This window comes from Acidimangrovimonas pyrenivorans (genome assembly GCF_042643245.1).
Taxonomy (GTDB): domain Bacteria; phylum Pseudomonadota; class Alphaproteobacteria; order Rhodobacterales; family Rhodobacteraceae; genus Acidimangrovimonas; species Acidimangrovimonas pyrenivorans.
Genome location: NZ_JBHRSK010000004.1, coordinates 1,227,882 through 1,284,825 on the forward strand (window position 1 = coordinate 1,227,882; position 56,944 = coordinate 1,284,825).

Below are 56,944 nucleotides of genomic sequence, written 5' to 3' on the forward strand. Positions count from 1 at the left end.
TAGCCGGGCGCGTAGGCAAGGCGGACGGCCGTCACCGGCGCCTCTCCGGCCCAGGTCGTGCGCTCGGTGATGAACAGCGCGGCGCCGGGTTCGACGCCCAGATGGGCGGCATCGTCGGCTCTGGCGTTGGCGGCGGAAAAGGCAATGTCGCCATAGGTATAGGCCACGGTCTTCACCAACCATTCATTGATGCTGACTTCCGCCATGTCCTCCGGCAACCCGTCGGGCAGCACCGCCGGGTTGAGCCAGCGATCCTCGTAGAGGAAGGGCTGTCCGTCGGCGAAATGCAGGGTGCGCAGGTGCCAAAGAGTCGCATCCGGCGCAAGGCCGAGGCGGCTGCTGACCGGCACCGGCGGCACCGTCTCGCTGGCCTCAAGCAGGCGGAAATCGTAGTGCTGTCCCCGGCCCTCGACTTCCAGCCGCGTCACCGGGATGTCCAGCGTCGCCTTGCGCACCGGCAGGGTTGCGACCCGGGTGCCGGCCTTGCGGCGCCGCTCCAGCACCCCCTGCGCCGCCAGTTCGCGCAAGGCGCGGTTGACGGTGGCGCGGGCGCAGCCGAATTCGGCCGCCAGTTCGGCCTCGGTCGGAATGATCGCGCCCGGCGCCCAGTCGCGGCGGTCGATCCGGCGCAGCACCTCGGCGCGGATTTCCTCCCAGCCCTGCGGCGCGCTCACAGCCGGTCCCCCAGCGCAGCCATGGCGGCGCGGTAGCGGGCGGTGATCGCGTCGTGGTCTGGGTGGCGGCCGTCCGTTACGCAGTGGCGGCCGGCCGCCCAGACATCCGTCACCATCCGGTCGTCGCCGGCGAAGATCCAGCCATCCAGCACCGCATCCCCCTGCCGCCCGACCAGGTCGGTGTGGCCTCCGTCGAGCGCGAGCAGATCGGCCCACATCCCCTCGGCAATCGCGCCCGAGGCCCGGCCCGCCGCCTGCGCCCCGCCCTGCGCCGCGCCCTCGTAGAGCACTCGGCCGCTCGAGCGTTCCGGCGTCGCCAGCACCGCCCGGCCACGGTCGCGCAGGCGCTGGGAATATTCCAGCCCGCGCAGCTCTTCGGCCAGGGCGATGCGGATATTGCTGTCCGAGCCGACGCCGAAGCGGCCGCCGGCCCGCAGGTAACGGACACCGTCGAAGATGCCGTCGCCCAGGTTGGCCTCGGTGATCGGGCACAGCCCGGCGACGGCGCCGGTCGCCGCCAGCCCCTCGGTTTCCGCCTCTTCCATCTGGGTACAGTGGATCAGGCACCAGCGTTCGTCCACCGCGTGGTTGGCCAGCAGCCACGCGACCGGCCGCGCGCCCCAGGCCGCCTGCACCTCCGCCACCTCGGCCACCTGCTCGGCGAGGTGCATGTGCAACGGCGCCTCGGGCGCCAGAGCGACGGCCGCCGCCAGCCCGTCGCGGCTGACCGCCCGCAGCGAATGCGGCGCGACGCCGAGCGTTGCGTCTGCCGGCAGCCCGGCCAGCGCCCGGCCGGCGCCGTCGTGCAGGCGGGCGAACCGTTCCGGATCGTTGCCGAAGCGGATTTGGCCCGGCCCCAGCGCCCGGCCGTCGCAGCCGCCCTGCTGGTAGAGCACCGGCAACAGGGTCAGGCCGATGCCCGTCGCCTCGGCCGCCGCCGCGATCCGGGCCGACAGCTCGGCGAGGTCGTCGTAAGGCAGGCCACCGGGCCGGTGATGCAGGTAATGGAACTCGGCAACCGCCGCATAGCCGGCCTCGAGCATCTCCATCTGCACGAAAGCGGCGATCGCCTCGACATCCTCCGGCGTCAGCTGGTCGAGGAAGCGGAACATCAGCTGGCGCCAGGTCCAGAACGTGTCGCGCGGGTCCGGGCCGCGGCGCTCGGTCATCCCGGCCATGGCGCGCTGGAAGGCGTGGCTGTGCAGGTTGGCCGGCGCCGGCAGCAGCACCGCCTGCCGCTCGCCCTCGGGCGCAGCACCGGGGGTCACCGAGGCGATCCGCCCCTGCGCCACCTCGATCCTGACGCCCTGCGCCCAGCCCTCGGGCAGCAGCGCCTGTTCGGCCCAGAGGGTGAAACTCGCCTCGCTCATCGGATGATCCCTTGACAGCCATTATTATGTGCAGACATATTAGCAAAAAGCGCGGATAAAAGGCAAGCGAAATGGCGATGATTCTCGGCAATGCGCGGCTGGCGACGATGCGGCCCGGCGATGCGCCCTACGGGCTGGTCGATCGCGGCGCGGTGGTGGTGGAGGGCGAACGGATCGCCTGGGCCGGCCCCGAAGCCGATCTGCCGGACGGCACCGCCAGCCTGCCCCGGCAGGACCTCGGCGGACGCCTCGTCACCCCGGCGCTGATCGACTGCCACACCCATGTCGTCTTCGGCGGCCAGCGGGCGCGCGAGTTCGAGATGCGGCTGGGCGGCGCCTCCTACGAGGAGGTGGCGCGGGCCGGCGGCGGCATCGTCTCGACCGTCGCAGCGACGCGGGCGGCAAGCGAGGATGCGCTGGTCGCCGCCGCCCTGCCCCGGATCGACCAGATGCTGGCCGAGGGCGTCGGCACGCTCGAGATCAAGTCGGGCTACGGTCTCGACATCGACACCGAGCTGCGGATGCTGCGCGCCGCCCGGCGGATCGGCCGCGAACGCAACGTCCACGTCGTCACCAGCTTCCTCGGCGCCCATGCGACGCCGCCGGAATACAAGGGCCGCGACGACGCCTATCTCGCCACGCAGGTGCTGCCGGCCCTGCGCGCCGCCCATGCCGAGGGGCTGGTCGATGCCGTCGACGGCTTCTGCGAGGGCATCGCCTTCTCGCCGGCCCAGATCGAAACGGTGTTCAAGGAGGCCAAGGCGCTCGGCCTGCCGGTCAAGCTCCATGCCGAGCAGCTGTCGAACCTCGGCGGCGCGAAGCTGGCGGCGCGCTACGGCGCGCTTTCGGCCGATCATCTCGAGTATCTCGACGATGCCGGGGCGCAGGCGATGGCCGCGGCCGGCACCGTCGCCGTGATCCTGCCCGGCGCCTTCTACACCCTGCGCGAGACCCAGGCGCCGCCGATCGCCGCCCTGCGCGACGCCGGGGTCGAGATGGCGGTGGCGACCGACTGCAACCCCGGCTCGGCGCCGATGACCTCGCTGACGCTGGCGATGAACATGGCCTGCACCCTGTTCCGGCTGACGCCCGAGGAGGCGCTGGCCGGCAGCACCCGCATCGCCGCCAGGGCGCTGGGGCTGAGCGACCGCGGCATGATCGCCACCGGCCTGCGCGCCGACCTCGCCGTCTGGCAGGCCGAGGAGCCGGCCGAACTGAGCTACCGCATCGGCGCCACGCCGCTCCATGCCCGCATTATCGGAGGCCGCGCCGATGGCTGAGATCGAAACCCTGATCCCCGGCGCGACGACGCTGGAGCAACTCGAACGGCTGTGGCGCAGCGGCGCCGCCGCCCGGCTCGACCGCAGCTGCAAGAGCGACGTCGAAGCCGCCGCCGGCGCCATCGCGGCCGCGGCCGCCGGCGACGAGGCCGTCTATGGCGTCAATACCGGCTTCGGCAAGCTCGCCAGCCTGAAGATCGCTCCCCAAGACACGGCCACGCTGCAAAGAAACCTGATCCTGTCGCATTGCTGCGGCGTCGGCGAGCCCTGCCCGGCGCAGATCACCCGGCTGATGATGGCGCTGAAACTGCTCAGCCTCGGCCGCGGCGCCTCGGGCGTGCGCTGGCAGATCGTCGAGCTGATCGAGGGCATGCTGGCCCGCGGCGTCACCCCGGTGGTCCCGGCCCAGGGCTCGGTCGGCGCCTCGGGCGACCTCGCCCCGCTCGCCCATATGGCGGCGGTGATGATCGGCGCCGGCGAGGCGGAATTCGAAGGCCGAACCCTGCCCGGCGCCGACGCCCTCGAACGGGCCGGCCTGACCCCGGTCGCGCTCGGCCCCAAGGAAGGGCTGGCGCTGATCAACGGCACCCAGTTCTCCACCGCCTGGGCGCTGGCCGGGCTGTTCGGCGCCTGGAACGCGGCGCAATCGGCGCTGGTGACCTCGGCGCTCTCGACCGACGCCATCATGGGCTCGACCGCGCCGCTGCAACCCGAGATCCACAGCCTGCGCGGCCATGCCGGCCAGATCGAGGCGGCGGAATACATGCGCGCCCTGCTCGACGGCTCCGAGATCCGCGAGAGCCACCGCAACGGCGACAGCCGGGTCCAGGACCCCTATTGCATCCGCTGCCAGCCGCAGGTGACCGGCGCCGCGATCGACGTGCTGCGCCAGGCCGCGCGGACGCTGGAGATCGAGGCCAACGCCGCCACCGACAACCCGCTGGTGCTGACCGGCGCCGGCCGCATCGTCTCGGGCGGCAACTTCCATGCCGAGCCGGTGGGCTTCGCCGCCGACATGATCGCGCTGGCGATCTCCGAGATCGGCGCCATCGCCCAGCGCCGCATCGCGCTGATGGTCGACCCGACGCTGAGCTTCGACCTGCCACCCTTCCTGACCCCCGAGCCCGGCCTCAATTCCGGCCTGATGATCGCCGAGGTCACGACGGCGGCACTGATGAGCGAGAACAAGCACCTCGCCGGCCCGACCGTTACCGACAGCACGCCGACCTCGGCCAACCAGGAGGACCATGTCAGCATGGCCGCCCATGGCGCCCGGCGGCTGTCGCGGATGGTCGAGAACCTGACCCGCATCCTCGGCGTCGAGGCGATCTGCGCCGCGCAGGGGGTCGATTTCCGCGCCCCGCTGGCGACCTCGCAGCCGCTGCAGGCGGTGGTCGCCCGGCTCCGCGACGACATCGCCCCGGTGGCCGAGGACCGCTACCTCGCCCCCGACCTCGCCGCCGCCGCCACCCTGATCGCCACCGGCGCCCTGACCGCGGCCGCCGGCCTGCCCCCTCTTCTTCTTTGAACAAATACTCCGCGGGGGTCCGGGGGCGCGCAGCCCCCGGCCTCCGCCACCAGCGAAAGGCCCTGCCATGACCGACCCGCGCCACAACCTGCGAGACGTCTTCCCGCCCACCGGCCCCGAGATCAGCGCCAAGAGCTGGCTGACCGAGGCGCCGATGCGGATGCTGATGAACAACCTGCACCCGGATGTCGCCGAGAACCCGCATGAACTGGTGGTCTATGGCGGCATCGGCCGCGCCGCCCGCACCTGGGAGGATTTCGACCGCATCGTCGCCACTCTGAAGACACTGGAGGACGACGAAACCCTGCTGGTCCAGTCCGGCAAGCCGGTGGGGGTGTTCAAGACCCACAAGGACGCCCCTCGCGTCCTGATTGCCAATTCCAACCTCGTGCCGCATTGGGCGACCTGGGAGCATTTCAACGAGCTCGACCGCAAGGGCCTCGCGATGTACGGCCAGATGACGGCCGGGTCGTGGATCTATATCGGCACCCAGGGCATCGTGCAGGGCACCTACGAGACCTTCGCCGAGGCCGGGCGCCAGCATTACGACGGCAATCTCAAGGGCAAATGGATCCTGACCGCCGGTCTCGGCGGCATGGGCGGCGCCCAGCCGCTGGCGGCGGTGATGGCCGGCGCCTGCTGCCTCGCCGTCGAATGCGACGAGGCCCGGGCCGATTTCCGCATCCGCACCCGCTATTGCGACGCCAAGACCCATTCGCTCGACGACGCCCTGGCGATGATCGCGCAATGGACCGCGGCCGGCGAGGCGAAATCGGTCGCCCTGATCGGCAACGCGGCGGACGTCTTCCCAGAGCTGGTCAAGCGAATGAAAGACGGCAGCGCGCGCCCTGACATCGTCACCGACCAGACCTCGGCCCACGATCCGCTGCACGGCTACCTGCCCGTCGGCTGGACCGTCGCCGAATGGCGCGCCAAGCAGGAGAGCGCCCCGGCCGAGGTCGAGGCCGCCGCCCGCGCCAGCATGAAGACCCATGTCGCGGCGATGGTCGATTTCTGGAACGCCGGCGTCCCGACGCTCGATTACGGCAACAACATCCGCCAGGTCGCCAAGGAGGAGGGCCTCGACAACGCCTTCGCCTTCCCCGGCTTCGTCCCCGCCTATATCCGGCCGCTGTTCTGCCGCGGCGTCGGCCCGTTCCGCTGGGCCGCGCTGTCGGGCGACCCGGAGGACATCTACAAGACCGATGCCAGGATGAAGGAGCTGTTTCCCGACAACGCCCACCTGCACCGCTGGCTCGACATGGCGCGCGAGCGCATCGCCTTCCAGGGCCTGCCGGCGCGGATCATGTGGATCGGGCTGGGCGAGCGCCACAAGGCCGGCCTCGCCATCAACGAGATGGTGCGCAACGGCGAGCTGAAAGCCCCCGTCGTCATCGGCCGCGACCACCTCGATTCTGGCTCGGTCGCCAGCCCCAACCGCGAGACCGAGGCGATGAAGGACGGCTCCGACGCGGTCTCCGACTGGCCGCTGCTCAACGCGCTGCTCAACACCGCCTCGGGCGCGACCTGGGTCTCGCTGCATCACGGCGGCGGCGTCGGCATGGGGTTCTCCCAGCATTCCGGCATGGTGATCTGCTGCGACGGCTCGGAAGAGGCCGACCGCCGGCTCGAACGGGTGCTGTGGAACGACCCGGCGACGGGCGTCATGCGCCACGCCGATGCCGGCTACGACATCGCCCGCGACTGCGCCACCGAACACGGGTTGCGCCTGCCCGGCATCCTGGGGAACTGATCCAGCTTCTTGCTGCTGAGCAATATCCTCGGGGGTGAGCAGGCTTCCCGGAAACGCTCCGGTGGAGCGTTTCGCCTGCGAACGGGCGGAGCCCCGGGGCGCAAAGCGCAAGGAGGGGGCAGACAGCCCCCTTCTTCCCCTTACGCCGCTTCCCAGCGCATCATCACGTCGCCGCCCGCCGGCGCGCTTTCCACCAGCCGGAAGCGCGGCGCCTCGGCCAGCGCGCCGATGCCCAGCGCGCCCAGCGCCGGCCGGCCCTCGGCCCCCAGCGCCAGCCCGGCGGCGATGACCACCAGTTCGTCGACCAGTCCGGCGGCGAGAAGCGAGGCGCCGAGCGCGCCGCCGCCTTCGCAGAACACGCGCGTCAACCCGGCCGCGCCCAGAGCCGCCAGCATCGCCGCCGGGTCGAGCTGCCGCCCCTCGGCCGCGACCGGTATCAGCCGCGCGCCGAGCCCCTGCCAATAGTCGCTTGCCACCTGTTTGGTCTGGCCTGGATCGTGCAGCAGCCAGAGCGGCCCGGCGGCGACGCTTTCCGCCAGACGCCCGCCTTGCGGCAGGTCGAGCCGCCGCGCCGCGATCAGCCGCACCGGCTGGGCCACGTCGCCCAGCCCCCTGACGGTCAGCTGCGGATCGTCGGCCCGCGCCGTGCCGCCGCCGACCAGCACCGCGTCATGGGCCAGCCGCAGGGCATGGACCCGGCGCCGCGCCTCGGGGCCGGTGATCCACTGGCTCTCGCCGCTGGCCGTGGCGATCCGGCCGTCAAGGCTCGCCGCCAGCTTCAGCGTCATCATCGGCCGGCCCTGCCGCACCCGGGTCAGAAAGCCGCGATGGCCACGTTCGGCCGCCGCCGCCTCGATCCCCTCGGTCACCGCGATCCCGGCCGCCCGCAGCAGCGCGTGGCCGCGGCCGGCGACGCGCGGATCCGGATCCTCCAGCGCCGTCACCACCCGGGCGACGCCCGCCGCCACCAGCGCCTCGGCGCAGGGCGGGGTCTTGCCGTGATGGGCGCAGGGTTCGAGCGACACATAAGCGGTGGCGCCGCGCGCCGCGGCGCCGGCCTGGGCCAGGGCGCGGACCTCGGCATGAGGCCGCCCGCCCGGCTGGGTCCAGCCGCGGCCGACGATCCGGCCATCCTTGACGAGAACGCAGCCGACCGCCGGGTTGGGCCAGCAGCCCCCCAGTCCGCGCGCGCCAAGCGCCAGCGCCAGCCGCATGTAGCGGCCGTCGGCCTCGGCGCTCATGCCCGGATCACTCTTCGCCCGCTTGCGGCGGGCGCAGCTCCGAGACGAACTTGTCGAAATCGTCGGCGGCCTGGAAGTTCTTGTAGACGCTGGCAAAACGGACATAGGCCACGGTGTCGATCCGGGCCAGCGTCTCCATCACGATCTCGCCGATGGTGCGGCTGGGAATGTCGGTCTCGCCCATGCTCTCCAGCCGCCGGACGATGCCCGAGATCATCTGGTCGATGCGCTCGGGCTCGATCGGCCGCTTCTGCATCGCGATCCGGATCGAGCGTTCGAGCTTGTCGCGGTCGAAATCCTCGCGCTTGCCCGAGGACTTGATGACGACGAGGTCGCGCAACTGCACCCGTTCATAGGTGGTGAAGCGGCCGCCGCAGGCCGGACAGAAGCGCCGGCGCCGGATTGCCACATGATCCTCCGCAGGGCGGGAATCCTTCACCTGCGTATCGATGTTTCCGCAAAACGGGCAGCGCATCGGCCCTCCTCGGTGTCACGTCAAGCTTATCCACAGGCACTATAGGCCAGCCTCCACAGTTTGGGTAGAGGGAGATTTCCCCCACAAGATCACGCAGACGCTTGTCGCCCGCGGGCCGGAACCCGTCGAATGCGGACGCGCGCCAGACCGCCCGCCATGATGGGCTGGACCCTGGCCAGGCTGCGGGCCGAAGGCCACCGAGCGACTGTCATCGCCACCGGCTTCGCCTGCCAGCGCATCCCGACCATCTTTCCGCTGCCGCATGACATCGCGATGGATGAGGCCGTGATCGCGCCATAGCGAAGGTCAGCCCGCTGCCTTCACTTTCTGCTCGAAAATATCCTCGGGGAGCGCGAAGGGCAGACAGCCCTTCGCCCTTTCCTTGCGCCATTGTCCAAGTGCAATGGCGGCGGGGCAGACAGCCCCTCGCCCTTTCCTTGCGCCATTGTCCAAGTGCAATGGCGGCGGGGCAGACAGCCCCTCGCCCTTTCCTTGCGCCATTGTCCAAGGCCAATGGCGGCGGGGCAGACAGCCCCTCGCCCTTCCTTCGCGCCGTCGCCCTAGCCCAGGCGGGCCGCCACCTCGCGCCGATGCGGCGCGCGACGATGTTCGAAAAGGTAAATTCCCTGCCAGGTTCCCAGTTCTGGCCGCCCTGAAATGACAGGAATGGACAGGCTAACCGGAAGCAGCGCCGCCTTGATATGGGCCGGCATGTCGTCCGGTCCCTCGTAGGTATGGCGCAGGTAGCTCATCGCCGGGTGGTCCGAGGGCGGCACCAGCCGCTCGAAGAAGGCGGCCAGGTCGGTCCGCACCTCCGGGTCGGCATTCTCCTGGATCAGCAGGCTGCACGAGGTATGGCGGACGAACAGCGTCAGCAGCCCGTCCCCCTGCCCGGCGGTCCAGTCGGTGACCTGGCGGGTGAACTCATAGAGGCCGGGGCCGGAAGTGGCGATGGTGAAGCGGGTCAGCATGGCCGGAGCCTGCGCCAGCGCCGCCGCCGGCGCAAGGCTTCACCAGCGCCGGATGATCTCGGGCGGCTCGCAGAACTCTTCCGCTATGCCGGCGGCATAGCCGCGGGTCTCGCCCTTGAGCGAGATCAGCCCGGTCTTCTGCGCATCGGCCGCGTTCAGGGTGAAGCTGATGCCCTCGCCGGCCCGGCGCGGCGGCGGCGAGGCGCGGTAGACCATCGTCTGGATCGGCCGGCCCAGCCGGCGCGTCACGTATTCGCCCGCCGCGCACCAGAAATCACTCGTGCCGATCAGGCCGCCAAAGGCGACATGGAAGGTCTCGGGACCGGTCGGCGTCACGCTCAGCCCGTTGCGGGCGACGAAGCGGCCGGACGCCCCCGGCTGGACGGTGGCGCAGGCGGCAAGCAGAAGCGGGGCGAAGAGGGCAAGGCGCATGGTGAAGGCTCCAGACGGTAGAGCACACATATAGCGCGATCGGGACCGGGAACCAGTTCGGCAGGCCGGACGATCGACGAAAAAGGCGCCCCGCAGGGCGCCTTCGATCACTGGTCGAGGAAGCTGCGCAGCTTGCGCGAGCGGCTGGGATGTTTCAGTTTCCGCAGCGCCTTGGCCTCGATCTGGCGGATGCGTTCGCGGGTGACGCTGAACTGCTGGCCGACTTCCTCCAGCGTGTGGTCGGTGTTCATGCCGATGCCGAAGCGCATCCGCAGCACCCGTTCCTCGCGCGGGGTCAGCGACGCCAGCACCCGCGTCGTCGTCTCCTTCAGGTTCTCCTGAATGGCGCTGTCGAGCGGCAGGACGGCGTTCTTGTCCTCGATGAAATCGCCAAGCTGGCTGTCCTCCTCGTCCCCGATCGGGGTTTCGAGCGAGATCGGCTCCTTGGCGATCTTCATCACCTTGCGGACCTTCTCGAGCGGCATCTGCAGCTTCTCGGCCAGCTCCTCCGGCGTCGGCTCGCGGCCGATCTCGTGCAGCATCTGGCGCCCGGTGCGGACCAGCTTGTTGATGGTCTCGATCATGTGGACCGGGATCCGGATCGTCCGGGCCTGGTCGGCGATGCTCCGGGTGATCGCCTGGCGGATCCACCAGGTCGCGTAGGTCGAGAACTTGTAGCCGCGGCGATACTCGAACTTGTCGACGGCCTTCATCAGGCCGATATTGCCTTCCTGAATGAGATCAAGGAACTGCAGCCCGCGGTTGGTGTATTTCTTGGCGATCGAGATGACCAGCCGCAGGTTGGCCTCGACCATTTCCTTCTTGGCCTGGCGGGCTTCCTTCTCGCCCTTCTGGACCTGGTTCACGATGCGGCGGAATTCGCTGATATCGACGCCGACATATTGCCCGACCTGGGCCATCTCGGCGCGCAACACCTCGACCTTGCCGCGGCTCCGGTCGATGAAGGTGGTCCAGCCACGGCCGTCCTTCTCGGCCATCCGGTCGAGCCAGCCCGGATCGAGCTCGTAACCGCGATACTCGTCGATGAACTCGCGCCGGTTGATGCGGGCCTGGTCGGCCAGCTTCACCATCGCCGAGTCGATCGACATGATCTTGCGGTTGATGCCGTAGAGCTGGTCGATCAGCGCCTCGATCCGGTTGTTGTGCAGATGCAGCGAGTTGACCAGCTGCACGATCTCGCTGCGCAGCTTCTGGTAGGCGGCCTCGGCATCGGCGGTGAAATTGCCGCCCTCGCTCAGCGTCGCCGACATCCGCAGGTCCTGCATCTCGGCCAGCTTGGCGTAATCGAGCGCGATGTGCTCGAGCGTTTCCAGGACGCGCGGCTTCAGCGCCGCCTCCATCGCCGCCAGCGACATGTTCGACTGGTCGTCGTCCTCCTCGTCATCGTCGCTGCGGGCGATCGGGTTGCCATCGGCATCCAGTTCGGGCTCGGCGCTGGCCTGCCGCTTCGGCTCCTTCTGGGTGTTGGCGGCCGCGGCTTCCTCGACCCCCTCCATCTCGTCGTCCTCGTCCATCGAGTTGCCGAAGGTGGTCTCGAGGTCGATGACGTCGCGCAGCAGGATGTCCTCGTTGAGAAGCTCGTCGCGCCAGATCGTGATCGCCTGGAAGGTCAGCGGGCTTTCGCACAGCCCCGAGATCATCGTGTTGCGGCCGGCCTCGATCCGCTTGGCGATGGCGATCTCGCCCTCGCGACTCAGCAGTTCGACCGAGCCCATCTCGCGCAGGTACATCCGCACCGGGTCGTCGGTACGGTCGAGCGTCTCGGACTGGGTGGTGGCGACCGCGACCTCGCGCGAGGACGAGACCTCGACGACTTCGCCGCTGGCCTTCTCGGCCTCGCCGTCCTCTTCCTCGGCCTCGTCGTTCTCGATGACATTGATGCCCATCTCGGAGAGCATCGACATGACGTCCTCGATCTGCTCGGACGACACCTGTTCGGGCGGCAGAACCGTGTTGAGCTGATCGTAGGTGATGTAGCCGCGCTCTTTCGCCTCGGCGATCATCTTCTTGACCGCGGCCTGGCTCATATCGAGCGAGACGTCCGCTTCCTGCTCTTCGGTTTTGCCGTCGTCAGTGTCTTTGACTGCCATGGTGCTCCTCATCGCGGGCCGAACGGTTCAGGGCGAATCATTCGGAACGGTTTATCGAATCATTAGCGCGAATCACAGGGACGGAAAGCGCCTAGCTCTTTTTCTTTACCCAGATCTCGCCATCTATCAGGCTTTGCAGGTGTTTCGACATCGCTGCACGGTCTTCTCCCAGGTCGGTGGCATCCTCGAGATGCGACTGGCCGGCCCGGTTGCGCGCCTCCGCCGCCTGACTCAAACGCCAGGTCAGACCCTCGTCGGCCAGGCCGCTCAGGTCCTCCATCGCGTCTTCGATCTCTCTCTGAACGCCCCGCCGCGCTTCCAGCTTCGCCAGCTCCTCTGCCACGCACATCATTGCAAGCTCGGTATCGGTGGTCTTGCGCACGGGCGGTGCGGTGGTGACATGGCCGAGAGAGTAGAGCATTTCAAGAGCCTCCCCCGCCTCGGCGGCGATTTTTTCGCGCAACTCTCCGGGATCGCTCACCTCGGCATGGCGCAGCAGCGCGTTGCGCAGCGCGTTGTGGCCGTCGCCGTGCAGCTCGACCCCCTCGAGTTCGGCCTCGAAGCGCAGGATCAGCGACGGGTGGGCGATCAGCGTCGCCAGGATCAGCGCCTCGCGCAGCCGATCCTCGATGGCGATGTCGCTGGCCGCCGCCAGAAGCGAGTTCTTGGTGGTCGGCGCCGGGCCGAGCTTGACCTCGGACCATTTGCCGGGCTTCCAGCTGCCGTTGCGCCGCGGCGCCCCGCCCTGCCCCTCGGGCCGGCGCCGGGACTGGCCGAACAGCTCCCAGCGCAGCTGCTTGATCTCCTCGCCGTAATGGCTGCGGATCGAAGGGTCGGCGATCTTGGAGATCGCCGCGCGCAGGCTCTTGTCCAGCGCCGCCTTGCGCTCGGGGCTGTCGAAAACCTTGCCCTCGGTCTCGCGCTGCCACAGCAGCCTGACCATCGGCTGGGCGGCGTCGAGCGCGGCCTGCATCCCCGCCGCGCCCTGGGCCTTGATCAGCTCGTCCGGGTCCTGGCCCTCGGGCATCAGGCAGAAGCGCAGCGCGTTGCCGGCCTCCAAGAGCGGCAGCGCGAGGTCGATCACCCGCTGCGCCGCCCGCATCCCGGCGGCGTCGCCGTCGAGCGCGATCACCGGCTCGGGCGAGATCCGCCACATCAGCCGCAGCTGGTCCTCGGTGATCGCGGTGCCCAGCGGCGCGACGGCGGCGCCGAAGCCGGCCTCGCTGAGCGCGATCACGTCCATGTAGCCCTCGGCGACGATCAGCGGCTGGCCCTTGCCCGCCGCCTCGCGCGCCGGGCCGTGGTTGTAGAGGCTGCGGCCCTTGTCGAAGAGCGGCGTTTCCGGCGAGTTCAGGTACTTGGCACTGTCGGTCGGGTCCATCGCCCGGCCGCCGAAGGCGATCGCGCGGCCGCGGGCGTCGCGGATCGGGAACATGATCCGGTTGCGGAAGGTGTCATAGGGCTTGCCGCCCTTCGACGACGCCTTGGCAAGGCCGGCCTCGAGGATCAGGTCCTCGGCCACGCCCTTGCCGGTCAGGTGATCCCACAGCCCCTGCCAGCCGGCCGGCGCGAAGCCGATGCCGAAGCGGTCGCGCGCGCCCTGGCTCAGCTTGCGGCGGTCGAGATAGTCGCGCGCCGCCGCGCCCTGGGCGGTGCTCAGCTGCATGCGGTAGAAGTTCACCGCCTGCTCCATCACCTCGGCCAGCTGGGTCCGGCGGTCGGCCTTCTGCTGGGCGCGCGGGTCGCGGGCCGGCATCGGCATCCCGGCCTCGCGGGCGAGGATCTCCACCGCCTCCATGAAGCCGACATTCTCGGTCTCGCGCACGAAGCTGACGGCGTCGCCCTTGGCGTGGCAGCCGAAGCAGTAATAGAAGCCCTTGCGGTCGTCGACGTGGAAGCTGGCCGACTTCTCCTGGTGGAACGGGCACGGCGCCCACATGTCGCCCTTGCCCTGGTTCGACTTGCGCATGTCCCACATGACCTTGCGCCCCACGACCTGGGACAGCGAGATCCGGGTGCGCAATTCGTCGAGGAAACCGGGCGGCAGGCTCATTGAAGGACTATCGGCTGAGGAACGGAACGAGTCCAGAGGCCGGCACGCCGCAGGGACGAGCCGGAGGGCGAAGGTACAGGCATCGGGGCTACTCGGCGGCGCGCCTGGGCAGGCGCCAGCCGGGCCGGGCGAAGTGGCAGGTATAGCCGTGCGGGATGCGTTCGAGGTAATCCTGGTGCTCGGGCTCGGCCTGCCAGAAATCGCCCGCCGGGCTGACCTCGGTGACGACCGGCCCGGGCCACAGGCCCGAGGCGTCGACGTCGGCGATGGTCTCCTCGGCCACCCGCTTCTGATCCTCGGAGGTATAGAAGATCGCCGAGCGGTATTGCGGCCCGCGGTCGTTGCCCTGGCGGTCGGGTGTCGTCGGATCGTGGATCTGGAAGAACAGCTCGAGCAGCTCGCGGAAGCTCACCCGGGCCGGGTCGAAGATCACCTCCAGCGTCTCGGCATGGCCGGTCTGGCCGGTCTTGACCACGGCATAGGTCGCGTTCGGCGTGCTGCCGCCGGCATAGCCGACGCGGGTCGAGACCACGCCGGGCAGGCGCCGGACCAGGTCCTGCATGCCCCAGAAGCAGCCGCCGGCCAGAAGGGCGCGTTCGGTCGTGCTCATTGCTCCTCCTCCTCGAACAGCCTGGCGAACTCGCCATAGCCCTCGGCCTCGAGCTCCGCCACCGGGATGAAGCGCAGCGCGGCCGAGTTGATGCAGTAGCGCAGGCCGCCGCGGTCGCGCGGGCCGTCGGGGAAAACATGGCCGAGATGGCTGTCGCCATGGGCCGAGCGGACCTCGACCCGGTGCATGCCGAGGCTGCGGTCGTCGCGCTCGACGACGTAATCGTCGATCACCGGGCGGGTGAAGCTGGGCCAGCCGCAGCCCGAGTCGAACTTGTCGCGGCTGGTGAACAGCGGCTCGCCCGAGACCACGTCGACATAGAGCCCCTCGCCCTTGAAATCGTGGAACTCGTTGGCGAAGGGGCGTTCGGTGCCGTTCTCCTGCGTCACCCGGTATTGCTCGGGCGTCAGCCGGGTGACGGCGTCGGCAGTCTTGGCATAGCTGCGGGGGGCGGTCTTGAGCTCATCCATGCTGCGCTCCTGTGGTTGTCCTGTCCGGGATCTGGGGCGCCGCGCCGCGACGTCCAGTGACGGCGCGGTGGCAGCCCGCATCATACAGCCATCGGCGGGATGGCGGAAGGTTCAGTCCTCGCCGTCTTCCATGTCGCCGTCCCCACCGTCTTCCATGCCCCCGCGTTCGTCCTTCGGCCGGCCGCGAAAGCCGGTGGCGACGACGAATTTCTCGGAACTGTCCGAGCGGCTGGCCGGCGGCTTGACGTTGGCGACTTTCCTGAAGGCGCGCTTGAGCCGGGCCTGGAGTTCGTTCTCGGCCCCGCCGGCCAGCACCTTGGCGACGAAGGTGCCACCCTCTTCCAGCACGTCGAAGGCCAGCTCGGCCGCCGCCTCGCACAGCGCGATGATGCGCAAATGGTCGGTCTGCTTGTGGCCCGAGGAGGCGGCCGCCATGTCGGACATCACCACGTCGGCCTTGCCGCCGAGCCATGCCTTGACCTTGTCGTCGGCGCCGTCCTCGAGGAAATCGAGCTGATGGATCTCGGCCCCCGGCACCGGCTCGACCTCCTGCAGGTCGACGCCCAGAACGGTGCCCTGCGGCTTGCCCTTCTTCTCGCCCAGGGCGTTGACCCGCGGCACCGCGACCTGGCACCAGCCGCCGGGCGCGCAGCCCAGGTCGACGACCCGGGCGCCGGGGACCAGGAAGTGGTACTTGTCGTCCAGCTCGAGGATCTTGAAGGCGGCACGGCCGCGATAGCCCTCGCGCTTGGCGCGCTGGACGTAAGGGTCGTTGAGCTGGCGCTCGAGCCAGCGGGTCGAGCTGAGCTTGCGGCCCCGCGCGGTCTTCACCCGGACCCGCAGATCGCGGCTCCCGCGGCCGCTTGTCTTTTTCGTCGTCACGGCGGTCCTCGTCTCTTTGATCCTGCGATAGCCGCTGGCGCGGAAGGCGGCAAGAGTGGGGACGCCTCTCCTCGCCCCCCTTTCGCCCGGCGGCACGCCGGGCGGCGCCCGACCCTCCCCCCGGGAGGGCGCATTCTTCAACGCACCAAGGGGCTCGGGCATTCGAACAACCGCGCTGTCGGCGCCAAAGGCAGGCGTCGCAAGCGCCCACCCGGGGTCGGGCGCCGCCCTTCTCACCCTCGGCAGCCGCTCAATACGGCCCGTCCTTCAGCACCCCGTCCGAGCACATCTGGGCATAGAGCAGCCCCTCGCGCAGGCCGCGATCGGCGACCGACAGCCGGTCGGTCGGCCAGACCCGCATCAGCGCCTGCAGGATCGCCGCCCCCGACATGATCAGCGAATGGCGGTCGCGGCCGATGCGCGGATCGGTCCGCCGCCCCTCCGGCCCCAGCACCAGGTAATCGCGGATCACCTGGTCGATCTGGTCCGAGGTCATGCGCAGCCCGTCGACCTTGTTGCGGTCGTAGCGGCGCAGGCCGAGGAACGAGGCGGCGACCGTCGTCACCGTGCCCGAGGTGCCGATGATCTGGAAGCCCTCGCGCGGGGTGTCGGCGTTGTAGGGCGAGAAATCGGCCAGGTTCTCCTCGAAGAACCAGCTCATCAGCGCGAAGCGGGCGGCGTCGTCCTCGACATCCGTGAACTGGTCCTTCAGCGTCGCCACCCCCAGCGGCACCGAGATCCAGTCGACCACCCGCGCCGCCGGGCCGAACCGCCTGTCGGGCTTGAAGCCGGCATGCAGCCGCATGATCGCCCGCGCCCGCTCCGGCCCCGGCACCTCGGACAGGTCGAGCCAGACCAGCTCGGTCGAGCCGCCGCCGATATCGACCACCAGCAGCTGCTCGGTCCGCGACGAGACCAGCGGCGCGCAGGAGACGACGGCCAGCCGCGCCTCCTCTTCCGGCGCGATGATCTCGAGCTGCAACCCGGTCTCGCGCCGGACGTTGCGGATGAAGTCGCGCGCGTTGCGGGCCCGGCGGCAGGCCTCCGTCGCCACCAGCCGCATCCGGCCGACGCCGTGCTTGTCGAGCTTCTTGCGGCAGATCCGCAGCGCCTGAACGGTGCGGCCCATCGAGGCGCGCGACAGCCGGCCCGAGGCTTCCAGCCCGACGCCGAGCTGGACCGTCTTGGAAAAGCTGTCAATGACCCTGAACTGACTGCCCTGCGGCCGGGCAATCAGCATGCGGCAACTGTTCGTGCCGAGATCCAGAGCGGCATAGAGCCCCTCCGGATTCTGTGACGGGGTGAGCGCCGGCTCGACCGTGTCGGGATTCGCATTCAGCTCCTGCGACTCCACCGATCTCGGGAACGCGTCCTCACCCGCGGGACGCTCGGGCGTCATCGCGTCGCCCTCCAACTCAAGTTACTGCCAAGGTAGTCTCTGACCAGGGCCGGCGCAAGCGCCCGTCTTCGGCCGGCTCGCCCGTGGGTTGAGCGCCCCGGCCGGCACCGCGGGACCGCCCGAACAGCGCCGGATGAGCCGGCCTCATGATGACCATGAGAAGTTTTCACGCCGCCGGCGCTTGGCCCGCTGCCCCGGGTTCCCTAGACAGGGAAGGTCCCGCATCGGGGCGCATGGTCGCTCTCCGTCCAGCGAATGTCGAAATCCGACGCTGACGCGGGGGGCGTGCCCCTTAGACAGGACGCAAGGAATCAGGGGACGCGACATGCCCGAGGTCACCATCGTCTACTGGCGCGACATCCCGGCCCAGGTCATCGTCGGCAAGGGCCGGCGGGCCACCAAGCGGCCGCTGGACGAGCGCTTCGAAAAAGCGATCGACCGCTGCGCGATGAAGGTAGGCGCGGCGGAGACCGATGCTTATCTGGCGGAGTGGCGCAAGGCGTCTCCCTACGAGGTCGAGGGCGCGGCCGAAACGGTCGCCGAAGAAGAGGCGGCGAAACTCGAAGCCGCGCATGACACCGAGCGCCTGAAGGCGCTGATCGCCAACGACGGCTGGGCGTGACACCCCGGTCCCCCGTTCGAACCCTGTTGGAGGCTGCCATGGCCCTGTTGAACTTCCGCCGCCCCGAGACGACGCCCGCCGACACGGTCAATCCCGAGCTCGAGGCCTTCCTGCAAGGCTTCTCGATGGAGGTGATGCCGCGCACCGCCGCCAAGGTCGAGGATTTCCGCGACCTGCTGCCCAAGGGCACCCGGGTCTACATCGCCCATATCGAGGGCACCCCGATCGAGGAGATGGTGGCGACGGCGAAACGGCTCAACGCCGAGGGCTACCCGGTGATGCCGCATTTCCCGGCCCGGATCATCAAGGACAAGGCCACGCTGGCCGACTGGATCGCCCGCTACCAGGGCGAGGCCGACGTCAAGCAGGCGCTGCTGCTGGCCGGTGGCGTCGCCCAGCCGGCGGGCGATTTCCACAGCTCGATGCAGCTGATGGAGACCGGCCTCTTCGACGGTTTCGAGCGGCTGCACGTCGCCGGCCACCCCGAGGGCAACCGCGACATCGACCCCGATGGCGGCGACAAGACGGTGATGGAGGCGCTGCGCTGGAAGCAGGCCTTCAGCGAGCGCACCGACGCCAAGATGGCGCTGGCCACCCAATTCGCCTTCGAGGCCGGCCCGGTGATCGCCTGGGCCGACCGGCTGGCGGCCGAAGGCATCGACCTGCCGATCCATATCGGCACCGCCGGCCCGGCCAAGCTGCAGACCCTGATCAAGTTCGCCATTGCCTGCGGCGTCGGCCCCTCGCTCAAGGTGTTGCAGAAGCGCGCCAAGGACGTCAGCAAGCTGCTCCTGCCCTTCGAGCCGGACGCGTTCGTCGCCCAGCTCGCCGCCCACAAGGCGCGCCATCCCGATTTCGGCATCGAGGCCGTGCATTTCTTCCCGCTCGGCGGGATCAAGACCAACGCCACCTGGACCCGGACCCATGGCGGCACCTCCGGCATTCCCGCCGCGCAAGCTTAAGGACCCACAATGACCCGCACCGTCATCGAATCCAAAACCAAGACCGTCGTGATCGGCTTTGACGAGCCCTTCTGCGTGATCGGCGAACGCATCAACCCGACCGGGCGCAAGAAGCTGGCGGCCGAGCTGGAAGCGGGCAATTTCGAGACCGTCGAGAAGGATGCGCGCGAGCAGGTCGCCTGCGGCGCCATGGTGCTCGACGTCAACTCGGGCGCCGTCTTCACCAACAAGATGGCCGAGGACCCGCGCTACGCCGACAACAACTTCGTCGAGCCGCCGCTGATGAAGGAGCTGGTGACCCGGGTGCAATCCGTCGTCGACGTGCCGCTCTGCATCGACAGCTCGGTGCCCGGCGCGCTCGAGAACGGGCTGGCGGCCGCCGAGGGCCGGCCGCTGCTGAACTCGGTGACCGGCGAGGAGGAGCGGCTCGAACTGGTGCTGCCGCTGGTGAAGAAATACAACGTGCCGGTGGTCGCGATCTCGAACGACGACACCGGCATCTCGCCCGACCCCGAGGTCCGTTTCGCCGTCGCCAAGAAGATCGTCGAGCGTGCCGCCGATTTCGGCATCCCGGCGCATGACATCGTCGTCGACCCGCTGGTGATGCCGATCGGTGCGATGGGGACGGCGGGCCAGCAGGTCTTCACCCTGGTCCGGCGGCTGCGCGACGAGCTTGGCGTCAACACCACCTGCGGCGCCTCGAACATCTCGTTCGGGCTGCCCAATCGCCACGGCGTCAACGCCGCCTTCCTGCCGATGGCGATCGCCGCCGGCATGACCAGCGCCATCATGAACCCGGTGCGCAAGGTCGAGATGGAGGCGATCCGCGCCGCCAACTTCCTGATGAACCACGATGCCAACGGCGCCGAGTGGATCCGCTTTGCCCGCGTCGCCGAGGCGGTCGAAGGCGGCAAGAGCTTCGCCGAGGCCTCGGCCGAAGCCGCCGCCGGCGGCCGCGCCGGTGGCCGCTCGGGCGGCCGCGCCGGCCGTCGCGCCCGGGCCTGACGGACAGGCAGCGACAAAACAACAGAAAGGGCGCAGCTGTCCGGCTGCGCCCTTTCTTCGTTCAGCGAAACCGGCCGGCGTTACGGCAGCGCGGCGATCACCAGCACCTCGACCCGGTATTCCGGCGCCGCCAGCTTGGATTCGCCGGCCGCCCGCGCCGGGGCCTGGCCCGCGGGCACCCAGGCGTCCCAGACCTCGTTGACGGCGGCAAAATCCGCCATGTCGGCAAGCCAGACCTGGGCGGTCAGGATCCGGGTCTTGTCGGTGCCGGCCTCGGCCAGCAGCCGGTCGACATTGGCCAGGCAGCCGCGCGCCTGCTCGGCGACGTCGGCGGCCGGATCGCCGACCTGGCCGGCCAGGTAGACGGTGCCGTTGTGGATCACGGCCTGGCTCATGCGCGTGCCGGTTTCGAGACGGGTGATTTCGGACATCGGGGCTCCCTCCGCTTGGCGTCGGGGCCATCCGCCCCGCCCGGGCGTGCTACCGCGCCGCCCGCGTCTTGACCAGAGCGATCTGGGTCGGCCGCACCCGCCCCCCGACAGATGGCGCCGCGGCAGCCCCTCCTGCGCGGGCCCGGATGCCGAAACAGACCTGCGGCCGGCAGGATCTGCCGCATCTCTCCGCCCTGCTCGACCGCGTGGCGGTGGCCGCGCAGGCGCCCGTGCCGGACCGGGTCTGGTTCGATGGCGACGACAATGCCTTCGCGGCGACCCTCTATCCGTTCTTCGGCCGCCGGCGGCGGCTGCACGGGATCGGCCTGGCGCTGTGGAAACCCTGGACCCTCGGAGCCGGGTCGCCGTTCTCGCCCAGGAATCGGCCACCTCGCCAGCCGCGGCGGCGACCGCAGACCCCTGCCCAGCGCGCGCCGGTGAAAACGGGACTGTCTGGATGGGGATTGGAGCGGGTGAAGGGAATCGAACCCTCGTCGTAAGCTTGGGAAGCTTCTGCTCTACCATTGAGCTACACCCGCGCCGGTTCCAGAGCCATATGTCACGGCAGTTGCGACGTCAAGCGCCCCTGGCTATCGCCTTCGGCCATAAATGCTTGGTGCTTGATCCACGGTTTGATGGCGCGATCCATTCGCGGGAATGGCCGCAAGCACAACGGGACAAGTTCGCCGCGGCGGCGCCGCAACCACGCAGGCCAGGCCCAGCCCCCGCCAATCAGGTGCGGCCGCCGTCGCTGCATGACTCAGGCTCCCCAACCGATGGCGGCAGGTCGAGCACTCTACTGTGGTTGACTGACGCGCAGATGGCGCGGCGTCAGCCGTTCTTCCCGGGAAGCCATGGCAACCGAGGGTCGATGACCGGCGTGTTCTGAGCAGCATGATCTTCATCAATCGCAATGGGTTGCGTCGGCATGACGCCCACCACCCAGGGTCCGCGCACCGGCAACTCGCCGCTGGTCTTGCCGTCCCGGGGAAGCTCCTTGCCACTGTCGTCGACGATCTTCATGTCGACGCCGAAGACGACACGGCCCTGCTTGGCCCGGACCGCGCGCTACGCCCCTTCGGGCTGAGATTTCTGGTGCCCCTTGAGCGCCGCCACGGTGCCCATCGGCGAAGGCCGCCCGCCAGCCCCAGTGGCTGGCGATATAGCCGCCGAGGATCATGCCGAGGATCGAGCCGATCCCCCCGCCGTCTGGAACGTGGCGAGGATGAAGCCGTGCATCCGCGCCGGAAAGCGCGCCGCCAGCAGCGCGCCGCCGGCCGGGCCCTATCCCCAGATGAATGCGTGATAGCCGATGCTGAACGCTTCCTGCGCCTCTAGATCGGGCAAGCCGGGAGAGACCGCTGCCGCGGCCCGTGGTTTGATATTCATCTGATCTCCTCCGCCCACGGCCGGCCGGTAGGCCGGAGCATCGTGCGTGGTCCAGTGTTGTCACAAAGCGTGATTGACGGTTTTGCGCCAACGATCACGGTTTAATATTTTCCGCCAAAATCGCCACAATCGGCTGCAGAGGCGGGCCATGCCCCCTGTTCGAGCCCATTGTTCCGAAGCGTTACCTGAGCCCGCTTCTAAGGGCGCTGGAAGACACCCCCACCCCGTTGCGCAGGCGGGCGCTGGCGGCCGCCAGGCTGGACCGGCGTCAATCGCTGCCATCGGGCGGGGTCATCAGCCTGCGGCAGCTGGAGCCCCTTCTCGAGGCCGTCGACGCCGATCCGGCGCATGCCGATTACGGTTTCGACGCCGGATTGCATCTGGCGGCGTTCAGCCGTGCCTTCAGCGAAATGGCGGGATGCAGCCCCAGCCTTTGCCGCGGCGGCGAATGACGCTGCATTTCCCGCCGCCTTCCGCGCGGCTCTGCGGCGAAGGGCATCCCTGCGCCGCGACGCCATTCGCAAAAGGGGGAGCTGCACGCCCCCCCCTCCCGAAGCCGAAACCCGGTCAGTTGACGGCCATCTTCGCGATCATCGGATGTGTCGCGGGGTCGAGGTGCGACCACTCGGTCATCGAGCCGTCGTACATCTTGGTCTTCTTGTTGCCGAGGATTTCCGCGTTGACGAACCAGCCGAGCGACGCCCAGTGGCCGGTGTTGCAGAAAGTCACCGCGTCGCCCTCGGTGGGCACGCCGGCCGCCGCATAGAGCTTCCTCAGGCTCGCCGCGTCACGCAGCATGCCGCCGCCATTCTCCGTCATCCACAGGGCGGGAATGCTTTTCGCCCCGGGCAGGGTGCCGTAGCGGGTGACCACGCCGCTCTTGTTGACGCCGAGGTTCTGGTCGGTGGGCCGGTTGTCGAGCAGCGGCACGTGGTTTGCCAAGTCGGCGCTCACATCGGCGGCGGTCGCGAGATAGGTGGTATCGAGATGCGCGGTGAAGGTCTTCGCCCGGGGCGTCACCTTGCCGGTTTCGAGCGGATCCGACTTGTCCTTCAGGTAAGCCGACATGCCGCCGTTGACCACCGAGACGTTCTTGTGCCCGAGCACCAGGAAGGTCCAGTAGAGGCGGGTGGACATGCCGAGGTCGGCGGCCGCCTTGCCCGGCGACAGCAGGACCACATGGGTCGCGTTGTCGATCCCGAGGCCGCCGATCAGTTTTTCCAGGGATGCCGGGTCCGGCAGCAGGCCGGCGATCTTGTCTCCGGTCTGCTTGTCCAGCACCTTGTTGACCCGCCATCCGTCCTTGGCGAAATCAGTATGCACCGCGCCCGGCACATGGCTCTTTTCGTATTCGGCCACGGGGCGCAGATCGACGAACACGATGTCGGGCTGGGCGATATGCGCCTTGACCCAGGCGGCATCAACTACCGGGTCAGCGGCAGATGCCGGCGAACCGGCAGACAACAAGACTGCCGCGGCCAGCGCGGCGGATGATCTTAAAAACACGTCAGTTTCCTCCCTGTGGGACTTTGTCCCGTTCCCGTCTTCTCGGGTGGCGCCATCAGAACGGCAGCGCCCATTCGGGCAGCTGTTCCGGCCTCACCGCAAAGCAGGATAACACGAAATTGATGTCGAGGAGAGTGCAGGAAAGCACTGGCATCCAACGCGCAAACGGCTTCGGTCGCGGGCCTGCGTCTGGCCTCGGGCCCGCTCGACCGCAGCCTCGCCCCCCCAGCAACAGCCGTTCCGTCTGCAACGCCCCAAGGTCCGCCAGGGGCCGGAAGCGGTCCGTCACCGCGCCGGGCAGAAACGGCAGCCACGGCCCGGGACTCAGACCCCGCCCTGCCCCTTGTTGCGGTCGAGCAGGGACAGGGCGCTGGCCGCCAGCGTCGTCGCCGGCCCGGCGATCTGGCCGCGCGACAGCTGGACGATCGCCCCGCCCAGCAGCGCCAGCGCCAGCGCCGTGCGCAGGTCGAGCGACTCGCCGGTCCGCGCCTTGATCCCCATATCGGCCTGCAGCAGCCCGAGCTGCACCGCCTGTCGCGCCGGCACCGGCTTCGGCGCCGCGACGATCCGGGCGATGCCGCCCTGCTCGATCGCGTCGAGCACCGCCTCGACCGGGCCGTCGCTTTCGACAATCAGGCTGCCGGTGGCCGGCCGCGCCAGCGCCCGCAGTACGTTCGGCACCGCCGCCACCCGGTTTGCCAGCGCGACCATCGCCGCCCGCCCTGTCGCCGCGGGAAGCTTCAGCCTGGCCCGCCGCCGGGCGACATGCGCGCGTTCGAGACGGACGGGGGGCGCCGTCCGCTGGAAACCGTCATCCGGCATTGCGCTGCGGCATATCGGTGGCGTCGGCGGCCCGACCACCCGCCTCGGCCGCGGGCTCTTCTTCTGCCTCGGCCCGGGCGCGCTCGGCTTCCATGTCCTCGCGGATCTCGGTGACGATGTCCTCCATGTGCTCGTAGGCCTCGGCGCCCGCCTTGCGGAACTCCTCGAAGGCCACGGCGCCGGTGCGCAGCCCGGCCCGGACCAGCGGGCGCCCTGCCCGTCCGAGCGCCACCGCGACGCCCGGTATCAGCATGACGGCGCCGGTGGCGACGGCGGCGCCCAGAAAGAAGCTCTTGTTCATCCCTGCATCTCCTCGTCGATTGGACTCGCTCCCCGATGCGGCAAGGGTATGGGGGGCGCCTGCCGCGAACAATGTTCCTGTTGTCGCGAGGGTCCTGTCCAGACAGCGCAGGGCGAGACATGGGCTGCCCCCGTGTCTCAGAGCCAGCCGCGGCGCTTGAAGTAGAGATAGGGCAGGACCGCCGAGCCGATCATCAGCGCGATCGCGATGGGGTAGCCGAGATGCCATCCGAGTTCGGGCATGAACTTGAAGTTCATGCCGTAGATCGAGGCGACGAGCGTCGGCGGCAGGAACACCACGGCGGCGACCGAGAAGATCTTGATGATGGCGTTCTGTTCGATGTTGATCATGCCCAGGGTGGCATCGAGCAGGAAGGTGATCTTCTGCGACAGGAAACTGGCGTGGTCCTCGAGGGACCGGATGTCGCGCGACAATGTCTTGACCCGCTCCCGCATGTCCTTGCCGGCCTTCCTTTGCAGCGTCGTCTGGCCGAGGAAGCCCACCAGGCGCTCCAGCGTGACCAGACTGTCGCGAATGTTCGAGGTCAGGTCTCCCTTGCGCCCGATGTCTTCCAGCGTTTCCTGGAAGTCGTGGCTCTTCGTCGGCTTGTCGGCCCGATGGCGGAATACCGCGCGCGAAATGTGATCGATGTCGCGCCCCGCGCGCTCCAGGATGTCGGCGAGACGGTCGACAATGGCTTCCAGCAAGGCGACGAGGACGCTTTCCCCTGTCTCGCATCCCATCGGCACCTTCTCGGCGCGCAGGGGGAAGGTCTGGAAGGCGCGCGGCGCGTGATAGCGGACGGTGACGAGGCGCGGCCCGGCGAGGATGAAGCTCACCGGGCGCATCTCGGGGTCGTCGCCATCGGCATGCGAGGGCAGGATCGCGGTCATGAAGGCCGCCCCGTCCTGCTTGTAGAGCCGCGAGGAGATCTCGATCTCTTCCATCTCCTCCTTGGTCGGGATGTCGATCCCGAGCATCTCCGAAAGACGGCGCTCCTCTTCGCCGGAAGGTTCCACGAGATCGATCCAGACCAGCGATTCGGAAAGCGCCAAGACGCTGTCTTGAACATTCAGGCGCCCGGCTTCGTTGAAAAACCCCCGGATCATCGTTTTCCCCTTCCCTCGCTTGCCCGGCCTTCCCGGACCGGCCGCAGTTTCGTTCTAGCGGTTCCGATGCCCGAGGAAACCCGATGATAGGGCGGGCCGCGCCGGCTGTCGCGCGGCTTTCGAAAACCGGCCCCCGATCCCGGCGGCTCTTCTTCGCGCAGAGAGATGACGGTTTGGTGTCATCTCCTCCGGCGTCGATACGCTGCCGTCCCCGCCTTGCGCCCGCATTCGGGGCATTCGCTCCGCCGGGAGGGGACGATCAGGCCGGGGACGCCGGCCGGGAGAGGACGAGATAGCGGCAATAGTCGCGCAAGAGGCTTTCCGAAACGCTCCGGCAACCGATCTCGGCGGCGGCCCGGCCGGCCTCTTGCGGAAGGTCGTCCCTCGGCGTGACGTGGAAGCGCGCGAGCCAGGCGCGGAGGGCTGCGCCGAACCAGGCCGGCAGCCGGCTCTGGCCGCCGAAGTCGACGATGTGGAGTTCCCCGCCCGGAGCGAGGTGGGACAGCGCGTGCGACAAGGCATCCGTCCAGTCCGGGATCATCGACAGGCTGTAGGAAAAGACGATCCGGTCGTATCGGCGCCGACCAAAGAGCGCCGTTGCATCGAAGTCGCGGGCATCGGCCCGGGCGAGCGTGGCGCGCGTGCCGAGCTTTGCCCGGGCCGAGCGCAGCATCTCTTCCGAGATGTCGAGCCCGTACAGGGCACGGCCGGGATAGCGGGCGGCGATGCGGTCGAGATTGCGGCCGGTGCCGCAGGCGATCTCGAGCACATGGCCGCCCGGTGGCGGATCGAGATCCCGGATCAGCCGGTCGCGGCCCAGCAGGTAGTAGCGCCGCGTCACGTCGTAGATCAGCCTCTGGTAGCGATAGGTCGCATCCATCAAGGCGGCGTGGCGATGGGCCCGGTCCTCCATGGTTCAGCCGGTATGGCGGTAGAGGTGGAAGCCGCCGTAGATCGCCGAGCGATCCGCCGCGAAGCCCGCCGCGGAAGCCGCGTCGTCGCGGCTCCAGGCCGCCAGCAGCGCCGGCGAGACCCGGCCGGGCAGGATGTCGGCGGCACCGCCGGTGCGAAAGATCACCCGCGCGCCGGGGGCGGCGGTGCGGCAGTTCTCGCGCCACAGCGCGTTGAGCTGGTCATCCGTCATCCAGTCCTGCGCGTCGAGCAGGACATAGGCCCCGGTCTGGCCGGCGGGCATCTCGGCCAGCTGATCGGTGAGCGACCGGTTCAGCACCCGGACCCGCCCGGCATTGCGCTTCAGCGCCGGGAAGGCGGCCGCCTCCAGATAGGGCGGCAGGGCGCCGGGCCCCGCAGGCCGGTAGGACCGGCTCAGCGCCTGCCAGGCGAAGTAGTTCTCCCCCAGCGGGAAGTCGCAAAGCAGCTTCCGCGCCCGCTCTTGCAGGACGGTCAGGATGTCGCCGCCGCCGTCGGCTTCGAGCTTGTCGTATTGCGCGGGCGGAATGCCCAGACCGAACAGCGCCGCCCGGCTGCGCGCCAGGAAGCGGATCGCGCGTCGCCCGAAGAGCGGGGCGATGCGCTCGTCGAAGAACCGGCGCTGTTCCGCCTGCGTTCCGCAGGCGAGGAACTGGCGGAAGTCCACCCCGGCGATACGGGCGATCCCCCCGAGCGCGCCGAGGAAGCGGCCAAGCAGGCCGTAGCGGTAGAAACCGCGCCGGAACATGTCGATGCGGCGGCGGAGGACGGGGCGTGCGTCCCAGTAGCCGCGTGTCGCCGGATCGAGATGCGGCGCCAGGAGATCGTCATAGACCGCGATATTGCGCGCCAGATCGGCCCGGCCGAAGAAGTCGAAGAACTGCTGTGCGTCGAGCTGTTCGGCAGCCGCCAGCTTGAGCCGGCCGAGCGCGACATGGGCGGGCGAGAGGTCGACGGCGGTGATCGAGGCCGGACCCGCCGCAAGGTAGGACATCACGTTGCAGCCGCCCGAGGCGATGCAGACGAGATTGTCCTCGGGGCCGATCTGCAGCGCCGCCATGTCGACCACCGGGTCCTCCCAGATCTGGGGATAGACGAGGCCGTGGAAAAGCCGCGAGAAGAGGCGTTCCAGCAGGCCGGTCGCGCTCAGCGCGGCGTTCTGCTGGACGGCGGAACGGAGTTGGCCGCTGACGTTGGGAACATAGGTCATGGCTCAGGCGAGCTCCTTCTTCCTCTTGCGCCGCGCGCGCGGGGCCTCCGGCAAGGGTCGGCCTGCGCGGACCTCCTGCAACATGCGGCGCCGGCGCTTGGCGGCGGCCCAATCGACGAGAAGCAGCGTTCCGTCCGGCCGCTCGGCAACCGCGGTGCAGCTTTCGGTCCAGTCGCCGCAATTGACGTATTGAATGCCGTCGATGTCGCGAAGGTTGGCGCGATGGATGTGGCCGCAGACGACGCCGTCGAACCCGCCCCGGCGGGCCTCGGCCGACAGCACCTTCTCGTATTCGCCGATGAAGTTCACCGCCGTCTTGACCTGCGCCTTCGCCCAGTTCGCCAGCGACCAGTAGGAGCCGCCCCAAAGCCTGCGCAGACGGTTCACCCAGATGTTGAGCCACAGCGCGAAGTCGTAGGCCCGGTCGCCGAGATGGGCGAGCCACTTGGCGTGAACGACGATCGCGTCGAACTGGTCGCCATGGGTGACCAGAAGGCGCCGGCCGTCGGCGGTGATGTGCTCGGCGGTCTTCTGCACCTCGATGCCGCCGAAATGCGTGCCGAGATAGGAGCGCATGGCCTCGTCGTGATTGCCCGGGATGTAGATCACCGTCGCGCCGGCCTGGGACTTGGACAGCAGTTCCTGCACCACGTCATTGTGGGCCTGCGGCCAGAACCATCCCCGGCGCAATTGCCAGGCATCGACGATGTCTCCGACGAGGAAGATCGTCTCCGCGTCATGCTGGCGAAGGAAGTCCAACAGCATCTCCGCCTGGCTGCCGCGGCTGCCAAGATGGGTGTCGGATATAAATATGGTGCGATATTGCAATGGAAGCCCAATATGTTGATGCACGAGCACCCTACTTGCCCTGCGCAACGAGAATATGACGGTCGTCGTCGCAGGGTCCGGCGACCGAGGCCGCATTGGCCAGCTCGAGGCGCGCCTGTGACCAGATGGCCCTCGCGCAGGGGAGAACAGGCGCAGGCCCTGGACGCGACGGGCATGGCTCCGGACCGAGCGGAAATGCTTCAGCGTTTGCCCGGGCGGCTGCCGCTCTACCTTTGAGCGACACCCGCACCGCTGAGACGTCAGGCGCCTCCAAGAAGGCTGCGACGCGGTGGATGGCGCCTGGGCCGCCACAGGGGACTTGGCCGGCTCCGCCTCGGCCATGCCGAGCGCCGGGGATCGAAAGCGCGGGCGGATGCGGCACAGGCGACGATTGTTTCCATTTTGGAAATTGAGCCGCATCAATGCCGGAACAGGCGACGAATGGCATACAATTGCCCGTGCGATGTTGTGTCTTCTTACCGAAACGCTGCTTAGGGGGGAGCCATCGATGCCCGAAACGAGACCACATTCGACGCCTGAATCTTCATATGCGACGCCGCCTTCACGGGTCGCCCCTGCGCAATTCCGCCATGTCCTGGCCTGCCTCGACCACTCGCCTCAGGCCCCGGAAATCCTGTCGCAAGCCGCGGCCATTGCCGAAGTCATGGGCGCCGAGTTGACGGCGCTTCGGGTGATGGAGACCGACCTGCACGCCGCGCCACGCCCGGCCGACCCGGTCGACTGGGAACTCACCCGGCGAGAGGAGGAGGCGGAACTCGGCAAGCTTGCCGAAGACGTTGGCGTCGTGCCCGAGATGCAGCCGGAGGTCATGGGCGGAACCCCGGCAGACTGCATCTGCCACAAGGCCCGCGAGTCCGGAGCCGACCTGATCGCTCTGGGCGTCGGCGGCCGGGACCACTGGGGCGAGCTGAGCCTGGGCGGCACGGTGCGGAAAGTGGCCGAACATGTCGCCGGCTCGGTCCTGATCGTCCCGGACGCGTCGACGCATGACAAGCCGCCGCGCGCGCAGGGAGGCCGAATCCTGGTCGCGCTCGACACCTCGTCGCAAGCCGAGGCGGCCTTGCCGATCGCCGTGCGGATCGCACAAAGCCTGGATGCCGAACTGGTGCTCCTGCATGCAGTGCCGGACATCCGTCTCTCCGGTTTCGGCCCGCCCGAAGCCGGCGATGAGACCCTGCGCGACAGCCTGTGTCGCCGCAACGAGCGGGTGGCCAAGAGCTATCTCGAACGCATCCGCGCCCTCCTGCCCGCCGACCGGCTGCGCGCGCGCGTCCGCCTGCTGAGCGGGGAGGATCCACGCCGCGCGATCGCCCGCGCCGTGCGCGAAGAGGGGGCCGGGCTGGTCATCCTCAGCGCCCGCGGCCTGGGCGCGCATTCCGACCGACCGATCGGCAGCACGGCCGAATACCTCCTCGCCGGCGCCACCGTGCCGGTGCTTCTGGTCCGCCGCGACGATGCCGCAGCGAGACGCAACCGCCAGGCCGCGCCGCGACGACCGCACCTGGCAAGAGCGCCGAGGTGACCGAGGCGACGGAGAGGACGGCCCGGAAGGGCGACGCGCCCGGCCCGCAAGATCCGCTCGATTGCGCGGCCGAGAGCCTGAGCCATCATCACGAAACCTGCGCCGAACGGCCGCGCCCGGCCCCGGTCTGGTCCCGTCTCGATAGCATCGTGAAATGGCTGGATCAGGCCCGTCGCGGCTCCGCGCATCCGCCGCCGGAAGCGACCAAGGCGGCCGAATGGCTGCTCGACAACGAATACCATATCCGCCGCGCCGTCCGTCAGGTGCAGACGGACATGCCGGCCGAATTCTACCGCCGGCTCCCCGCCCTTGCCGCGCCCGAATGGCGCGGGCTGCCGCGCATCCTGCTGGCGGCGCACGGTTTTCTCGAGGCCACGCACATGCAGGTGAGCCTGGCGGGCACGGTGCGCTTCCTGAGCGCCTATCAACGCGACACCGCCCTGACCATTTCCGAGCTCTGGGCCTTCCCGGCGATGCTGCGGCTGGCCTGCCTCGAGACCATCGTGGTCGCGTTCTCGGAACTGCTCCGCGACCCCGCGCCGCCTTTCGGGCCGATACCCGGGGCCGCCTACCGCGAGGGTCACGACCCGACCGAGGCGGTCTCGCGCGCGATCATGGCACTGTCGGCGATCTCGCGCGTGTCCTGGAAGGAGGCCTTCGAGGCGACGAGCCGGGTCGAAGCGATCCTGCGCCGCGATCCCGCCGGGGTCTATGCCGGGATGGATTTCGAAACCCGCGACAGCTACCGCAAGGCGGTCGAGGACCTGGCCCAAGGATCGGACTGGTCGGAGCCGGACATCGCCGAGAAGGCGGTCGCGCTGGCGTCGGAACATGCCGGGGCGCCGCGCGCATCGCATGTCGGCTGGTGGCTCGTCGGCGGCGGCCGCGCCCACGCGGATCGGCTGACCGGCTTCCGCGCCCGTCCGGCCGAGGCGTGGCGGCGCGGGCTTCTGGCCCATGCCGGCGCAGCCTATGCCGGCGTCCTGATCGCCATTGGCGCGCTGGCGATGATCGTGCCCCTGGCGCTTCTTTCCACCAATCATGCGCCGCTTGTCAGCTGGGTCGTCACCACCCTGCTCTCGCTCATGCCGGCCTCGATCGTCGCCGTCACCGTGACCAACTGGCTGGTCACCCAGACGCTCCCGCCGCGGGTGCTGCCGAAGCTCGACTTTCGCGACGGCCTGCCCGAGCGGCATGAATCGGCCGTCGCCCTGCCGGTGATCATCGCCGCTCCCGACGAGGTTCAGCCGCTCCTTTCGCAGCTCGAACGGCATTGGCTGACCAATCCCGACCCGCGCCTGCGCTACGTGATCCTGAGCGATCTCGCAGATGCCGAGAGCGAAACCCTGGCCGGCGATACCGACATCGAGGCCGCGCTGGTCGAGGGCATCCGCCGCCTGAACCTGCGCCACGGCCCGCACGGCCCCTTCGCCCTGATGCACCGGTGCCGGCGCTGGAACCCGGCCGAAGGCGTCTGGATGGGCTGGGAGCGAAAGCGCGGCAAGCTCGAGGAATTCAACGCGTTTCTGCACGGCGGCGCGGCGGATGCGTTCCCGTTGACGGCAGGCGACACCGAGGCTCTGCGCGCGGCGCGCTTCGTGGTCACGCTCGACGCCGACACCATCGCCCCGCCCGGCACGGTCCACCGCCTGATCGGCGCCCTCGCCCACCCCCTCAACCGCGTCGGCTTCGATCCCTCGGGCGAGCGGGTGATCTCGGGCTACACCTTCATCCAGCCGCGGATCGAGATCTCGCCCGAGGCGGGCTCGGCCTCGCTGTTTGCCCGGCTCTATACCGGCGATACCGCGATCGACATCTACAGCCGGGCGGTGTCGGACGTCTATCAGGACCTGTTCGGCGAGGCGATCTTCACCGGCAAGGGGGCCTATGACGTGGCGGCCTTCAGCCAGAGCCTGCGCGGCCGGGTGCCTGAGAACGCGCTGCTGAGCCACGACCTGTTCGAAGGGCTGCATGGCCGCGCCGCCCTCGCCTCGGATATCGTGTTCTACGAAAGCTTCCCCGGCAGCTATCCCGAGTTCACCCGGCGCTGGCACCGATGGATCCGCGGCGACTGGCAACTGCTGCCGTGGATCGGGCGCACCGCACCGGGCCGCGGCGGGGTGCGGCTGAAAAACCCGCTGTCGGCGCTCGACCGCTGGAAGATCATCGACAACCTGCGCCGCAGCCTGATCCCGCCGGCCCTGGTGCTGCTGGCCCTGCTCGGCTGGCTGTTGGACCCGGCAGACGCGCTCTGGTGGTCGCTGCTGACCGTGGCCGCCCCCGGCGCCTACCTGTTGACCGACGTCATCGCCGGTTTCACCCGCGGCAGCAGGCGGGGCGCGGTGCGCGAGCGAACGCGCCAGTTCCTCGACCATGCCGGGCGCTGGGCGCTGGCCGTCGTCTTCATGGCCAACGAGGCGATCATCGCGCTCGACGCGGTCAGCCGCGCGCTCTGGCGGATGGTGGTCTCGCGCCGGCGGATGCTCGAATGGATGTCTTCCGCCCATGTCGCCGCGGCCGGGAGCGCCGATCGCCGCCGCGCCTGGGAAGAGATGGCCGGCGCGCCGATGCTGGCCCTGGCCATCGCCGCCACGCTGGCCTTCCTCGCCCCCGGCGCCCTGCCCGGGGCGGCGCCGCTGCTGCTGCTCTGGCTGATCTCGCCCGAGATCGCGCTGGTCATCGGACGCCCGCGCCGCGCGCCGGGCGAAACCCTGACCGAGGCCGACCGCCGCTTCCTGCGCCGCCTCGCCCGCCGCACCTGGCTGTTCTTCGAAACCTATGCTGGCCCCGAGGACAACTGGCTGCCGCCGGACAACTACCAGACCGCCCCCTACGAAGAGATCGCCCACCGCTCCTCGCCGACCAATGTCGGCATGTTGCTGCTGTCGTCGCTCACCGCCTTCGACCTCGGCCATGCCGGGCTGCGCGACCTCGCGGCGCGAACGGCCGACGTGCAGGCCGCGCTCGAACGGCTGGACCGCTACCGCGGCCACATCCTGAACTGGTTCGACACCCGCACCCTGCAGCCGCTGGAACCGCAATACATTTCCACCGTCGACAGCGGCAACCTTGCCGTGTCGCTGCTGACCGTCGCCGAAGGCTGCCGCGAGGCCGCCCGCGGCCCACCGCTCTCGGCCGCCCTGTGGGACGGCTTCGCCGACACGCTCGGCCTGCTGCGCGACGCGATCTCGGCCCTGCCGTCGCGCCCGGCCAAGCCGCTGCTCGACCGGCTCGACGCGCTGATGGAGGACGCCGAACGGTGCCGGGACCGGCCGCAGGACTGGGCCATGACCGCCCGCGCCCTGCGCGACGAGGGGCTGCCGGAGTTCTCGGCCGCCCTGCCCGCTGCGCTCGATGCCGTGCCGGCGACCGATCCGCACGAGATCCACCTCTGGCTCGAGCGCAGCCGCCACCACGTGGCCAGCCTCGCCCGCGATCTCGAGGCGCTGTGTCCCTGGGCGGCGCCGATCGCCGCGCCGCCGCCGGGGCAGGAAGCCCTCGCCGAACGCCTTGCCGCCGCCCTGCCCCCCGATCTGCGGCTCGACCGCGTCGAAGCGGCCGTGCAGGCGGCGGCGCTTCTTGCGGACAGTGCGGCCGACACGGCATGGCGCGACGCGCTTCGGGCGGCGTTCGATGCGGGGCTGGCCGCCCAGACCGCGCTGCGCGACAGCCTCGCCGCCACTGCCGAGGCCGCCCATGCCTTCGCCCTGGGGATGGATTTCGGCCTGCTCTACGACCACGAGACCCGGACGTTCTTCATCGGCTACAACCTGAGCCACGACCGGATGGACCAGCACCGCTACGACCTGCTGGCCTCCGAGGCGCGGCTGGCAAGCTATTTCGCCATCGCCAAGGGCGATGTCCCGCCCGAGCACTGGTTCCACCTCGGCCGGCCACTGGCACGTCCGGACCGGGACTTGATGGCGCTGTCGTGGAACGGCTCGATGTTCGAGTATCTCATGCCGCCGCTGCTGCTGCGCAGCGGCCCGGGCCGCCTTCTGAGCCAGAGCGAGGCGGCGGCGGTGGCCCTGCAAAAGGCCTATGGCGACCGGCTCGGCCTGCCCTGGGGCGTATCCGAAGCCGCCTTCGCCACCCGCGACGCCGCCCACCGCTACCAGTACCGGGCCTTCGGCGTGCCCGGCCTGGGGCTCAAGCGCGGGCTCGAGGACGACTACGTCGTCGCCCCCTACGCCAGCGCGCTGGCGCTTGCCGTGGCTCCGGCGACCGCTGTCGCCAACCTGCGGCGGCTGGACGCGATGGGTCTCCAGGGACGTTACGGCTTCTACGACGCCGTCGATTTCACCGCCGAGCGCAGCCCCGGCGCGGGTCGCTTCACGCCCGTCCAGACCTTCATGGCCCACCACCAGGGAATGCTGCTGTCCGCCATCGACAACGCGCTGTCGGATGACCTCCTCGTGCGGCGCTTCAACCGCGACCCGCGGATTGCCGCGATGGAGATGCTGCTGCAGGAACGGGTGCCCTGGGAATACGTGCCCGAACCGCTGCCCGAGACCGGCCCCGCCCCGCTGCCCGAGCTCGAACGCCGCGCCGTGCCCGAGCTGCACGGCTGGCCCGTTCCCGAGACCGAGACGCCACAGCTCCATGTCATCGGCAATGGCCGCCTGTCGGCCTGGATCAGCGATGCCGGGGACAGCACGCTGTGGTGGCACGGCCAGTCGCTGACGCGCTGGTCGGGCGATCTCGGCCGCCCCGCCCGCGCCGGGCTGTTCCTGCGCGATGCCGGGGACGGCACGGTGTGGGATTTCCGCCGCGGACCGGGCCGGGCAGTGGATGTGACCTTTCATCCCGACCGCGCCAGCTTCCACCTGCATCGGCACGGCATCGCCGCGACACAGGAAATCGGCGTGGCCGAGGCGGATGACGTCGAGATACGCCGCCTCACGCTGATCAACGACGGCGACAGCCCGCGCGAGATCGAGCTGTCCAACTACGGCGAGGTGGTGCTCGCCCCCGCCGCCGCCCACGAGCGCCACCCGGCCTTCAGCAAGCTGTTCGTGCACAGCGAACCGCTGGTCGCGCTCGACGCCCTGCTCTTCACGCGCCGCCCGCGCCGGCCCGCGGACCGGCCGCCGGTGATGCTGCAACGCGTGTTGAGCGGCTCCGACGCAGTGCAGTTCGCCGGCTTCGACAGCGACCGGCGCATCATCCTCGGCCGCCATGGCCGCGCCGACCGGCCGGGCTGGATCGAGCGCGCGCCGGAGGCAACGGCGGGCTGGACCCTCGACTCGGCCTCGGCATTGCGGGCGCGGCTGCGGCTCGCCCCCGGGGCGCAGGCACAGCTGGCGATCCTGACCATCGCCGCCGGCTCGCGCGAGAGCGCGATCGAGATCGCCAGCCGCTACACCAGCCCTGCCGCGCTCGACTGGGCCTTCGAGGATGCCAGCCGGACCACCGCGGTCGAGGCCGACAGGCTGGGCGCGTCGGGCACCGAGCTTCGCGCCGCACAGGCCCTCGCCGCCGATCTGGTGCGACCGCCGCGCAAGCGCGCCGAAGCGTTGGCCGACGGCCTGCCGGGCCAGCCCGACCTCTGGGGGCTGGGTCTTTCCGGCGATCTGCCGATCGTGCTGGTCCGGGTGGCCGACGCCGATCACGCGGCGCTGCTGCCGGCCGCGGTGCGGGCGCATCGCTGGTGGCGCCGGCACGGGCTGAAGGCCGATCTGGTGATCCTCGGCACCGGGGCGTCGAGCTATGAAGAGCCGATCGGTGCCCGCCTCAGGGACGCGCTGCGCGAGGCCGGGCAGACCGAGGGCCTGGGCGGCGACGGCGGCGTGCATCTGCACAGCGTCGACCGCATCGCCCTGCCGCAGCGGCGCGCGCTCGAGGGGCTGGCGCAGCTGGTGCTCGACGGTGCCGCCGAGACGCTGACGGCCGGCCTGCAGCCCCCCGAGGCGGCGCCCGCCAAGCCGCCGCTCTTCGCCCCCGGCGGGCGGCCGGAGCCCGGGGATCACCCCGCGCTTCCCCCGGTCGCGGCGCTGCAGTTCGACAATGGCTATGGCGGCTTCACGGCGGACGGCGAGAGCTACGTCATCGACCTCGAGGCCGGCGAGGCCCCTCCGGTGCCGTGGTGCAACGTGCTCGCCAATGACGCTTTCGGCACCATCGTCTCCGAGGCCGGCCTCGGCTTCACCTGGAGCCTCAACAGCGGCGAGCACCGCCTGACCCCGTGGTCGAACGACCCGGTCACCGATGCCCAGGGCGAGGCGCTCTACCTGCGCGACGAGGAGACGGCCGAAATCTGGACGCCGACGCCGCTGCCCGCGGGCGGCGCGGCCGCTTGCCGGGTGACCCACGGCGCCGGCAGCACCGAATGGGCGCGGATGAGCCACGGGCTCGACCAGCGCCTCACCGTCTTCGTGCCGCCCGACGCGCCGGTCAAGCTCGCCCGTCTGCGGCTGCGCAATGGAACCGGGCGGCCGCGCCGCATCACCGCGACCTACTTCGCCGAATGGCAACTCGGCGCGCTGCCGAGCGCGGCCCGGCCGCACGTGACCTGTGCCTACCACGCCGCCAGCCGGGCGCTGATCGCCTGCAACGGCTGGCAGCCGGAATTCGCATCGCGTGTCGCCTTCCTCACCGCCAGCCGCCCGGCGCATAGCCTGACCTGCGACCGCGCCGCCTTTCTCGGCCCGCAAGACGATCCCGCGCGCCCCGAAGGCCTGCGCCGCTGGTCGCTCGACAGCCAATGCGAGGCGATCCGCGATCCCTGCGCGGCGTATCAGGTTCATGTCGACCTCGCGCCGGGCGCCGACGAAGAGGTCGTCTTCGTGCTCGGCGACGGGGCGGACATGGAAGCGGCAGCGGCGCTCGCCACCGAATGGGCCGATACCGGGCGCGCGGCCGCCGCGCAGGAGGCGACGCGCGCCGCCTGGAACCGGCGGCTGGGCGCGGTCGCGGTCGAGACGCCCGATCCCGCCTTCGACCTGATGGTGAACCGCTGGCTGCCCTACCAGGCGCTCGCCTCGCGGATCATGGCGCGGGCCGGGTTCAGCCAGGCCGGCGGCGGCATCGGCTTCCGCGACCAGCTGCAGGACATGATGGCCTTTCTGATCTCCGACCCGGCCCGCGTCCGCGCCCACATCCTCGACTGCGCCGCGCATCAGTTCGAGGAAGGCGACGTCCTGCACTGGTGGCACCCGCCCGGGGACCGCGGCGTGCGGACGCGCTGCTCGGACGACATGCTGTGGCTGGTCTATGCCACCCATAGCTACGTGCGCGCCACCGGCGATGCCGGCATCCTCGACGAGGCGGTTCCGTTCCTTTCGGCGCCACCGCTGGGCGCCGAGGAGGACGACCGCTACGCCGCCTTCGACCGCGCCGCCCGGTCCGAGACCCTGTTCGAGCATTGCCGCCGCGCCCTGACCCGCGGCGTCACGGCCGGGGCGCACGGCCTGCCGCTGATCGGCGCCGGCGACTGGAACGACGGCATGGACCGGGTCGGCCATCACGGCCGGGGCGAAAGCGTGTGGCTGGCCTGGTTCGCGGCTCATTGCGCCGAGGGCTTCGCCGATCTCGCCGCGGGCGCCGGGCGGGAAGAGCTGGTCGAACACTGGCGACACCGGGCGCAGGACCTGAAACAGGCGGCGGATCGCTCGGCCTGGGACGGTGCCTGGTATGTCCGCGCCTTCGACGACGACGGCCAGCCCTGGGGCTCGAAGGACTGCGACGAATGCCGGATCGACAGCATCGCCCAATCCTGGTCGGTGCTGGCGGGCGGCCCCGACCAGGACCGCGCCGAACAGGCGCTGCGCTCGGCATCGCACTGGCTGATCGACCCGGAGCTGAGGCTCGTCCGCCTGCTGACACCGCCCTTCGACCGCACCCCGCGCGATCCGGGCTACATCCGCGCCTACCCGCCCGGCGTGCGCGAAAACGGCGGACAATATACCCATGCCGCCACCTGGCTCGGCATGGCCTTCGCCGAGCGCGGCGCAGGCGACGAGGCCTATCGCGTCTTCGACCTGATCAATCCCATCCGCCGCAGCGCCTCTGTCGAGGAGGCCGCGCGCTACCGCGCCGAACCCTACGTCATCCCCGCCGATGTCGGCGGCGCCGCGCCTTTCGAGGGCCGCGCCGGCTGGACCTGGTACACCGGCGCCGCGGCCTGGTCGTGGCGGCTGGGGATCGAAGCGGTGCTCGGGCTGCAGCTCGTCGACGGCGCCCTGCAGATCGCCCCCTGCATGCCGAAGGGCTGGGGCGGCTACCGCGCCCGCATCCGGGGCCCCGCCGGCGACATCGCCCTGCGGGTCGAGGCCCCCGAAGGCGTGGGCAGCGGTCCGGTAGAACTCACCGTCAACGGGCAACGCAGTCCCGGCGCGACGGTCACCTTCCCGACCGATGGAAGCACGGCCGAGATCACGGTGCAGTTGCGCGCGGCACGGGATCAGGGCGCGCTCTGAAACGGCAGCAGGGGCGGCAGCGGGTTGGTTTCGGGCGCTTGCCGCCAGTCCGGCAGGCGCTTGAGCGCGCCTGCCCCGAAACACCCCGCGGCAGCTCTGCACCGGCCAGCCGGACCGGAAAAGCGCGATCGTTGCTATGCCCGCCGCCAGCAGCACCAGTTGCAGCAGCGCCGCGCCCAGGCCCGTCTTGCGATGCAAACCCGGAACCGGATCGGCGGTGGCGACTTAGATGAAACTGGCAGCCGGCAGGGCCGGGACAGAGGGAAATGGCCTGCATGGCTTGGCCGAGGAAGGAACAGGCGACCACCGCGCCGGGCAGCTTTGCCACGGAGGACGGGGTGTCGAGGAAAGCCCCCGATCGGGGCCGCCCCCTCACCAATGCCCCCCGGCAAGACCCCGGACAGCATGCCGCCGGCCGGGCCGGCCAGTCTTGACCGGCGTCAAGCAGACCTGCGGCGAAAACGGACAAGGCTGAAGCCAGCATGATGCGTCGAGGCCCGCAGGGGGCAGCCGGATGGCAAGATGGAGCCGCTCTTGGCCTACTTGAGACCTTTGGCCGTGGCCCTGGCCGCCGTGGCCTTGGCGGTGCTCGTCCTGCGGCTTGGCCGCCGCATGCGGCGCCGGCAGCGGCAGGTTCAATACGAGGACGTCCTCAAGCACCTCAGCAGGGCCAGGCAGGAAGGGACCCCCGCCACGATCGCCGAGATTGGCGGCCGGCTCGGCCTGACCCCGGCCGCCACGCTCGCGCTGGTCCGGGAACTGGAGGCGGCTGGCCTGCTGCATACGGTCACCGGAGGACTGGAGCCGACCGAGAAAGGCGAGCGTATCGGGCGCCGGGTCCTGCGCGCCCATCGGCTCTGGGAACGCTACCTGTCGGACGAGGCTCGGGAACCGCGCGAGAGCCTGGACGATCTGGCCGAGCGGGCCGAGCACCGGCTGGAGGCGGAGCAGGTCGAGGCACTCTCGGAGCATCTCGGCCATCCTCGCACCGACCCGCATGGCGATGTCATCCCCGGTTCGTCGGACCGGATCGCGCCCCGGCAGCGCGTGCCCCTGACCGACTGGCCCCGTGACCGGCCGGCCGTTGTCCTCCATGTCGGAGACGAGCCCGCCGCATCGCTGAATGAGGCCTTGTCACGCCCGGCACGGTGCTACGCATTCCCGCCAGCGGCGGCGGAGAGATAACCGTCGATGCCGGCGAGGGACCGCGCCGCCGACGCTGGCAGGCTTGGCTCTTGGTCGGCAAGCCGAGGTGATCGGGCTCAAGCCCGGTTGCGGCGGCCTCATGTGCCGCCGCTTGCCCGATCTCGGCTTCACGCCGGGCGTGCGGATCGCGGCCGTGTTGTCGAATGTCGGCGGCGAGGCCCATGCCTACCGCATCCGCGAGACACTGATCGCGCTGCGCCGGCAACAGGCCGAACAGGTCCTGATCGGCCCCGCCCGGGACGGCGACACGCCCGAGAGCGCGGGAGCGAGGCCATGATCCCGCGGTTTTCGGGACCAGCGGTGCCGAGCGCCCGGCCCGCACCTCCCGCCTCGGTCAGCCCCGCGACCGGGCCGACAAGACCCGCAGCGTCGCGCTGGCGGGCAATCCCAACACCGGCAAGTCCACCGTGTTCAATGCCCTGACCGGGCTGCGCCAGCATACCGGCAACTGGCCGGGCAAGACCGTCAAGCGTGCCGAGGGCTGGTTCGCGCTGGGCGGAAGGCAGTACCGGCCGGTCGACCTGCCCGGCACCTATTCCCTGCTCTCCGCCTCCACCGACGAGGAGATTGCCCGCGACTTCCTGCTGTTCGGGAAACCGGACTGCACCGTGGTCGTCGTCGATGCCACCGCGCTGGAGCGCAATCCGAACCTCGTCTACCAGGTCCTGGAGATCACGCCCCGCGTCGTCGTCTGCGTCAACCTGATGGACGAGGCCCGGCGCAAGGGCATCGAGGTGGATGTCGCGCGGCTGTCGGCGGAACTCGGCGTGCCGGCGGTGGCAACGGTGGCCAATTCCGGCGAAGGGCTCGACCGGCTGGTCGCGGCCGTCGACGGCGTCGTCAGCGGCGAGATCGCGACCAATCCCGGAACGCCGGCGCCACCGGCGGCCGCGGCCGGACTGGTCGAGGACCTGATGCCGCTGGCGCTTGCCATCGCGGTCTGCGGCGTGGTTGCGAGCCTCGCGCGGCTGGCGATGACCCTGTCGTAGCGAAAGCAGCCGGCGGCCGGCAGGACGACCGGAACGCCGCCATGCGACATCGGGAAGACGCGAAGCCTCGCTCGCGGGCTGGCTCGCCGACGGCCGGACGCGATGTCCCGCACCGCGCCGCCGGCGAATGCGGAACGGGTCACGACCTCCGGCAAGCGTTCGTCTCGTCGCCGGAACAGACCGGGGATCGTCGCGGCAGCATCGCAGCCGACGATGTCGCGCCGTGCCGATCGTGACCGGCCGACGAGTTGGAGAATGCCACTTCCCTGTCGCAATGTTCCGGGCACAGTCAAACGGGCCGGCGGGACAGGCTCGCAAGACGCGGGGGTGAAGCGACCGCCTGGCGCATTCCGGCCGGGGAACGGCAGGGGTCATCCCTTGATGCAGATGAGCGGCACCAGCCGCGCCACGCGGCGGGCAAGGCCGGCCTTCTCGGCGACCTCGACCACCTGGCCAACGCTCTTGTAGGCCCCCGGGGCCTCCTCGGCGATGCCCCGTTTCGACGGGCTCTTGACGATGATGCCCCGCGCGGCGAGGTCCTGCTGGACCCCGCTTCCGGTCCAGTTCCGGGCCGCCGCGTGCCGGCTCATCGCCCGCCCCGCGCCGTGGCAGGCCGAACTCAGCGCGGCCGCCTCGGAGCGTGGATCGCCGACCAGAACCCAGGATTCGGTGCCCATGCTTCCGCCGATCAGCACCGGCTGGCCCACGGGGCGCAGCGCCGGCGGCAGGGCCGGCGCGCCGGGGCCGAGCGCCCGCGTCGCCCCCTTGCGGTGGACGAACAACCGCCGGGCGACGTCGTCGACCGCGTGGGCCTCTTCCTTGCAGGTGTTGTGCGAGACATCGTAGAGCAGCCCGAGACGCGCCTCGGGCAGGAAGCGGTCGAACACCCCGCGCGCCAGATGGGTGAGGATCTGGCGGTTGGCCAGCGCGCAGTTGATGCCGGCGCGCATGACGCCCAGATAACGCTGCCCGAGCTCCGAGGCGATCGGCGCGCAGGCCAGTTCGCGGTCGGGCAACCGGATACCGTGGCCGGGCGCGGCCAGCGCCATTTCGCGCAGGTATTCGGTGCCGATCTGGTGGCCCAGCCCGCGCGAACCGCAATGGATCATCACCACCGCCTCTCCCGGGTGCAGATCGTAGGCCGCCGCCACCTCGGCATCGAGGATTTCAGCGACCTCCTGAACTTCGAGGTAGTGATTGCCCGAGCCGAGCGTCCCCATCTCGTCCCGCTGTCGCCGCCGCGCCTTGTCCGAGACGACTTCCGGCGTCGCGCCGGCCATGCAGCCGCGCTCCTCGATCCGCTCCAGATCCTCGGGCCAGCCGTAGCCCCGGGCCACGGCCCAGCGCGCCCCGCCCGCGAGCATCGCCGTCATCTGCGCCGCGTCGAGCAGGATGCGCCCATGGCTACCGACGCCAGCCGGGATGGCACGGGACAACTCGTGCGCCAACGGCGCTTGCACGGCGCGAATCCGGCCGGCATCGGTTCCGGTCGTCAGAAGCCGCACGCCGCAGGAGATGTCGAAGCCGACACCGCCGGCCGACACGACGCCCCCCGCCGCCGCGTCGAAGGCAGCGACACCGCCGATGGGAAAGCCGTAGCCCCAATGCGCGTCGGGCATGGCATAGGCCGCCGCGACGATGCCCGGCAGGCTGGCGACATTGCGGATCTGCTCCCCCACTTTTTCGTCCATCTGCGCCAGCAACTGGCGGTTGGCATAAATAATGGCGGGAACCCGCATCGCCCCGGTCTGCGGCATCTGCCACGCATGGGGCGCAACTTCCGTCAGACCGGCCCTCTCCATCCGCCTCTCTCCCTAGACGTCGACGACGCAGCGCGCCGCCCAGCGGCCATCGCGACGACGGCGGACCGACAGTTCGCTCAGCGTCGCCCCCTTCGGCTCGACCGCGGGGGCGTGGCGCGCGGGATCGACGGGCTCGCCGAGCAGATCCGCGACGAGACCGTCGCCCTCGACCCGCACCCGGAAGTCGCCGAACAGCATGCCCCGCGTGGCCATCTCGTAGATCACCGCGTTGAGCCAGTCGTAGAACAGCATGTCGAGGTCGGGCGCCTGGCAGCTGACGCGCACCGTCTCGCGCGCAGCGATCCGTTCGAGCGGTGTCATCGCCGCCACCATCGCCCGCGCGGCGTTGGCGAAGGCCTGCGCCACATCGGTGCCGAAGCCGCAGACGATGATGTCCGCCGCATGGGCCTCCAGCACCCAGTCCTGCAATTCCTGCGCCCCGCTCATCGCGATTCCGCCTCCCGATCCACTCCCAGACTGACCTGCGTTCCCGGAACCGTCATTGCGGAGCGTCAATGCGCGGCGGCCGCCGGTCGGGCAGGTTGGAAAAAGGAGGATAGCTGGTCATGGCCGAAGAGAACCGCAAACAAGCCATTCTGAGCGAGCTGCGGGCAAGGTTCCGCAGCGAACCGCGCCTGGGCCCGCATTTCCATTTCGACAGCCTGGATTGGGACGAGACGGGCACCCTGATCCTTGGCGGCGAAGTGCCGAGCGTCGCGGCCAAGAAGCGGGCGCTGGAATGCGCCGCCTCGCATCCGGCGGTCAACGCGATCCTCGACCGGGTGCATGTCGCCCCTGCCACGGCGATGGGCGATGCCGAGATCCGCGCCCATCTGCGGGAGTTCTTCACCCGCGAGCCGGCCTTCGCCGGCTATGCCATCCGTCAACAGGCGTCGTTTGCCGCTCCTGCCGGTGCCAGCCCGGATCTGGAGCTTGTCGCTGGCGATCCAGCCGCCGCCCCCAGTCAGATCGACATCGAGATCAGCGCCGCGGTCGTGACCCTCGGCGGCCGGGTCCCGAGCCTGACCGCCAAGCGTCTGGCCGGGGTCATGGCCTGGTGGGTTCCCGGCGTCCGTGACGTCGTCAACGGGCTCGAAGTGGAACCGGAGGAGGAGGATTCACCGATCCGGATCGAGGAGGCCGTTCGCCTGGTGCTGGAACGGGACCCGTTTCTCGACGCCGGACAGGTCCGCGTCGGCGTCCGGCGGCGCACCGTCCACCTGACCGGCGCCGTCCGCAGCGCCGCCCTGCGCGACATGGCCGAACGCGACGCATGGTGCGTGTTCGGCGTCGATGACGTGCTCAACGAGATCGAGTTGCTGCGCTGAGCCCGCAGGGAGCGCGCGTGGTGCAGCCCAAAGGCGGGCCAGCAAGGAGGAAAGGCCATGAAGATCACCCGTGAAGAAGTGAGGCGCATACTCGGGGATATCAGCGATCACATGGTCGTCGAGATACTCGCGACCGGCGCAACCGAAACCGACCTGCAGGAAGCGGCCGCCCATCTGGCCCAGGAGACCGATGTGATGGGCGAATTGGAGCGGCCCCTGACCGGGCGCGCGCTGCAGATCTACACCCTCGTTCGAAGCCTCGACGAACGCTGGGAGGAAGAGCGCGACGCCTGAGCTCTGGACCGGGAGTGCCGCCAGCTTCGCGACGCCGGCTGGGCGGGCCTGGCTGGGCGGGCTCGACTGGGCGGGCTCGACTGGGCGGGCCTGGCAGGTGACGGCAGGCGCGTTCGGACCGGCCGGAACAGGCCGGGAAAGATGATCTCGCCCGGGGCATCGCCGCACATCCTGCTCCCTGCCCCCGTCAGCCCCCTCGGGACATCCGGGTTGGTTTCGCAACGGCAGGCCGACGGCGGTGCCGTTGATGACGGGCATCGGCCGGGGCCCGCGGATGCACCATTCCGCGGGGAAGACGAGCCGCGTCGTCCTTGAGGGGCTGCGCGGCGAGGGGAGCATCGCCGAGTTCTGTCGACGCCAGCGGATCGCGGCGAGCCATTATCACAGCCGGCGCAAGGCGTTCCACGCGGCCGGCAAGAAGCGTTGGCGGGCGTCGATCGTCTGTTTCGGGCTGGCTCCAGACCTTCGTCGCGCCTGGCGCGAAGGTCCGGCTCGGGCCGAGGCCAGCGGCTCCTGCGCGATCCCGCTTTCTCCAGCGGGATCGGCCGTGTGTTAGCAAACAGACACAAATTGCTGGTAGCGGACGGGTCATGCCTCACGCACCCCTTCGGGACCACTGACTTCAGGAGACTGCTGATGATCCGCCGCCATGCCCTACTCGCCCTTGCCTGTGCTGCCGCCGCGCTAAGCTGCGGAACCGCCTCGGCGCAAGACGTCTTGGGCAACCTCGTTCTCTACACCTCGCAACCCAATGCCGACGCGCAGCAGACGGTGGACGCCTTCCAGAAGGCCTATCCGGGCGTCAAGGTCCAGTGGGTGCGCGACGGCACCACCAAGATCATGGCCAAGCTGCGCGCCGAATTCGCGGCCGGTCAGCCCCAGCCCGACGTGCTGCTGATCGCCGACATGGTGACGATGGCGGGCCTCAAGAAGGACGGCCGCCTGATGGCCGACCCCGAGGTCGACGTCTCGAAACTCGACGCCGGGCTCTACGATCCGGACAAGACCTACTTCTCGACCAAGCTGATCACCACCGGGATCGTCTACAATACCTCGGCCAAGATGGTGCCCACCTCCTACAAGGACCTCCTGAAGCCGGAAGCAAGGAACAGCATCGCGATGCCCTCGCCGATGACTTCGGGCGCCGCGACGATCACGATGGACGCGATCACCGCCGATCCCGATCTCGGCTGGGCCTTCTACAGGAAGCTCGCCGAACAGGGCGCCAACCCGCAGGGCGGCAACGGCGGCACCTACAAGGCGGTGGCGGGCGGCGACAAGCTGTACGGCTTCGTCGTCGACTTCCTGCCGATCCGCGCCGAACAGAAGGGCGCGCCGGTGAAGTTCGTCTTCCCGAAAGAGGGCGTCTCGGCGGTGACCGAGCCGGTCGCGATCCTCAAGACGGCCAAGAACGTGCCCGCGGCCAAGGCCTTCGTCTCCTTCCTGCTGTCGAAGAAGGGCCAGCAGCTCGCCTCCGACATGGGCTATCTTCCGGCGGACGCCGAGGTGACCCCGCCGCCGGGCTTCCCGCCGCGCGCGGAGATCAAGCTTCTGCCCTTCGACCCGGCCAAGGCGCTGACCGAGGACAAGCAGAACAAGGAGAAGTTCCTCGACATCTTCGGCGGCTGACATCGCATGGCCCGCACGATCCGGCGCGGCGAGGGGCTGACCCTCGCCGCGCTTCTTCTCATCGCCGCCGCGCTTTTCGCCTATCCGCTGGCGCTGCTTCTGAAGATGGCACTGGTGCGGGACGGCGCGCCCTCGGCGGGGCCGCTTCTCGAGGCGCTGCAAAGCGCCTCGGTCCTGCGCGCGCTGGGCCACAGCCTCGATTCCTCGGCCTCGTCTGCGGCGATCGCGCTGGTGCTGGGCACGACGATGGCGCTGGCGATCGGACTCACGGATCTGCGTGCCAAGGGGCCCTTCGTCTTCTTCCTGCTGCTGCCGATGATGATCCCGCCGCATGTCACGGCGATCGCCTGGGTCCAGGCCCTGGGACCGTCGAGCCCGGTGCTGCAATGGCTCCATCTCGCGCCGCCGCCGGGCAGCCAGAACCCGTTCTATTCCCGCGCCGGCGTGGTCGCGCTGCTGTCGCTGCAGCAGGCACCGCTGGTGTTCCTCGTGGTCCTGGCGGCGCTGCGCAGCCTACCGCGTGAAATGTCCGAGGCCGCCCGTATCGCCGGCGCCCGGCCATGGCGCCTGCTGCGCCGGGTGCTGCTGCCGCTTCTGGCGCCGACGCTGATCGCCGCCTTCGTGCTGGCCTTCGTCTCGGCGCTGGGAAACTTCGGCATCCCCGCGCTGCTTGGCATCCCCGCACGCTATGTCACCCTGCCGGTGCTGATCTGGCGCCGGCTGGCGAGCTTCGGGCCGTCGGTGCTGGGCGACGTGGCGGTCCTTTCGACGCTGCTCGCTGTCATAGCCGTCGCCGTGATCGCGCTCCAGATGGCCTTGCAGCGCCGGCTGCGCAGCCAGCTCGTCGGCCCGCCCCAGCCGCCTCTCCGGATCGCCCTCGGCCGGGCGCGGCGCTGGGTGACCGGCGGGCTGAGCCTCTGGATCCTGGCAACCGTCGCCCTGCCGCTGACCGCGCTGGTGGCGACCGCGCTGGTGCCGACCTACGGTGTCCCGCTGACGCCGGCGACGCTGACCTGGGCGAATTTCGCCGAGGTTCTGCTGCGCCAGCAGGCGACGCTGCGCGCCTTCGCCAATTCCACCCTCACCGCCGGGGGAGCCGCGCTCACGCTCGCGGCGCTGGCGGCGCTGCTGTCCTACTACCTGACGCTCAGGGGCCGCCGCCCGCTGCGCGTGGCGGCAAGCGGCCTGGCGGGGCTGGGCGAGATCACCTACGCGATCCCCGGCCTCGTCATCTCGATCGCCTTCATCCTGGCGTTCCTGCGGCCGCTGCCGCTGGTGCATCTGTCGCTCTACAACACGCTGGGGATCATCTTCCTCGCCTATCTCTGCGCCTTCTTCTCGATCGCGCTGAAACCGGTGGCGGCGGCCTATGCCCAGATCGATCCCGCGCTCGACGATGCCGCCCGGGTCTCGGGCGCCGGCTTCGGGCTGCGCCTGCGCCGGGTCTTCGGGCCACTGGTCGCCCCCGCCGCCGCCTCGGGGGCGATCCTCGTGTTCCTGACGGCCTACAACGAGGTGACGGTCTCGTCGCTCCTGTGGTCGACGGGCACCGAGACGATCGGGACGACGATCTTCAACTACGAGGATGGCGGCTACACCGTCCTGGCCTCGGCCATGGCCTCGGTCACGGTGCTGGCGACGGTGGTGCTGATGGCGCTACTCGACATCGCGGGACGCAGGCTGCCGCCGGGGGTCGTGCCCTGGCGGGTGTGAGCGCGCGCGACCGCGAGGGCCGTCAGGGGAGGAGCCAGGCGCCGCGCAGGGCGACCTCCAGGGCCTCGCCGGCCCGGATCGGGCGATCCGAGGTGACCGGCAGCGGCTCCGTCAGGCCCGCGACCTCGGCCAGGCCCTCCCACTGGCCCCCGCGGTAGAAGGCCGATGAAAGGCGGGCGGGCATGCCGCCCCCCAGGCGCACGTCGCCGGGACGGACCACCACGCGGCCGGGTCCCGGGGCGGCCGGGGAGGCGTCTCCCGGGTTCGGGAGCGCAGGAACGGTGAAGGGACCGATGCGGACGCTGTCGCCCTCGGCCAGGGCGTCGAGCACCGCGGCCCGACCGATGAAACGGGCGACCTCCTCGCTGATCGGGCGGTCGTGCAGTTCCTGAGGGGAGGCGACCTGAAGGAAGCGCCCTTGCCCCATCACGGCAACGCGGGTCGCAAGCGCCATCGCCTCGCGCTGGTCATGGGTGATGTAGATGGTGGTCACGCCCGAGCGGGCGTGGAAATCCGCCAGTTCCTCCTCCATCCGGTTGCGCAGATGGGGATCGAGGTTGGCAAGCGGCTCGTCCATCAGCACGGTCTCGGCCCCCCCGGCGAGGCAGCGCGCCAGCGCCACCCGCTGACGCTGCCCGCCCGACAGTGCCGCCGGGTGGCGGTCGGCATGGGCCGCGAGGTCCACGGTTTCAAGCTGGCGCCGCGCTGCCTCGCGCGCTGCGCGGCGAGACGCCCCCTGCGCCTCGGCCGGGAAGGCCACGTTGTCGAGGACGGACATGTGCGGCCAGAGGGCATAGGACTGGAAAACGACGCCCACCTTGCGGTCCTCGGGCGCGACATGGAGGCCGGGGCCGGACACAGGCCTGTCCCCCAGGGCGATATGGCCCTCGTCGAGCGTCTCGAGCCCGGCGATCAGGCGCAGCAGCGTGGACTTGCCGCAGCCCGAGGGGCCGAGGACGACGAAGAACTCGCCCGGTCCGATCTCGGCATCCACGCCGTCGATCGCGGGCGCTCCGCCAAAGCTCTTCTTCGCCGCTTGAATGGTGACCGACATCGTGTCCCCCGAAGTCTCCGCTCAGGCCATACGGCGCCCGCACAATGCCTGCAAGCGGCCTCGACGACCTGTCATGGAAGGTTCACGCAATGCCGGCCTTCCGCCTCCTCGAGGCGGCTGTTTCCCGCCGGCCGCCCCGCGCGCCAAGGCCGCCTTGCTGCAAGCCGCGTCGCAGGGCCGGAGACGAAGCCGGGCTTCCGGTCGGGCCCGTTCTCGACGCCGGTGCGCGCAGGTTGCCTTGACGGACCAGCCGCCCGACGCGAACGACGCGCGGACCATCAGCGGCGAAACCGAAAGCCGCGACCGGAGCAGCCGCCTCCCGGTCCTCCTGCGTCGCGACGCGTTCGCCCTCCCCCTCCGGCGCCCTCCCCCTCCGGCGCCCTGCACCGCAGCTTCATCGCCCCGAGAGCTTCCCCAGTTCCCCGACAGCGGTTCGCTGCCCTCAACCTCCGTCGACGGTCGCCACCCGTTCCGGCGCCAGGGCGTTCGGCAGGATGGGCGGAACGCAGAGCTGCCCCGCGACCGGCAGCGAAGGCGGCGCCACGTCATCCCGAGACGCTAGACGACCACGCTGCCCGCCTCGGCCCCCGCCGCTCTGGCGGGGCCGCCTGCCGGGGCGATCTGCGCCATCTGAAGGGCCAACAGCTCGGCAGTGTCGCGGACCGCAACGAAATGCCCCTCTTCGACCTGCCGCAGCGCGATGCGCTCGGGATGCGCTCCACGCGGCAACAGCAGCTTCGGCATCTCCTGCCTGGCGGCGCGGTCGCGCGGGACCGAACCGCAGCGCGGCTCCGGGTGCAGCACCGCCGACAGCAGGCGGCGGGTATAGGGATGCAGCGGCCTGCGCAGCACGGTTTCGGTCGGCCCGGTCTCGACCACCTGCCCGGCCCACATCACCGCGATCCGGTGGCTGACCCGCTCGACCACCGCGATGTCGTGCGAGATGAACAGGAACGAGACGCCTTCCTCGCGCTGCAGCCGGGCGATCAGGTCGGTGATCTGGCGCGCGACCGTGACGTCGAGCGCCGAAACCGCCTCGTCCGCCACGATCAGCGCCGGCTTGACCGAGAGCGCGCGACAGATGCAGAGCCGTTGGCGCTGGCCGCCCGAGAACTGGTGCGGGTAACGGTTCATCGCGGCCGCTTCCAGCCCGACCCGTTCGAGCAGTTCGCCCGCCATCGCCCGCCGCTCGCGGCGGGTCATCGGGCTGCGGATATGGGCGGGTTCGGTGATCAGGTCATGGACCGGCAGGCGCGGGTTGAGGCTGGCATAGGGATCCTGGAACACCATCTGCATCCGGCCGCGCAACGGGCGCAGCTCCTGCGCCGTCAGGCCGGTCACCTCCTGCCCCTCCAGCCGGACGCGGCCGTCGACGGCCTGTTCCAGCCCGAGCAGCGTCCGCGCCAGGGTGGACTTGCCGCACCCGGATTCGCCGACCAGCCCGAGCGTCTCGCCCCGACCCAAGGTCAGCGAGACCTCGTTGACCGCGTGGTAGTCGAGCGCCGGCCGCGCCAACAGCCCCGGGCGCACCGGGAAACGGACGCTCAGCCGCTCGACCTCGAGCAGGGGCTTGGCAGCGCTGGCTGGCCGTTTCGGCGCGCCGGCCCCCAGCTTCGGCGTCGCCGCCATCAGGTTCCGGGTATACTCCGCCCGCGGCGCCGCGAAGATCTGCGCCACCGGGCCGGTCTCGACCTGTTCGCCGCGACACAGCACGACGACGCGATCGGCGATCTCGGCCACGACGCCCATATCATGGGTGATAAACAGCACCGCCATGCCGCTTTCTTCCTGCAACCCCTTGATAAGAGCAAGGATTTCCGCCTGCGTGGTGACGTCGAGCGCCGTCGTCGGCTCGTCGGCGATCAGGAGGTCGGGCTGACAGGCCAGCGCCATGGCGATCATCACCCGCTGTCGCAGCCCGCCCGAGAGCTCATGCGGATATTGCACCAGCCGCCGCTCGGGTTCGGGAATGCTGACGCGTTCGAAGGCCGCGCGCGCCGCCGCCAGCGCCGCCTTGCGGTCGAGCCCCTGATGCAGCCGCAGGACTTCGGCGACCTGTTCGCCCAGCGGCATCACCGGGTTGAGCGCGGTCATCGGCTCCTGGAAGATCATCGAGATCCGGTTGCCGCGGATCTGCTGCATCTGGCCCTCGGCCAGGGCCGAGAGATCGACGGTCGGCCGGCCGTGCAGGGTGACGGTGCCTCCGGTCAGCCGCCCGCCCTCGCGCTCGATCAGGCGCATGATCGCCAGCGCGGTGGCCGACTTGCCCGAACCGGATTCACCGACCAGCGCCACGGTCTCGCCGCGGGCGATGTCGAAGCTGAGGCCGGTCATCGCGGTGTGCGAGCCGAAGGCGAGGCTCAGGTCGCGGACGGAGAGAAGCGGCGCGGCGGTCATGGCTCAACTCTCGGCGGCGCGGGCGCGCGCTTCGGGATGGTCGGAAAAGACCGGCATCGGCGGCGTCCAGCGGCGGTGGCGCGGGGTGGTGGCGAAGGCGAAGGGATCCTCGCCGATCACCTCCCAGCGCAGGCTGTCGCCCAGTTCGATCATCCCCATCGCGCCGGCCGGTGCGCCCTCGGTGGTGAAGCTCTCGGTCAGCGACTGCTGGGTCAGGTGGGTGATGCCGTCGACCGTGGTGACGGTGTTCCAGTGGACATGGCCGGCGAGGCAGACCACCGGGACGCGGGCCCGGGCCAGCGCGGCGCGGGCGCGGTCGGCCATCGGGTAGGTGGAATGGCGCGGGTTGTTCTCGAAATAGTAGTTGCCGATCTGGGAATGGCCCGAGATCGGGACGTGGCTGACGACGAGGGTCGGCCGGTCGCTGGCCTGCATCGTGCGCGACAGCCAGATGACGTCGGCCTCGGGCAGGACGAAACCCTGGTAGTCCGGCGCGCGGCGGATGCGGCTGTCGGCGCGCCACAGCACGATGCGCCAGTCGCCGATATCGTGGATGGCATGGCCGAGGCTCTGGCCGAGGATGGCCTCGTTGTCGGCGACCTCGAGATGGTCGCGGTCGTGGTTGCCGTTGAGATGCAGGATCGGCGCGTCGACGGCGCGGAAGGCCTCGGCGACCTCGGCCTCGAGCCGCAGGTCGGTGTCGCGGTTCTCGTCCGAGATCCGGTCGCCGAGGTCGAGCACGAGGTCGGCGTCGCCGTCGCGAACGTAGCGGGCGAAGTCTTCCATCAGGGGCAGCGCCGCATCGCCGCGCTTGGCGGTCGAGGGCTTGCCGTGGTGGATGTCGGTGACAATCGCGATGCGGGGGGCGATACGGGCGGACATGGCAGGACTTTCAGGACTGAGAGGGGGGGGGAGCCCGCCGCCGGCTTTGCGGCGGCGGGCCTGGAAGCTTAGTTCGAGGCGAAGGAGATGGCCCCGGCGCGGAAGTCGAGCACGTAGGGAATGTGGCCCGGCTTCGGCGCCCAGTTCACGTCCTTGCGCATCGCCCAGCTTTCATAGGGGCGGTAGAGCGGCAGCACCGGCGGGTCCTGCTTGATGCGCTCCATCAGCTCGGCATAGGCGGCACGACGGTCCTCGACGTCCTTCGAGAAGCGGAACTTCTCCCAGGTCTTGGCATAGGCCTCGTCGGTGTTGAACCGGCCTTCCGACTGCGACGGGCCGCCCGGCGCCCACATCACGCCGAAGCAGCCGAAGGGGTCGGCGAAATACATCGGGTTCGACCAGTTGCGCACCATCAGCTCCTTGCTGCCGCCGGTCCACTTGTCGGTGACGTTGACCTTGCCCTTGACGCCGACCTTGGCCCACATCTCGACGATCGCCTGCGCGGCCAGCAGACCGTTGGTGTAGTAGACCGGATCGGTGTCGTAGGTGATCTCGAAGCCGTCATAGCCGGCTTCCTTCAGCAGCTTGCGCGCCTTTTCCGGGTTGTATTCGAAGGTCTTCAGCTCGGGCATGTAGAGATCGCCGAACTCCTTCATCGTGTGGGTCGACGGCACCACCGCCTTGCCCTGCCACAGCGCCTCGTTCAGCGTGTCGCGGTCGATGGCGAGGCTGAGGGCCTGGCGGATGCGCGGGTCCTTCAGCTTGGGGTGGTTCATGTTCATGATCATGACGTGGAACAGCGGCGTGGCGCTGCCGACGGCCTTGAGGTTGGCATCGGCGTCGATCATCGCCAGCTGGTCGGGCGCGATATTGGTGATCAGGTCGACCTCGCCGGTCTTCAGCGCGGTCACGCGCGAGGCGGTTTCCGGCACGCGGATCACGGTCGCCTTCTCGAGCGGCGCCTTGTCGCCCCAGAACTTGTCGTAGCGGGTGTAGACGACGCGCTCGCCGGGGACGAACTGGCTGATCGCATAGGGGCCGGTGCCGACCGGCGCGAGCGAGAACGCCTCGTAATCGCTGTCCTCGGCCACCTTCGGATCGCCGGTCAGCGCCTTGGTATACTCCTCGGGGATGATCATGACCTGCTGCAGGCTGAGCAGCGTGTTCCACAGCGGCTCTTCGCGCTCGACGGTGACGCGGACGGTGTAATCGTCGATCTTCTCGGCCTTGACGAAGTTGCCCAGCCGGTCGCGGGCGCGGACCTGGTAGGGCGCGAAGGTGGCCTGGTACATGCGGTTGAGCGAGAAGACCACGTCGTCGGCGGTCATCGCCTCGCCGTTGTGGAAGGTGACGCCCTGGCGCAGCTTGAGCTCCATGACCTTGGGCGAGATCAGTTCCCACGAGGTCGCCAGCGCCGGCTTGAACTCGGCGCCGATCGTGTCGGGGTCCTTGGCGATCAAGGTGTCGAAGGCGTTGTAGTAGAATTGCGAGCCGACATTCGAGTGGTCGCGGCCCGGGTCGAGGTATTTCGACACGTTGGCGGCGCCGACGGTCAGCTCGCGGGCCTGGGCGGCCGAGAGGCCGGCCGTGGCGAGCCCGGCGGCGAGAGCGGTGGATAGCAGCAGTTTCAGCATGTGTATCTCCGTTGCGGGGTTGGGGACGGGCGCTTCGGCCTTCTGTTGTTGTTTCGGGGCTCAGCGTGCACGCAGGCGCACGTCGACGCTGTCGCGCAGCCAGTCGCCGATGACCTGGACGGCGAAGGTGATCAGCACGATCAGCAGGGCGGGGGCGATGACGATCCAGGGTGCGGTCGGCATGAAGTCGCGGCCGATCCCCACCATCGACCCCAAGGTCGCGGTGGGCGGCTGGACCCCGATCCCGAGGAAGGACAGGGTGCTTTCCAGCAGGACGATGTTCGACAGCGAGAGGGTGAACTGGACCACCAGCGGCGAGACGATGTTGGGCAGCAGATGGGTGAAGGCGATACGGCCGGGGCCGGCCCCGGCCGCACGCGCGGCCTCGATGAAGGGCAGGTGCATCAGCCGGCGGACGTCGCCGCGCACGATGCGGGCGTATTGCTCCCAGCCGGCAAGGCCGAGGACGATCACCATCACCTCCAGAGAACTGCCGAAGATGGCGAGGGTGAACAGCGCGATCAGTGTGAAGGGCACCGCGATCTGGGTGTCGACGGCGGCCATGACCGCGGCATCGGTGCGCCCGCCCGCGACCCCGGCCAGCAGCCCCAGCAACCCGCCGATCACCAGCCCCAGCAGCGCGCCGAGGCTCGCGAGGGTCAGCGTCAGGCGCAGCCCGTTCAGGCAGCGTGCCAGCACGTCGCGGCCCAGCTCGTCGGTGCCCAGCGGATAGGCAAGCTCGGCGCGCGCGAAGCCGAGCGGCGGACGCAGCCGCGAAAGCAGGCTCTGCGCGTTGGGATCATGCGCCGCCAGCAGCGGGCCGAAGGCCGCCATCAGCAGCAGCAGAAGGCCGATGACGAAGGCGAGCTTCTGGATCGCGTTGGTGCCGGTCCACAGGCGGCGCAGGGCCGAGCGGCGGTCGGCGGAGAGGGCCATGGTCATCGGCTTACCCCTTCAGCTGGTGGCGCAGCCGCGGATCGGCCCAGGCATAGGCGAGGTCGATGGCGGCGTTGACGAGGATGACGGCGACGGCGACGGTGACGACGCCGAACTGAAGCACCGGGTAGTCGCGCCGGATCGCGGACGAGACCAGCAGCTCGCCGATCCCCGGCCAGGCGAAGATCGATTCGACCACCACCGAGCCCGAGGCGGCCAGCCCCGCAACCTGCAGGCCGATCACCGACAGCAGCGTGATCGAAGCGTTGCGCAGGCCGTGGCGCAGGATCACCACAGGCTCGGGCAGGCCCTTGGCGCGGGCGGTGCGCATGAAATCCTGCCCCAGCACGTCGAGCATGGCGTTGCGGGTGAAGCGCGTCAGCGCCGCGATCAGCACCCCCGACATCGCCAGCGTCGGCATGATGAAATGCAGCGCCGTGCCATTGCCCACCACCGGCAGCCAGTTGAGCCAGTAGGCGAAGACCAGCACCATCAGCACGGCGAGGATGAAGTTCGGCACCGCGTAGCCGAGGAAGGCCACGACCATCGCCGCGCTGCCGAGCCAGTGCCTGCGCCAGATCGCGGCGATGACGCCGAGCGGCAGCGACACCAGCAGCGTCAGCCCGATCGCCGACAGCAGCAGCTGCGCCGAGGGCCACAGGCGCTCGGCCACGATCTCGATCACCGGCCGGCGTACGATGAAGGACAGTCCGAAATTGCCGTCGAGGAAGGCCCGCAGGAAGGCGAGGTATTGATCCCAGAGCGAGCGGTCGAGTTCGTAGTAATGGATCAGGATCTCGCGGTCCTGCTGGGTCATCCCCTCGCCGGCGAGGAAGTCGATGGCATTGCCCGACAGCCGGGTGGCGAAGAACACCAGGGTGACGATGACGAAGAAGGTGAGCGCCATCCGGGCGAGGATGCGCAGCGTGTAGCTCAGCATGTCACGATCTCCTGTGTCCGGATCGTCCCGTCCGGCCGTGCGAGCGGGCGTGCGAGCAGGACGAACTCGACCCCGGCGGTGGCGGCGGCGCGGCCGTCGGTCTCGGGCGTATCGCCAAGGAACACCGCCTCGCCCGGCGCCACCCCGGCGCGGGCGAGTGCGGCGACGACGAGATCGGGCGCCGGCTTGGCCAGGCTCGAGGCGGTCGCGTCCGGCACCGCCGCGCGCACCGCCGCCCACAGCGCGCCGGTCTCGGGCCGCGGCGCGCCGTCGGGGCCGGGATGGAAGGTGTCGGGATTGGTCAGCAGCACCGGCAGGCCGCGCGCGGCCATCGCGGTAAGCTCGGCGAGATCGGCGAAGCCGAAGCCGGTGTCGCGCGCCAGCACCGCCAGTTCGGGCTGCTCGCGGTCGGGCGCCAGCCCCAGCGCGCGGGCCAGCGCCACCAGCGGCGGCGCGGCGTAGAGCGCGACGCGGGCGCCGGGACGGCGGCGCTGCAGGTCGCGCAGGGTCTCCTCGCCCGCCAGCACCAGCCGCTCGGCCGGCAGCCCGAGCCCCATCCGGCCGAGCCGCGCCGACAGGTGCTCGGCGGTGTCGGTGGAATTGTTCGACACCACCCAGAGCCGGTCGCCGCAGCGATCGAGCAACTCGGGCACCCCCGGCAGCACCCGGTCTCCGGCGATCAGGCAGCCGTCGAGATCGGCCAGGACGGCGGCGCGCGCGGGCAGCGGCCCTGACAGGAACTCGGGCAGTCCGATCGGCTGGGTCATGGGCAAATCCCTTCTGTTCGGGGCCTCGGCCCCGTTGCGCGCTGCGCGTTCTGTGCTGCGGTGATGGGGCGACGCCCCGGAACAGTTCACGGTTTGAAGAGATTCCGTGACGAAGACGTTACATCTGCAAGCTAAGCAGTCGGCTTATGAAAGCTCCGGTTGGATCCCTGGCGGGCGCCCTGTCGCTCCCGCGCCTGCGGTCGGTGACTGCGGTCGCCGAAGCGGGCTCCTTCTCGGCCGCCGCCCGCCGCCTCGGCGTGTCTCACTCGGCCGTCGCCCAGCAGATTCGCGACCTCGAGACCGCCTTCGGCGTGCGCTTGTTCGACAAGTCGGCCGGGACATTAAGCGCAACGCCCCTCTGCATGGAGCTGTGCGATATCGGCACCCGCATGCGCGAGGCCGAGCGCGACGCGCTGCGCGTGCTCGAACGGCGCGGCCCGACCGGCAAACGGAGGCTCCGGGTCGGGTTGGGCAATTCGATGCCCGGCATCGCCATCGTCCACCAGCTCCTGCGCCAGCACCCGAGCTTGACCGTCCGCGTGGACAGCGGATCGCACCAGGACATTCTCGCCGCGCTCCTGCGGCGCGAGGTCGACGTCGCGGTCCTGCCCGACCTGCCCAAGGACGGCCGGTTCCGCACCGCGGGCGTGCTGTCGCAGGAGGTCGTCGGTATCGTCGCCGCCGATAGCCCGACCGGATTGCGCGACGAGGTCGGCCTTGCCGAGCTGGCGCAACTGCCGCTGATCTTCCGCTCGCAGGGCTCCTCGACGCAGAAGGTCGTCGACCGCGCCTTCCGCGCCGCCGGCCTCGCGCCCGAGCCGCAGCTGATCGCCGACACCCGCGACGCCGTCTACGAGGCGGTGGCGCTGGGGATCGGGGTCGGCTTCATGTGGCGCTTCGGCACCTATCGCACCGACACCGTGCGCCGGCTGCTCATCCGCGAGATGCGGACCACGGTGGACGAGGTCGTGTTCGCCCTGAAGGACGAGCGCAACGAGTTGATCGAGCTCTTCTTCAACGCCGCCGGCCAGATCGATCCCGGCCGGGTC

General features: G+C 70.0%; 49 protein-coding genes, 1 tRNA gene and 1 pseudogene (2 of these 51 only partly in view). 21 read left to right on the plus strand and 30 right to left on the minus strand.

The window, feature by feature from the left end; genetic code table 11:
• Together ACFOES_RS08845 and ACFOES_RS08850 are read right to left on the minus strand one after the other, a co-directional pair.
• On the minus strand, positions 1-674 hold the 5' portion of the coding sequence (locus tag ACFOES_RS08845; RefSeq protein WP_377832873.1) for a GntR family transcriptional regulator. The gene continues 22 nt to the left of window position 1, outside the view; the window shows 674 of its 696 coding nt (coding positions 1-674); its start codon is at positions 672-674; its stop codon lies off the left edge, out of view.
• Positions 671-2,044, minus strand: a complete 1,374-nt coding sequence (locus ACFOES_RS08850; RefSeq protein WP_377832874.1) for a formimidoylglutamate deiminase — start codon at positions 2,042-2,044, stop codon at positions 671-673. The genes ACFOES_RS08845 and ACFOES_RS08850 overlap by 4 nt, the downstream gene beginning before the upstream one ends.
• Positions 2,045-2,121: 77 nt before the next feature.
• On the opposite strand from ACFOES_RS08850, the gene hutI reads away from it, so the two are divergent.
• From hutI to hutU, 3 genes are all read left to right on the plus strand, one after another.
• The gene (hutI, locus tag ACFOES_RS08855; protein WP_377833021.1) at positions 2,122-3,324 is read left to right on the plus strand and encodes an imidazolonepropionase; all 1,203 of its coding nucleotides are present in this window, start codon (positions 2,122-2,124) and stop codon (positions 3,322-3,324) included.
• 1 nt (position 3,325) lies between these two features.
• The gene (gene hutH, locus ACFOES_RS08860; protein ID WP_377833022.1) at positions 3,326-4,852 is read left to right on the plus strand and encodes a histidine ammonia-lyase; all 1,527 of its coding nucleotides are present in this window, start codon (positions 3,326-3,328) and stop codon (positions 4,850-4,852) included.
• Between the two features lie 67 nt (positions 4,853-4,919).
• Positions 4,920-6,605, plus strand: a complete 1,686-nt coding sequence (gene hutU, locus ACFOES_RS08865) for a urocanate hydratase (RefSeq protein WP_377832875.1) — start codon at positions 4,920-4,922, stop codon at positions 6,603-6,605.
• A gap of 140 nt (positions 6,606-6,745) precedes the next feature.
• On the opposite strand, the gene ribD is transcribed toward hutU, so the two are convergent.
• Positions 6,746-7,846, minus strand: a complete 1,101-nt coding sequence (ribD, locus tag ACFOES_RS08870) for a bifunctional diaminohydroxyphosphoribosylaminopyrimidine deaminase/5-amino-6-(5-phosphoribosylamino)uracil reductase RibD (RefSeq protein ID WP_377832876.1) — start codon at positions 7,844-7,846, stop codon at positions 6,746-6,748.
• 7 nt (positions 7,847-7,853) lie between these two features.
• Positions 7,854-8,321 (minus strand): transcriptional regulator NrdR, encoded by a 468-nt coding sequence (gene nrdR / locus ACFOES_RS08875; RefSeq protein WP_377832877.1) that lies wholly within the window; start codon positions 8,319-8,321, stop codon positions 7,854-7,856.
• 156 nt (positions 8,322-8,477) lie between these two features.
• On the opposite strand from nrdR, the gene ACFOES_RS08880 reads away from it, so the two are divergent.
• On the plus strand, positions 8,478-8,621 hold the full coding sequence (locus ACFOES_RS08880) for a hypothetical protein (RefSeq protein ID WP_377832878.1): 144 nt from the start codon (positions 8,478-8,480) through the stop codon (positions 8,619-8,621).
• Positions 8,622-8,881: 260 nt separating this feature from the next.
• On the opposite strand, the gene ACFOES_RS08885 is transcribed toward ACFOES_RS08880, so the two are convergent.
• From ACFOES_RS08885 to ACFOES_RS08920, 8 genes are all read right to left on the minus strand, one after another.
• Complete coding sequence (locus ACFOES_RS08885) at positions 8,882-9,292, minus strand: secondary thiamine-phosphate synthase enzyme YjbQ (protein WP_377832879.1); 411 nt, start codon at positions 9,290-9,292, stop codon at positions 8,882-8,884.
• A gap of 39 nt (positions 9,293-9,331) precedes the next feature.
• Positions 9,332-9,724 carry a hypothetical protein gene (locus tag ACFOES_RS08890; protein WP_377832880.1) on the minus strand — a complete coding sequence of 131 codons (393 nt, stop codon included), beginning with the start codon at positions 9,722-9,724 and terminating at the stop codon, positions 9,332-9,334.
• A gap of 107 nt (positions 9,725-9,831) precedes the next feature.
• Positions 9,832-11,835, minus strand: a complete 2,004-nt coding sequence (gene rpoD / locus ACFOES_RS08895; protein WP_377832881.1) for an RNA polymerase sigma factor RpoD — start codon at positions 11,833-11,835, stop codon at positions 9,832-9,834.
• 91 nt (positions 11,836-11,926) lie between these two features.
• Positions 11,927-13,888, minus strand: coding sequence for a DNA primase (dnaG, locus tag ACFOES_RS08900; protein WP_377832882.1), 1,962 nt, complete (start codon positions 13,886-13,888; stop codon positions 11,927-11,929).
• 88 nt (positions 13,889-13,976) lie between these two features.
• A complete protein-coding gene (gene msrA, locus ACFOES_RS08905) occupies positions 13,977-14,498 on the minus strand; it encodes a peptide-methionine (S)-S-oxide reductase MsrA (protein ID WP_377832883.1) in 522 nt (173 codons plus the stop codon).
• On the minus strand, positions 14,495-14,968 hold the full coding sequence (msrB, locus tag ACFOES_RS08910) for a peptide-methionine (R)-S-oxide reductase MsrB (RefSeq protein ID WP_377832884.1): 474 nt from the start codon (positions 14,966-14,968) through the stop codon (positions 14,495-14,497). The genes msrA and msrB overlap by 4 nt, the downstream gene beginning before the upstream one ends.
• Before the next feature lie 111 nt (positions 14,969-15,079).
• Entirely contained in the window at positions 15,080-15,850 is a 771-nt protein-coding gene (locus tag ACFOES_RS08915; RefSeq protein WP_377832885.1) for an RlmE family RNA methyltransferase, read from the minus strand.
• Positions 15,851-16,100: 250 nt separating this feature from the next.
• Entirely contained in the window at positions 16,101-17,249 is a 1,149-nt protein-coding gene (locus ACFOES_RS08920) for a Ppx/GppA phosphatase family protein (protein ID WP_377832886.1), read from the minus strand.
• Positions 17,250-17,574: 325 nt separating this feature from the next.
• Between ACFOES_RS08920 and ACFOES_RS08925 the strand changes: the two genes are divergently transcribed.
• Genes ACFOES_RS08925 through ACFOES_RS08935 form a run of 3 tightly spaced genes read left to right on the plus strand, consistent with a single transcriptional unit; the run spans position 17,575 to position 19,838 of the window.
• Positions 17,575-17,871, plus strand: coding sequence for a virulence factor (locus ACFOES_RS08925; protein ID WP_377832887.1), 297 nt, complete (start codon positions 17,575-17,577; stop codon positions 17,869-17,871).
• 38 nt (positions 17,872-17,909) lie between these two features.
• Positions 17,910-18,833: a methylenetetrahydrofolate reductase gene (locus ACFOES_RS08930; protein ID WP_377832888.1), complete on the plus strand. Its 924-nt coding sequence runs from the start codon at positions 17,910-17,912 to the stop codon at positions 18,831-18,833.
• A 9-nt stretch (positions 18,834-18,842) separates the two neighbouring features.
• Positions 18,843-19,838, plus strand: a complete 996-nt coding sequence (locus ACFOES_RS08935) for a methyltetrahydrofolate cobalamin methyltransferase (RefSeq protein WP_377832889.1) — start codon at positions 18,843-18,845, stop codon at positions 19,836-19,838.
• Between the two features lie 80 nt (positions 19,839-19,918).
• Here ACFOES_RS08935 and ACFOES_RS08940 read toward each other — a convergent pair whose 3' ends face one another.
• On the minus strand, positions 19,919-20,269 hold the full coding sequence (locus ACFOES_RS08940; RefSeq protein ID WP_377832890.1) for a RidA family protein: 351 nt from the start codon (positions 20,267-20,269) through the stop codon (positions 19,919-19,921).
• A gap of 146 nt (positions 20,270-20,415) precedes the next feature.
• On the opposite strand from ACFOES_RS08940, the gene ACFOES_RS08945 reads away from it, so the two are divergent.
• Positions 20,416-20,769 carry a hypothetical protein gene (locus ACFOES_RS08945; protein WP_377832891.1) on the plus strand — a complete coding sequence of 118 codons (354 nt, stop codon included), beginning with the start codon at positions 20,416-20,418 and terminating at the stop codon, positions 20,767-20,769.
• Here ACFOES_RS08945 and ACFOES_RS08950 read toward each other — a convergent pair.
• Positions 20,735-20,808 (minus strand) — tRNA-Gly (locus tag ACFOES_RS08950). The two genes, ACFOES_RS08945 and ACFOES_RS08950, sit on opposite strands and share 35 nt — an antisense overlap.
• Positions 20,809-21,089: 281 nt before the next feature.
• On the opposite strand from ACFOES_RS08950, the pseudogene ACFOES_RS08955 reads away from it, so the two are divergent.
• Both ACFOES_RS08955 and ACFOES_RS08960 read left to right on the plus strand, forming a co-directional pair.
• A pseudogene (locus tag ACFOES_RS08955) lies at positions 21,090-21,205 on the plus strand (IS5/IS1182 family transposase); the annotation flags it as partial.
• A 680-nt stretch (positions 21,206-21,885) separates the two neighbouring features.
• A complete protein-coding gene (locus ACFOES_RS08960; RefSeq protein ID WP_377832892.1) occupies positions 21,886-22,110 on the plus strand; it encodes a hypothetical protein in 225 nt (74 codons plus the stop codon).
• Positions 22,111-22,225: 115 nt separating this feature from the next.
• Here the strand turns inward: ACFOES_RS08960 and ACFOES_RS08965 are convergent, their stop codons facing one another.
• The 7 genes from ACFOES_RS08965 to ACFOES_RS08995 form a co-directional block, all read right to left on the minus strand.
• Positions 22,226-23,164, minus strand: a complete 939-nt coding sequence (locus ACFOES_RS08965; RefSeq protein ID WP_377832893.1) for a sulfurtransferase — start codon at positions 23,162-23,164, stop codon at positions 22,226-22,228.
• 324 nt (positions 23,165-23,488) lie between these two features.
• Positions 23,489-23,875 (minus strand): hypothetical protein, encoded by a 387-nt coding sequence (locus ACFOES_RS08970; protein WP_377832894.1) that lies wholly within the window; start codon positions 23,873-23,875, stop codon positions 23,489-23,491.
• A gap of 100 nt (positions 23,876-23,975) precedes the next feature.
• Positions 23,976-24,287 carry a DUF5132 domain-containing protein gene (locus tag ACFOES_RS08975; RefSeq protein ID WP_377832895.1) on the minus strand — a complete coding sequence of 104 codons (312 nt, stop codon included), beginning with the start codon at positions 24,285-24,287 and terminating at the stop codon, positions 23,976-23,978.
• Positions 24,288-24,424: 137 nt separating this feature from the next.
• Positions 24,425-25,342 carry a magnesium/cobalt transporter CorA gene (gene corA / locus ACFOES_RS08980; protein WP_377832896.1) on the minus strand — a complete coding sequence of 306 codons (918 nt, stop codon included), beginning with the start codon at positions 25,340-25,342 and terminating at the stop codon, positions 24,425-24,427.
• 313 nt (positions 25,343-25,655) lie between these two features.
• Positions 25,656-26,309, minus strand: coding sequence for a class I SAM-dependent methyltransferase (locus tag ACFOES_RS08985; protein ID WP_377832897.1), 654 nt, complete (start codon positions 26,307-26,309; stop codon positions 25,656-25,658).
• A gap of 3 nt (positions 26,310-26,312) precedes the next feature.
• Positions 26,313-27,536 (minus strand): DUF3419 family protein, encoded by a 1,224-nt coding sequence (locus tag ACFOES_RS08990; protein WP_377832898.1) that lies wholly within the window; start codon positions 27,534-27,536, stop codon positions 26,313-26,315.
• Positions 27,537-27,539: 3 nt separating this feature from the next.
• Entirely contained in the window at positions 27,540-28,394 is an 855-nt protein-coding gene (locus tag ACFOES_RS08995; protein ID WP_377832899.1) for a UDP-2,3-diacylglucosamine diphosphatase, read from the minus strand.
• 478 nt (positions 28,395-28,872) lie between these two features.
• Between ACFOES_RS08995 and ACFOES_RS09000 the strand changes: the two genes are divergently transcribed.
• The 5 genes from ACFOES_RS09000 (at position 28,873) to ACFOES_RS09020 (ending at position 40,519) form a co-directional block, all read left to right on the plus strand.
• Positions 28,873-29,907, plus strand: a complete 1,035-nt coding sequence (locus tag ACFOES_RS09000) for a universal stress protein (RefSeq protein WP_377832900.1) — start codon at positions 28,873-28,875, stop codon at positions 29,905-29,907.
• Positions 29,904-38,324: a GH36-type glycosyl hydrolase domain-containing protein gene (locus ACFOES_RS09005; protein WP_377832901.1), complete on the plus strand. Its 8,421-nt coding sequence runs from the start codon at positions 29,904-29,906 to the stop codon at positions 38,322-38,324. The genes ACFOES_RS09000 and ACFOES_RS09005 overlap by 4 nt, the downstream gene beginning before the upstream one ends.
• Before the next feature lie 522 nt (positions 38,325-38,846).
• A complete protein-coding gene (locus tag ACFOES_RS09010) occupies positions 38,847-39,509 on the plus strand; it encodes a metal-dependent transcriptional regulator (RefSeq protein WP_377832902.1) in 663 nt (220 codons plus the stop codon).
• Positions 39,448-39,807 carry a FeoA family protein gene (locus ACFOES_RS09015; RefSeq protein ID WP_377832903.1) on the plus strand — a complete coding sequence of 120 codons (360 nt, stop codon included), beginning with the start codon at positions 39,448-39,450 and terminating at the stop codon, positions 39,805-39,807. Before ACFOES_RS09010 ends, ACFOES_RS09015 begins: the two co-directional genes overlap by 62 nt.
• Positions 39,808-39,904: 97 nt before the next feature.
• Positions 39,905-40,519 (plus strand): FeoB small GTPase domain-containing protein, encoded by a 615-nt coding sequence (locus tag ACFOES_RS09020; RefSeq protein ID WP_377833023.1) that lies wholly within the window; start codon positions 39,905-39,907, stop codon positions 40,517-40,519.
• A 371-nt stretch (positions 40,520-40,890) separates the two neighbouring features.
• Here ACFOES_RS09020 and ACFOES_RS09025 read toward each other — a convergent pair whose 3' ends face one another.
• Positions 40,891-42,321 (minus strand): RtcB family protein, encoded by a 1,431-nt coding sequence (locus ACFOES_RS09025; protein ID WP_377832904.1) that lies wholly within the window; start codon positions 42,319-42,321, stop codon positions 40,891-40,893.
• Between the two features lie 12 nt (positions 42,322-42,333).
• On the minus strand, positions 42,334-42,768 hold the full coding sequence (locus ACFOES_RS09030; RefSeq protein WP_377832905.1) for an archease: 435 nt from the start codon (positions 42,766-42,768) through the stop codon (positions 42,334-42,336).
• A 119-nt stretch (positions 42,769-42,887) separates the two neighbouring features.
• Here ACFOES_RS09030 and ACFOES_RS09035 point away from each other — a divergent pair, with 119 nt between their 5' ends.
• The 5 genes from ACFOES_RS09035 (at position 42,888) to ACFOES_RS09055 (ending at position 47,285) form a co-directional block, all read left to right on the plus strand.
• Positions 42,888-43,649 carry a BON domain-containing protein gene (locus ACFOES_RS09035; protein ID WP_377832906.1) on the plus strand — a complete coding sequence of 254 codons (762 nt, stop codon included), beginning with the start codon at positions 42,888-42,890 and terminating at the stop codon, positions 43,647-43,649.
• 57 nt (positions 43,650-43,706) lie between these two features.
• Complete coding sequence (locus ACFOES_RS09040) at positions 43,707-43,943, plus strand: hypothetical protein (RefSeq protein WP_377832907.1); 237 nt, start codon at positions 43,707-43,709, stop codon at positions 43,941-43,943.
• Between the two features lie 247 nt (positions 43,944-44,190).
• Positions 44,191-44,499: a hypothetical protein gene (locus tag ACFOES_RS09045; protein ID WP_377832908.1), complete on the plus strand. Its 309-nt coding sequence runs from the start codon at positions 44,191-44,193 to the stop codon at positions 44,497-44,499.
• Positions 44,500-44,579: 80 nt separating this feature from the next.
• The gene (locus ACFOES_RS09050; protein WP_377832909.1) at positions 44,580-45,572 is read left to right on the plus strand and encodes an ABC transporter substrate-binding protein; all 993 of its coding nucleotides are present in this window, start codon (positions 44,580-44,582) and stop codon (positions 45,570-45,572) included.
• A 6-nt stretch (positions 45,573-45,578) separates the two neighbouring features.
• Complete coding sequence (locus ACFOES_RS09055; protein WP_377832910.1) at positions 45,579-47,285, plus strand: ABC transporter permease; 1,707 nt, start codon at positions 45,579-45,581, stop codon at positions 47,283-47,285.
• Positions 47,286-47,307: 22 nt separating this feature from the next.
• Here ACFOES_RS09055 and ACFOES_RS09060 read toward each other — a convergent pair whose 3' ends face one another.
• The 7 genes from ACFOES_RS09060 to ACFOES_RS09090 form a co-directional block, all read right to left on the minus strand.
• Positions 47,308-48,339 (minus strand): ABC transporter ATP-binding protein, encoded by a 1,032-nt coding sequence (locus tag ACFOES_RS09060; protein WP_377832911.1) that lies wholly within the window; start codon positions 48,337-48,339, stop codon positions 47,308-47,310.
• A 558-nt stretch (positions 48,340-48,897) separates the two neighbouring features.
• Positions 48,898-50,736, minus strand: coding sequence for an ABC transporter ATP-binding protein (locus ACFOES_RS09065; protein WP_377832912.1), 1,839 nt, complete (start codon positions 50,734-50,736; stop codon positions 48,898-48,900).
• Positions 50,737-50,739: 3 nt separating this feature from the next.
• The gene (locus ACFOES_RS09070) at positions 50,740-51,618 is read right to left on the minus strand and encodes a metallophosphoesterase family protein (RefSeq protein WP_377832913.1); all 879 of its coding nucleotides are present in this window, start codon (positions 51,616-51,618) and stop codon (positions 50,740-50,742) included.
• Positions 51,619-51,686: 68 nt separating this feature from the next.
• Positions 51,687-53,252, minus strand: coding sequence for an ABC transporter substrate-binding protein (locus tag ACFOES_RS09075; protein WP_377832914.1), 1,566 nt, complete (start codon positions 53,250-53,252; stop codon positions 51,687-51,689).
• Between the two features lie 60 nt (positions 53,253-53,312).
• Positions 53,313-54,194: an ABC transporter permease gene (locus ACFOES_RS09080; RefSeq protein WP_377832915.1), complete on the minus strand. Its 882-nt coding sequence runs from the start codon at positions 54,192-54,194 to the stop codon at positions 53,313-53,315.
• A 4-nt stretch (positions 54,195-54,198) separates the two neighbouring features.
• Positions 54,199-55,128, minus strand: a complete 930-nt coding sequence (locus ACFOES_RS09085; RefSeq protein WP_377832916.1) for an ABC transporter permease — start codon at positions 55,126-55,128, stop codon at positions 54,199-54,201.
• Complete coding sequence (locus ACFOES_RS09090; RefSeq protein ID WP_377832917.1) at positions 55,122-55,895, minus strand: HAD-IIA family hydrolase; 774 nt, start codon at positions 55,893-55,895, stop codon at positions 55,122-55,124. Before ACFOES_RS09090 ends, ACFOES_RS09085 begins: the two co-directional genes overlap by 7 nt.
• Positions 55,896-56,098: 203 nt before the next feature.
• Here ACFOES_RS09090 and ACFOES_RS09095 point away from each other — a divergent pair, with 203 nt between their 5' ends.
• A protein-coding gene (locus ACFOES_RS09095; RefSeq protein WP_377832918.1) for a LysR substrate-binding domain-containing protein crosses the window boundary here: on the plus strand, positions 56,099-56,944 show its 5' portion. The gene runs 21 nt beyond the window's last position; 846 of the gene's 867 nt are visible here — the first part of the coding sequence; its start codon is at positions 56,099-56,101; the stop codon falls past the right edge of the window.

Coding starts and splice junctions, on each gene's coding strand:
- ACFOES_RS08850 (WP_377832874.1), bottom strand. CDS start 2,044: ATGAGCGAGGCGAGTTTCACCCTCTGGGCCGAACAGGCGCTGCTGCCC.
- hutI (WP_377833021.1), top strand. CDS start 2,122: ATGATTCTCGGCAATGCGCGGCTGGCGACGATGCGGCCCGGCGATGCG.
- hutU (WP_377832875.1), top strand. CDS start 4,920: ATGACCGACCCGCGCCACAACCTGCGAGACGTCTTCCCGCCCACCGGC.
- ribD (WP_377832876.1), bottom strand. CDS start 7,846: ATGAGCGCCGAGGCCGACGGCCGCTACATGCGGCTGGCGCTGGCGCTT.
- nrdR (WP_377832877.1), bottom strand. CDS start 8,321: ATGCGCTGCCCGTTTTGCGGAAACATCGATACGCAGGTGAAGGATTCC.
- ACFOES_RS08880 (WP_377832878.1), top strand. CDS start 8,478: ATGATGGGCTGGACCCTGGCCAGGCTGCGGGCCGAAGGCCACCGAGCG.
- ACFOES_RS08885 (WP_377832879.1), bottom strand. CDS start 9,292: ATGCTGACCCGCTTCACCATCGCCACTTCCGGCCCCGGCCTCTATGAG.
- ACFOES_RS08890 (WP_377832880.1), bottom strand. CDS start 9,724: ATGCGCCTTGCCCTCTTCGCCCCGCTTCTGCTTGCCGCCTGCGCCACC.
- rpoD (WP_377832881.1), bottom strand. CDS start 11,835: ATGGCAGTCAAAGACACTGACGACGGCAAAACCGAAGAGCAGGAAGCG.
- dnaG (WP_377832882.1), bottom strand. CDS start 13,888: ATGAGCCTGCCGCCCGGTTTCCTCGACGAATTGCGCACCCGGATCTCG.
- msrA (WP_377832883.1), bottom strand. CDS start 14,498: ATGAGCACGACCGAACGCGCCCTTCTGGCCGGCGGCTGCTTCTGGGGC.
- msrB (WP_377832884.1), bottom strand. CDS start 14,968: ATGGATGAGCTCAAGACCGCCCCCCGCAGCTATGCCAAGACTGCCGAC.
- ACFOES_RS08920 (WP_377832886.1), bottom strand. CDS start 17,249: ATGACGCCCGAGCGTCCCGCGGGTGAGGACGCGTTCCCGAGATCGGTG.
- ACFOES_RS08925 (WP_377832887.1), top strand. CDS start 17,575: ATGCCCGAGGTCACCATCGTCTACTGGCGCGACATCCCGGCCCAGGTC.
- ACFOES_RS08930 (WP_377832888.1), top strand. CDS start 17,910: ATGGCCCTGTTGAACTTCCGCCGCCCCGAGACGACGCCCGCCGACACG.
- ACFOES_RS08935 (WP_377832889.1), top strand. CDS start 18,843: ATGACCCGCACCGTCATCGAATCCAAAACCAAGACCGTCGTGATCGGC.
- ACFOES_RS08940 (WP_377832890.1), bottom strand. CDS start 20,269: ATGTCCGAAATCACCCGTCTCGAAACCGGCACGCGCATGAGCCAGGCC.
- ACFOES_RS08945 (WP_377832891.1), top strand. CDS start 20,416: ATGCCGAAACAGACCTGCGGCCGGCAGGATCTGCCGCATCTCTCCGCC.
- ACFOES_RS08970 (WP_377832894.1), bottom strand. CDS start 23,875: ATGGTCGCGCTGGCAAACCGGGTGGCGGCGGTGCCGAACGTACTGCGG.
- ACFOES_RS08975 (WP_377832895.1), bottom strand. CDS start 24,287: ATGAACAAGAGCTTCTTTCTGGGCGCCGCCGTCGCCACCGGCGCCGTC.
- ACFOES_RS08985 (WP_377832897.1), bottom strand. CDS start 26,309: ATGGAGGACCGGGCCCATCGCCACGCCGCCTTGATGGATGCGACCTAT.
- ACFOES_RS08990 (WP_377832898.1), bottom strand. CDS start 27,536: ATGACCTATGTTCCCAACGTCAGCGGCCAACTCCGTTCCGCCGTCCAG.
- ACFOES_RS09000 (WP_377832900.1), top strand. CDS start 28,873: ATGCCCGAAACGAGACCACATTCGACGCCTGAATCTTCATATGCGACG.
- ACFOES_RS09010 (WP_377832902.1), top strand. CDS start 38,847: ATGGAGCCGCTCTTGGCCTACTTGAGACCTTTGGCCGTGGCCCTGGCC.
- ACFOES_RS09015 (WP_377832903.1), top strand. CDS start 39,448: ATGAGGCCTTGTCACGCCCGGCACGGTGCTACGCATTCCCGCCAGCGG.
- ACFOES_RS09025 (WP_377832904.1), bottom strand. CDS start 42,321: ATGGAGAGGGCCGGTCTGACGGAAGTTGCGCCCCATGCGTGGCAGATG.
- ACFOES_RS09030 (WP_377832905.1), bottom strand. CDS start 42,768: ATGAGCGGGGCGCAGGAATTGCAGGACTGGGTGCTGGAGGCCCATGCG.
- ACFOES_RS09035 (WP_377832906.1), top strand. CDS start 42,888: ATGGCCGAAGAGAACCGCAAACAAGCCATTCTGAGCGAGCTGCGGGCA.
- ACFOES_RS09040 (WP_377832907.1), top strand. CDS start 43,707: ATGAAGATCACCCGTGAAGAAGTGAGGCGCATACTCGGGGATATCAGC.
- ACFOES_RS09045 (WP_377832908.1), top strand. CDS start 44,191: ATGACGGGCATCGGCCGGGGCCCGCGGATGCACCATTCCGCGGGGAAG.
- ACFOES_RS09050 (WP_377832909.1), top strand. CDS start 44,580: ATGATCCGCCGCCATGCCCTACTCGCCCTTGCCTGTGCTGCCGCCGCG.
- ACFOES_RS09055 (WP_377832910.1), top strand. CDS start 45,579: ATGGCCCGCACGATCCGGCGCGGCGAGGGGCTGACCCTCGCCGCGCTT.
- ACFOES_RS09060 (WP_377832911.1), bottom strand. CDS start 48,339: ATGTCGGTCACCATTCAAGCGGCGAAGAAGAGCTTTGGCGGAGCGCCC.
- ACFOES_RS09065 (WP_377832912.1), bottom strand. CDS start 50,736: ATGACCGCCGCGCCGCTTCTCTCCGTCCGCGACCTGAGCCTCGCCTTC.
- ACFOES_RS09070 (WP_377832913.1), bottom strand. CDS start 51,618: ATGTCCGCCCGTATCGCCCCCCGCATCGCGATTGTCACCGACATCCAC.
- ACFOES_RS09075 (WP_377832914.1), bottom strand. CDS start 53,252: ATGCTGAAACTGCTGCTATCCACCGCTCTCGCCGCCGGGCTCGCCACG.
- ACFOES_RS09080 (WP_377832915.1), bottom strand. CDS start 54,194: ATGACCATGGCCCTCTCCGCCGACCGCCGCTCGGCCCTGCGCCGCCTG.
- ACFOES_RS09085 (WP_377832916.1), bottom strand. CDS start 55,128: ATGCTGAGCTACACGCTGCGCATCCTCGCCCGGATGGCGCTCACCTTC.
- ACFOES_RS09090 (WP_377832917.1), bottom strand. CDS start 55,895: ATGACCCAGCCGATCGGACTGCCCGAGTTCCTGTCAGGGCCGCTGCCC.